Below are 56,150 nucleotides of genomic sequence, written 5' to 3'. Positions count from 1 at the left end.
TCCTACCAAACCTAACCATTGAATTACTTACCAAGGCAGCACTAATTAATTGCCCAACCGTTATAAGGATAATGCATATGAATTACCATGTTAACCATTTAATTTAATCGGGCATTTATCCTAGTCCTTAACGGCAATAACGGATATCTCCACCAAAGCACCACCAGGTAAGTTACTCACCTCAACCGTCATGCGCGCAGGTGGATTTTCCTTAAAGTACCTCGAGTAAACCTCGTTAAACTCCGAGAACTTACTCAAGTCCTTAAGTGCCACGAATACCCAGGCAACATTACTCAACGAGAAGCCAGCCGCCTCAAGAATAGCCTTTACATTCTCGAGAACCCTCTCGGTCTGTTCCCTAACACCACCCTTAACCAACTGACCAGTGGATGGGTCAATGGGTATTTGACCACTAACGAAAAGGAAATTACCAACACCCACCGCCTGCGAGTAGGGGCCTATCGGCTTTGGCGCCTTCTCGGTAAATATTATCGTCCTAGTCATCGCTAGAGAATTAAGGCGTGCGCTTTAAAGTATTATGGTCTTTCAATACTGAAGTTAAAGCCAAGCTCCCTAAGCCTATTAATGACCTTGTTCGCAGCACCCTCCTCGGGCGGTAGCTCAACTATGAATGAGACCTCGGCATAGCCTGGCGTTATTGTTGGGTCATACCTCTCGTGGAAAACATCAAGTACGTTAACGCCTAGCTCACCCAATGTTGAGGTTACCTTACCGAGCATGCCCGGCCTGTCCGGGAGTAGGCCTGTTATCTTCACGATCCTACCCTCGAGGGCGAGCGCCTTACTAATGACCCTGAAGAGCATGTTCATGTCAATATTACCACCGCTCACTATGGCGACTACGTTACCGCTAACCTTAACCTTATCACTGATTAGGGCAGCCACGCTGGCTGCACCGGCTCCCTCGGCTATTACCTTCACGCTCTCGGCGATCGTGAGTATTGCCTTGGCGATCTCGAGATCATTAACCAGCACTATATCATCTAGTAACTCACTCATTAATTTGAAGGTTAGGTCGCCAATCCTCTTAACGGCTATGCCATCGGCTATTGTATCCACCTTCTCGATCGTGATTATCCTACCGCTCTTAAGACTCATGTAAGCCCCAGGGGCACCCTCGCTTTGCACACCGATGACCTTAACCCTTGGGTTAACCGTCTTAACCACGGAGCTATACCCGAAATGAGCCCGCCACCACCCACCGGCACAATTACATAATCCACATTACTCAGATCCTCAAGGATCTCAAAACCTATGGTTCCCTGGCCAGCTATTACGTCTGGGTCGTTATAGGCATGCACGTAGTATGCGCCCAACTCCTTCGCAAGCTTCGTGGCATAATCCTCAGCCTCACTATAGGACTCACCATGGAGTATCACCTCAGCGCCATACCTCCTAGTCCTAGCTATCTTAATCCAGGGAGTAAATTGGGGCATGACCACCGTAGCCTTAATACCCATTAGGCTTGCCGAGTAAGCAACTCCCTGTGCGTGATTGCCCGCTGATGCCGTTACCACGTGCTTAATGCCAAGCCTATTAACGGCATTATTAATTGCGAAGTAGGCGCCTCTAACCTTGAAGGAGCCAGTCTTTTGTAGGGACTCGAGCTTAAGCCACACGTTTGCGCCAGCCAGGCTGCTTATTGTTTCAGACCTAATCAACGGAGTCCTATGCATTAAGCCCTTCGACTGTGCGTCTTTAATGACCTTAAGCGCCTCGAGGGATCTCTCATAAATCTCCCTAGGAGTAGTCACGCTTAACCGCACGTTACCTAGTTATATTAATCTTACCTTAGTCCCTACCTGAACCCTTAAATGCCCTTAACACGCCCGCTGGATAATGGTTAAGTTGAGCAATGATGTCCTGAGGAGGATCGTATTCACCCACCTGGGTGTTGAGGATGCGGATGTGATTGTTGGGCCTAGGGTTGGTGAGGATGCCGCCATTGTGAGGGTTGGCGATAAGTACCTGGTGATGCATACGGACCCAATAACAGGCGCTGTAGAGGGTATTGGCTGGTTTGCGATAAACATTGTGGCTAATGACATAGCAGTTAGGGGTGTTAAGCCAAGGTGGTTCTTACTAACTATTACTACCACGGGATATTGGTGAGGATGGCGTTAGGGTCATTATGGAGGATGTTAATAGGGCACTTATTGAGTTAGGAGGGTCTTTGATTGGTGGTCATACCGAGTACACGCCGGGTATTGATAGGGTTATTGCATCAACAACAGCCATAGGCATTGGGGATCACTACGTAACCACCTCAGGGGCTAAGCCGGGTGATCTAGTCCTTGTGACGAAGTACGTAGCCCTTGAGGGCACCGCGGTGTTGGCAAGCGATTTTAGGGACGAGTTAATGAGTAGGGGCGTTCCTAAGGAGGTTCTTAATAGGTCAAGGAATTTACTTAAGGAGATAAGTGTTGTCAGGGAGGCTCTTAGTCTCGCTGATATTGCAAGTTCAATGCATGATCCAACAGAGGGAGGACTACTCCAGGGTCTTCTCGAGATTGCTGAAGCAAGTGGTGTTAGGTTGAGGATTAATGTTGATAGGGTCCCCACCCTACCCGAAACCAAGCAGATATTCAGTACATTGGGTATAGACCCACTCAGGTCATTAAGCTCCGGAATGCTGATAGCCACTATACCGAGGGATCACGTACAGTCTGCCATTAATAGATTAAATACGTTGGGCATTAATTACTCTGTCATTGGCGAGGTGGTTAAGGGTGAGACTGGTGTTGAGCTAATTAGCAATTCAGGTATTATTAGTGAGGTTCATGAGTTCATCGAGGATGATGTTATGAAACTATGGCATTTAAAGTATGGTAGATAAGTACAGCGGTTAGATTTCATATTTAAATATACAACAGTATGTGGCTACTTATATGGAGTCTCTGGCACCTCCGAATTGGGATATAGCCATAAATAGGGCTAAGGCGTCAAACATACCATCCGTCTTCGACATACTAAAGAGACACCCATACTTACTGGATCTTGCTAAGGAACTTAGGAAGGCTAAGGAGGAGGTAATTAGGAACTTTGATTATTACATAGACTTAACGAAAAAGTCTGTCGAGAGAATTGGCGGTAGGTTTTACCTGGCGGAAACACCTGATGAGGCTAAGGAAATAGTTGGTAAGATAGTTGGTAGTGGTAAGGTCATCGTCATGAGTAAGAACAATGTTGCCTCGGAAACAGGGCTTAGACCCTACCTGGAGAAATTGGGTAATGAGGTTTGGGAGACCGATCTTGGAGAGTTCTTGGTGCAAATAGCCAATGAGGAACCAAGCCACATACTGGCACCAGCCCTGCACATGACTAAGGAGAGGATTGCCCAGGTCATGAAGGAGAGACTTAGAATTGATATACCGCCAGACCCAGTAGCCATTGCCCAGAGGGCTAGGGAGTTCCTTAGGGAGAAGTTCCTTAGGGCTAACGTGGGTATTACGGGTGCGAATGCAATAGCTGCAGACACGGGCGCAGTACTGCTTGTTGAGAATGAGGGTAACATAAGGATGACGAGCGTATTACCCTCTGTGCACATCGTCTATGATGGCATTGAGAAGATCGTGCCGACACTATACCACGCAATGATTGAGACCCTGGTGCAGGCGGCATATGCAGGGCTTTACCCACCAACGTATGTAAACTTAACCGCTGGGCCCAGTAGCACTGCGGATGTCGAGATGTATAGGGTGTCGCCTGCCCAGGGACCTAAGGAATTCTATATGGTACTCGTTGATAATGGGAGGAGGAAGGCCGCCAAGGATCCAGTGCTTTGGGAGATACTACTCTGCATAAGGTGTGGCAGGTGCAGCATGCACTGCCCAACCTATTGGGCTATAGGCCTAGGTTTGGTAAGCCACCATACACGGGCCCTATGGGTATTCCATGGACTGCGGTGACTAGGGGCATAATGGAGCCGGCCCTGCAGCAATGCTCTGTACACACTCTGGTAATTGTAAGGAGGTGTGTCCAATGGGTATTGACCTACCTAAGTTAATACTTTACGTGAAGAATGAGTATTTAAAACAGGTAATGAAGAAGTAATTTATTTAAGGGATTTAACATTATCAAAGCAGCGCAATTATTATTAGTATTATTAGTATTACCACGGCTAATGTTACAAGAAGCATCTCGAGGTAAGTCCTTAGGTAACCCCTCTGTATTGCCCTTATATACCTTGATAATGCCGTCGTGGCGTCGGGTATGATGAAGTTGAAGAATATGTCAATGCCTTTATATATGTAGAAGGCAACCAATGTTAGTATGGAACCAAACCCTGCCAAAACCACATCCATAAAGGCCTGTATGTAATACCTCCTCTCAAATATCTTGGTTATTAATCCTAAATTACCAACCTGGGCTTAAGTAATGCGACTACGAATATTATCCACAACACAACACCTATGGCAATGACTATTGGGTCCACACCAGCCTCTATGAATACATGCGGCGTTAACACGAAGGGTATTGCCAGAGCCGCCAGTGCGGCGGTACCTGTTATTGTGTAGGCTGCGACCATCAATGGGTACTTCCCATGCTCCTCATGGGTATGCGGCGCCTCACCCTTAATGAAGTTTAAGGAGGTGAACCTGGCCAGGAAGGCCACGTAGGCCAAGCTCGCTAGCAGCATTAATATATACGCGCCATAGCCAACCACCGATATAGTCTCCGTAGCAACCTCATCCATCGCCGCGTGGATCCAGTAGCCAGCAAGTGGTGGTACACCGCCAAGGGATATGGCAGCCGCTAACGTGGCGTAAAAGGCAAGCTTCATCCTCCTACCAAGTTCCAGGTTACCCATGTTGAACCTCGTGTGGGTCACATGTATTAGGTGCCCGCTCACTAGGAATAACGTTGCCTTTGATAATGCATGCACTATTAAGTATGCAAATGCAACTAATACGGCTAATGGAACTACATATTCACCGATATTAACCACCTGAGGTATGAATGGTGTTAATGCCGTAACGCCCATCATGAAGCCCAGTGAGGACATTGTGGACCCAGCAAGTATGACCTTCCTCTCATCAATCATTGTTGCGAATAAGGCGCCAAGCAGGGCTGTCAGGAGCCCTATGTATACGGTAACGAGGTACATGATCTCAACACCAAGGTTATTAATTACATGCGCTGCATACAATGACTCTGTTAACCTCATGAATATATAGACTCCTGCAGCAACCATTGTTGCTGAGTGGAGTAGTGCTGAGACGGAAGTAGGGCCTGTCATCGCTGTGAGTAACCAATCATTGAATGGGAACTGAGCGCTCTTAGTGAATGGGCCAAGCATGAACGCTAGTAATAGGCTACAGTGCCACCAACACCCAAAGTTGATACTATGCGCGCCCAGTTTATGGTTGAAACGCCATTTACGGGTGTTAGCATCAAGGAACCACCTAGTAAGCCTATTGCCGCTATTGCGCCGAGCATGGGCATATCGCCAAACCTTATCGTGCTATCGCTCTATACGCCGCATAGGACGGTGTTGTCCAGGCTGGTTTGTTTAGGATTAGCTTATCACCGAGCCTACCAACGTAGGAAAGCTCATCATCATCCTTATACCAATGCCCTATTAATGCCCATGAACTAAAGCCAAGGCCCTCCCACCCAATGAACATGAACAATAAGTCGTTGGCATATACCGTGAGTAGCATCGATGCAGCGAAAAGGTTGTAGAAGAACCAGAACCAGCCAAGCCTATAGTCATTGGCTAAGTAATCAAGGCTGTAAACACCAATTATGAAGGCCAACCAGGCGGTTAATAGTCCCATGTTTCGACTAAGGAAGTTTACTATGAATGACACGTATATGGTAATACTACCGTTTAAAGTTGGTAGGATCATCCACGGCATGTTATAGGCTATGGTCCTCCACGGAAACGCAACCTCTACGTATGTGGCTATTGCCGCGGATATGCCAAGCCCAATAACCGCCAGGTAAGCCAGAGGCCTAGCCCTCCTTGGGTCCTGGTTAAACAACCAATAAATGGCTATCGGCGCCGCAAGTACTATAGGTGATAACAGCATTAATCCCATTAATTCACCTAGTAGGTTCGAGAGCATGGTATCACCCCATTATCACGCTAATACCTGTTAATATTGAATGCACGAGGTATGTGGACGCTGGTGGGAATAAAAGTATTATCGCCGCTAGACCAAGTACGTATAGTGGTACCACTAGCTTGGGATCAACATTAACCTTTTGATAGCTGCTCCTGGGCTGTCCATAGAATACCTGCTTAAGGGTCCAAAAGCCGTAATACCCAGTTAGGATGAATATGGTGGCTAAACCAATAGCAAGCCCTATGAATACCCACAATGGGTATGATGGTAATATGGCATCCACAAGTCCAAGAAATAGATAAAACTCAGCAAGCAGCGATAGGGTTAGTACACCTGAAAGCGCCATCCAACCAAGCACTGCCGCCGCGCCAACCGAGGGCATGTATGTCTGAAGCCCACCCATTTCCCTTATGTCAAATTTCTCGTAATAAACAATTATCGAGGCTGCGGTCATGAAGAGCACGGTTTTACCGAATAAATGCGATATGTAGTGCATGGTTAGCCCAAGTATTCCATAAGAACCAGTGCCAGTCCTATGAGTAGGTACGTGGAGTTTGCGGCCGTTGAATACGCCAACAACCACTTATAGTGGTATTGATGCCTAATTACGCCAAGGCTTATTATAATACCACCAATTATTGCATAAACAAGTATTGGCAGTCTGAATTCATTTATGAAGTATGGAGATATAATGTATAGCCTCGCCAATACATAGGCCATCAATCCTACGAGACCCGATATTAAAGCTGCAACTGGTGTTGGGTGGGAGCCATGGACCCAGGGTATCCATACGTGCGGGCCAAAGCTTGGTAACTTAATTAGTAATCCAATGAACATTAATGCCCACGCTATGAGTGATATGCTCCTTATCGTGGCTAGGTCCATTGTGTTGTTCTCTAAAGCAACCATGACAGCGCCTATCAGGAATAGAGTACTCGCTAGCATTCCGTATACGAAGTATAGTAGGGCTATCCAGCGCCTAGTCTTTCCCTGGGTGTCATAGCCGTAGTAGTAGATTAGTATGACAGGTGTTATTAACGATACCTCAAGGGCTATGTACATTAATAATAGGTTATATGCATATATTAGTAATTCCATGCTTGCGGCACATAATGTGAAGAGTAAGTAATATACATCGAATTGTTCAGGTAGTTCTAAAACATGAAATCTATGCTTCATGTATGGATAAGAAGCAATCTCTAGAGCTATCCCAACAAGGGCTATTGCTAAGCCGAAGGCGTTACTAAGCCCATCACTTATTAAATACACCATACCTATTGGCCTTGGTAAAGAACCGAGGGGTACTAAGTAAACCTCACCAAGTGATAGTAAGTACGATGCATATACGAAGAGAGGCGCAAAGGATATTGAAGTAATGATCATGGCAGCCCTACTAAACTTCCTACCTATTGCTCCAGCTATTATTGAGGCTACGAAGGGTAAGGCTAATGACACTATTAAAACGGGGTCACTATGTATTGGTATATTCATGGTTCATCACCTATCATGAATCCCTTCATAAATAGATTATCCTCATATAATCGCATTAAATTATACATTTGTAATTTGGCGCTATTCGTTAGCATACGTGACCTAAGGAAACGCCGCATTTTTAAATACTACCTTCGCTATTCCTCATTACTAATCATGAATAATTAAGGGAACCTTATTTTAACTCCTCATTTATCATTACGACTTAATGCAAGTGTACAAGCCGTATATTAATCATGGGAGATCGGCTGAGTTCCTGGATAACTTAAGGCTTGGTAAGCAAAGAGTTGAGACTAAGCAGGTAATACTTGCAATACTTAGGAAGCTTGGTATACTTAGGGATGGTAAAACCGGCTGGCTTAATCATCCAATAGTCCTCATGTACTTCAATAATGGGCGTCCGTACCTCGATGACCTCATTAAGTATTTCTATGCGGTTGTTGATGAGTGGGTGCGTAGGGGCTTTGTAAACAATATATCATTGAGCAATATTGAGCCGCTGATTAAGTATGTGGATTACGAATATGGCACGCCGGTGAGTGAGGTCATGGCTAGGGAATACCGTAGGTACTATTACTAAAGGATCCTTGTTATTACGTTAATAAGTTAAGTAGGGATGAGTTGCTTGAGTTAGTGAATACCGAGCCTGCGTACTTCAGGGGCATTAATATGTGGATTAGGGATGTCTATGATGAGTATATGGAGTTCATGATCTCGCTTAGGAGTGGGCAGGTGTCCTGTAGGTCAATATTCCCAAGGAGGTGAGTCATCCTTCTCGCCCGTCTCTCATCACATCCTCAGAACCAACGCGCCTAATCACTGATTAACTTCATTCGCATATGTTTATAAGCCCTAACCCGATTTGGTAGATTGGACTGAGGATATGGGCTGGACTGAACTGTTGCAGGGATTGGTAAGGGAGGGATTATTTTCGAACCATAGGAGTTTAGTGGTACTTGTGGGTACTGATGAGGAAAGACTCGCCAGATATGCGGCGGATGTGCTTAGGGAGTTCTCGTTAATTGTTAAGGAACCACATGGGTTGTACATGTACCAACCAGAGTACCCAGACGCCCAGAGGAGGATGGGTAAGTTTAAGGAGTTCATTGAGGGGGTAAATGCAAACGTTGATTATAGGCCGTATAAGGAGACTGATGAACTCCTTGGAGTTACCGTGGACTTCGCAATACTGGACTTATTGAATGACCTTAAGCCTAACGATGTGGGTAGGTTAGGCGGTATTGTTAGGGGTGGTGGAATTTACGTATTCATGGTACCACCACTTGATGAGTGGGTTAAGCAGTTAACGAAGTTCCAGCAAAGTCTCTTGGTACCCCAGTACAGGCCTGAGGATGTTAGGCACTTCCTGAAGATTAGGTTTTGGAATAAATTAATGGGCATGAGTAAGGCGTTGATAATTAATGTTGATCGTGATGAGGTTATTAAGGAACCCGTCATTGGTGATTCCCAGCCTGGAAGCCAAGGGAGATAGAGATACCGAGTAGGATCAGGTTTTCCAAGGCCATTTATGAACTAGCCAAGACGCAAGACCAAGTCGAGGCCCTCAGGTCAATGGAGATACTACTGGAGAGACCACCAAGGGGTAAGAAGGTTAATGTCGTGTTAATAGCCGATAGGGGTAGGGGTAAGTCAGCAATCATTGGACTTGCATTGGCTGCCCTCGCTCATAGGCTCAGGAAGGCTAAGGGTAGGGCTAGGTTTGCGGTGACGGCTATGAATCCAAGCAACGTCTCGACACTAATGGAATTCGTCATAAAGGGTCTCAGGGCACTGAATTATGACGTGGACGTAAGTCGGTGGGGTGATCACGTGGTCTCGGTTAAGGTGGGGATATCAATATTCATAGATTACATAAGGCCTTATGACATGCTCAGTGAGGAGGGTAGGGACATTGTCGTGGTTGATGAGGCGGCTATGATACCACTTCCCGTGCTTTACGGAATACATGAGAGATTTGGCAGGGTTATATATGCATCGACAATACATGGTTACGAGGGTGCAGGTAGGGGTTTTAGTCTTAGGTTCCTTAAGTACCTGCGAGAGGACAAGAATACCAAGGTCATTGAATACGAGCTTAAGGAGCCAATTAGGTATGCGCCTAACGACCCAGTAGAACAGTGGTTATTCGATACCCTACTACTCGATGCGGAGCCCGCTAAAATAACAGATGAGGATCTCGAACCAATAAATAAGCACGAATTTAACTACCTAGTACCGGACCTTAAGGAATTCTTTCTGTCGGATGAAGATAGGCTGAGGCAGTTCTTTGGCATATACGTGCAGGCCCACTATAGGAATGAGCCCGATGACCTGGGCATGATGATGGATGCACCACACCACTTCGTGAGAGCCCTAACGCTTAGTAATGGTAAGATCGTCGTCTCGGTGGAGCTCGCTGAGGAGGGCGGCATAAGCGATGACTTAATTGACATGGTGGTGAGGGGTTTGAAGTTGCCTGGAAACATAATACCCGATAGGCTCATTAAGTACTGGGGCTTGACGGACTTCGCGAAGTTAAAGGGTTGGAGAATCATAAGGATTGCCACACACCCCGAGCTTCAGGACAAGGGCCTTGGCACGGAGATGCTTAGGAGGATTGAGGAGGAGGCTAGGGAAAGGAGTATTGACTGGGTTGGTGTTGGCTTCGGCGTTAATGCCAAACTACTGAATTTCTGGATTAAGAATGGCTACATGCCGGTTCACATAAGCCCTGAAAGAAATCCAATAAGTGGTGAGTACAGTGTGCTACTTGTCAAACCAATAAGTGAGAAGGCTAGGGACGCGGCTGTCTATGCAAATAAGGAGTTTAGGTTGAGACTTCTCAACTCATTGCAAGGACCGTTCCATGACATGGAGCCTGACGTCGTTAGGATGCTACTAACAGATTGGGGGCAAGCCCTTGATCCTGGGTATAGCCCTAGGCTCACTGAGGCCCAGGTTAGGCGTTTAGTTGCTTATTCGTGGGGTCCGATGACGTATGAGAATACGGCGGATGCAATAACGGAGCTTGTGAAGACGTACTACCTAAGGAAGGGGCTTGATAATATTGTCCTGCCTCAATTCTATGAGGAGACGCTGATTTGTAAGGTGTTGCAGGCAAGGCCCTGGAGGGAGGCAGCTAAGGTGCTTGGTGTTAGGAAGTCGACGCTCATGTTGATGCTCAGAGAAATAGTTAAAGCTCTCATTCAGTACTATGTAAAGTATGTTGAAATACCGGAATTTATGATTAGCGTTACGAAATCGCAAAGAAGAGGTAAGTAATTCCAGTAGATTAGCTTTAAAATTGGTTAATAGACCATTAGGTGCATGGCTAAGAATGGCAAGAAGAGAATCGTGATTGAAGTTGATGAAAAGCAATATGAAGAGCTGAAAAAGCTTAAACAAATATACCATTCAAGGAGTTGGGCTGACCTACTAATTAAATGCCTTGACAATTCATTAATCATGGCAGAAATAATGGCTATACGTAATGACATTAAGGATATAAATAAGGCCATAAATGAGATTTCCAGGTTGATTAAAGAGGAGACCTAGTTATGAATCTTCATGAGGATTAATCATAAACTTCCCAAGTAAAGAATAAATATAGCCTAATTAATGAGAATCTGAATGTTAGTGCTATTATTCAGTACGATTGAGGATGCAATAAATAAATTGAACATAATTAAAGAACAATTATTAAACTTAAGGGAACGTTATGGTATGATTAAGGAAAAACTGAAAGTAAATGCTAACATGGAGGAGAAACTTATGAAGCTCGGCTTTCAACCATCACACCAGGTAATAACGGTACAGGCAATACCACATGCACTGAATATACATATTGCACCTCACTCGATGTGGTTATTGAATAAATTAAATGCGGTAGAAAGCAACATTAATTATATAGTAGGACAAATCGAGAAGGTGAGTAAATATTTAAATGAGATTAAGGATAGAAATGCCTCAATAATGATAATGATAGATTATAACAATAAGAAGACAAAACTGGTGATAATGCCATGAGCGCCAGTCTCGATATAAGTATTGACTTGAGAGAATTACACAGGAGGGTACTTGAGAATAAGAAAAGGGTTGTGGAGTATGTGAAGAACCTATACGAGATATATAGTAAGGTTAGTAGCGAGATTAATTTACCTGACAGGAGCGAAAGAATGATCATTGATATACCGAATTCAATACCAATAATCCTGTATAAAGAACCATCGAAGGAGGCGTATAGGGAGTTATTCTCAAAAGCAATTCAATTCCTCAAGCTAGAATACGCAATTTATGAAGCACTTGAGATTAGGCTAGGTAAGCTTAAGGATTATGAGTTTAAAGCCATGGTTAGGTACTTTAGTGATGTACCATCACTGGTGGTGATCGACCTTGATAGTGCTAAAAAGTGATAAGTTAAGGGATGTGATTCTGGACCTCGGTAATAGGCTTAATGAAGTAATGCAAATAATTAATGAGATACATGCCTATAGTCCTGATAATGAATTCGCAAATAAGTTAATCAGGGAATTAAGAAGTAAGTCCCAGGCCGCCTATGTTAAGGGTAACACAAACATAACTACTAAGTTTGAGGATGTTGAGATAACCTACGTACTTACAGCTAATGGCTATAAAAACGCAATTAAGGATGCCATTAATTATTATACGGACATGCTCATGTCCATTAAACAGGCAGTAGAGTTTGCCGAGAAGCTTGGCATAAGTGATGAATATACAGTCATGATTGATGACTCATCAATTGAGTGATAATAGGATACTCACTGCCAGACATGTCAAATGCATCATTACTACACTTACCTAGTATTAAGGAAGTGACTGAAATACCAAGTGTCCTGAGTGGTGTCATTGGTTTAACGGCTGATGAGTTGGCTAGGGTTATGAAAACTGTTGATGAAGCAATCTCAACAATTGGTGGCAGTTCAAGAACCTTTGAAACAATCGTTAGATTAAGCGATATAAACTATCCAGAACCATTTAGGAAGATTGAGGAGGTGATTGGTGGTTCTTCATGATTATTGAGATTAAAAAAATTTGAATCATTGGATGAATTAATACGTACATTAAAGAGTGAGTTGAGTAACTCGTATAGGTTCATGTACATGCTTAAGCAGAATTGGAATGAAATACTTGGTTCTGAAAGTAATATGACAATGGCAAGTGAAGTTTCAGAGAATATTAGGTTTATCGATGATTCCTCGGAGGTGTTCTCATTGAGAATTATTTATAAGCCGGGCACTAATACGAGGAGGAACGTGATAAATGATGCCGCTGGTTACATACAGAGGAGGTCGGCGATTATAAAGTCCGTGATCGATAGACTGGAATTGCTTAACGTTGATAAGGCCCAACCGGTGATTGCGTTGCTTGTTGATTCAATACCAATAATGATTATTATGCAGGGTGAGGGAGGTACTTAGTAGCCCTTATTAATCATTATGAGTTTCCTGGGTACTCCATCCACGTAAAGGATCAGCATCCTTGAATTAAATATGTACTGAGAAATCCCATTATCATGTATTAGTTTCTCAAGTATTCCGCCGAGCTCATCAACATAGACACTCATTATCTGTGTTGCATTCATTAATTCATTAACTAATTCCTCAGGCCTAGCATAGACTACCAACCTATCTTCACTATTTGATCTTCTTTGTTTCTTGAAGGCTGACTCCTCCCTTAACGTTAAGCCAAGCGCTAAGGCCTTACTCTCGTACTGCCTAATTCTTGATAAGAGCAAAGCCTCCTTACTAATTATATCTGCACTTTCTCTAATATCCATGAATCTTCTAGAAATACCTATTATTGCGTCAGTCCACCCATCATAATACTCAACCCAACTACCCAATGTTTCATTAATTGATATACCAAGTCTTAACGTATTAATTGACTCATTAATGAGCTTATCCAATTCCTCAGGTTTTATCTCGGGTCTCTTAATCCTCTGGTTACTCATAGTCCTTGGTCTTCCAGCCCTCCCCTTACTTCGCCCTAGCCCAAATAGTGAGCGCACATCAATATTCATGTATCTGCTCATCAATATGGATATTCCATAACCCATCGCCAAGCCTATTACTGGAAGCATTATGTACTTAATACTAAGGTATTGATTAATTGCTAAGTTAGGTAATATGTAAGGTATCAGCATTAATATTACGTAAATGCCAAGCAATGGTATTATCACGGTGAGGGGCGGCCTGATTAAGCCTAGTACTAACATTCCAATCATTATGATTATTATTAATACCGGTACTATGGGTATCATGAACCCTCGCCCATGGTTAATGGTTGTGATAGTAATACCCTACTAGGTATTCCATTATTAAATTCTAAAAGTACGATTCCCGTGAAATTATAATTATTAAATTCGCTCGTTAATTCCTCAAGCAATGAACTAATGCGTTCAATCCTTCTATCAAGCTCACTACTTAGTCCCTTCATTACTTCTGATATCCTGTCTCTCTTAATGTTAATATTACCGTTTTTATCTATCTCGATTATATCCACGAGAGGATCCCTCCTTACCTCATCATCAAGTACTTTCTTAGCTATTAATAATTTATTCAGTTCCTCATTTAAATATCTAATCAGGGAATTGAGGTCCTTAAATCTGAGCACTGCTTTCAACCTCGCTCACCCTTCCAAATACCTGATTAAGTACTTTATCTGGGTTTGTGTAGTATGTTTGAACATATGTTGAGACATCCTCAAAGTTAAAGATCTCATTCTCCACCATCCACTGGACAATCTTCGCCCTCGTGTCTATTTCCCCGAGTATTTCATCCACGTCCTTACCCGTCATATCACTTATCTGCCTAACAAGGATGCTCTTCCCAACATATGACTCATGAGTATCAGTCCTCGGGTTCCACCTAACACAGTGTTAAACCTAATCTTGTCACCATCCATGTAAACCTCACCAACCTCAGTAACCCTCCTCGTCAACCTACCACCAATCTTAACCCTCTTGACCATGACGAATATGTTCATGGCAGGTATGTAGCAGGCGGTATGTTCATTGGTGGCTCGTAAGCCTATTAACCGCTGCCTCGAAGGACTCAGCATGCATCGTAGATATGCCACTGTGGCCCGTGTTCACTGCTTGAAACAGGACATACGCCTCCTCACCCCTAATCTCACCAACAATTAGGTAGTCGGGCCTCATTCTAAGCGTTGCCTTGACTAGGTCGAATAGTGTGATCTCGTTTATCTTCTCAGCCCCATAACTCTGCCTAGTGACTAGCCTGACCCAGTTCTTGTGGGGTAGGTTTACCTCTGGGACCTCCTCGACGGTTATTATCTTCATGTTAGGCCTAATGAATGTTGCCATGGCATTTAGGAAGCTTGTCTTACCTGCGCCCGTGACACCAAGCACTAGGAATGACCTACCATTATCCAGCATAACCCAGAAGTAACCCGCTATCTCGGCACTGATGTTGCCGAACTTGACGAGTTCTGCGAACGTCAGTGGGTTCTTCCTGAATTTCCTAATCGTGAATGTAGAACCGCCTGGTGAGACCTCCCTCCTATACGTAACGGCAATCCTAGAACCATCTGGTAATTGCGCATCAACTATTGGGGTTGCTACTGAGACATGCTACCCGACATGTGTATCAACTTAACAACTAGGTCGTCAAGGGCTTGGTCGGTCATTGGCACGATATTCGTCGGTATTGACTCATACTTCCTGTGGAATACGTAGATGGGCCTACCAACACCATCGCATGAAATATCCTCAATATTCTCGTCTCTCATCAACGCATCTATCGGTCCATAACCGAGTAAATCCCTCTCCATGTAGTAGAGGAATTTAGCGAAGGATGAGGGTGGTACATTCCTGAAGAGTCTCCTGTACCTACCAACAATCTTCTTCAACTCATTAAGTAGGTAATTCTTTACATCACCCATCTTCATTAACTCTTCAGGCGGTGGTAGCTCGAGCATAACTATTCTCACCAACTCCTTGTACACCTGCTGCTCCGTTGGGTCTAGCGTTATCTCCTCGAGGTAATACATTATGTCGCCAGTCCTCTCGTCCTGGACTATTGTAGCGTAAGCAAACGGTTCATACAGTGGGTACTTTTCTAGTTCCTTAAGTTGGCCTATTGGCTGTATTAATTGAAAATCTAGACTCATTCAATTTGTTAAAGGACAACCCCCTAAAATACTTTCTGCCTCATAATTTCAGTGACTCTTAATGATTAGAAACTTATATATAGCTGTAGCGCGGTATTAAATAGTGATGATGACTAATAAGTGGATAATACTTATACTATCTCTAACGATAATATTGATATTAATCTCATTATCTACCTACGCAGGTATTATTTATGGCCCAGCACCTACACCCGTAGTCTACACAACATATGTAATAACCATGAACCTAACAGACTCAAGACCCACGGTACAATTTCTAAGCGGTATAAGTAGTGAGTACCCACTAACTTATCATGAGGACTTATTAATCGAGAACGTAACACCTGTTTGGACCGCAACGGCAGGTAGAGAATTTACACTATATATAGCCAATGCCTCTGAAACCACGATACAACAGGAGGTTTTACTAAATGCCACGGCAAACGCTAATGCCACTGGTGGCGTTACGTGGATACTGAAGGTCCCGCCTTACCTCGTATCTCCGCAACCAGTGTATGCCAATTGGTACATAGTAATAACAGAGGACATAAACGGCATTAATTACGTAGTTTTTGCCTTCGAGACAGGTAATGAGAGCTTAACGCAATTACTAACGGAGTTGAGTTCCGTAGGTGGTTACTTAACGGCCCTTAATGGTGAACCATACTACCTATGGAATTATTACTACGGTTATAACCCAGCCACCAACAGTGTTAGTGAGTACTATGAGGTTGGTTTACCAGGCATTAGCGTATTTACCATGTGGGTTGGGCAGGGCACAAATGCAAGTTCATGGCCGAGCTCGGCATTCCCAGAGATTCTTCAGATACTCAAGTTTTCATTTAATGAGTACGTAAATTCGTCATTAATTAGTCAGTTATCATTTATCCCTAATGCCACAATAGGTGAGCTTACAAATTATGGATACACCATATACCAGAGGTCGAGGCTCGTACCCTTTGGGCCTGCGGTCTATATATCGCCGATATTATTACTACCAAATGGCACGTTAATAAACCCAACCTGCCTACCCAATACTTACTACTTACTCCAGGTTGATTATGTAACACAAAGTGGTTATGCAATTCCCGTTTATGAAACCAAGAACTACCCAACGGGGCTATACTTACTTAATGAGTCGCTATTCTTCGGTGGTTACCTGCAAACTTATGACTTCTTCAACGAGTCAGTAATACCAATAACTCCAGAGCAATACTTAATGCCTCTGTATCAAGCCCAGGTAAGTGAAATATCATGGTGCTCATTACAGATTTTCAACAGCGTTAACGCTGGTATAAACAATGTGACTGGTAATGAGATGGTTAAGGTTAATGTTGGTAATGCAACAATAGGTGATGAGAAAACCATTAACAATACCACAATGATTATTAACACCACAACCAGTGGTAAAACAAGTATGCAATATGTCTCAACATCAATCAATAAGACCACTGGACCTATGTTCATGATAAATAAAATCATCATGGAGTTAAGGTTAAGGCTAGGATAAATTTCCAGGCTAAATGCAAGTGATTTATGTCTCTACCTGGTCTTTGCACTTTAGGGTCTACGAATCGGCCGATTGATTTTAATGGTACGTACATAATTGTCTATGGTGCACGATCTTATAGCGACTCGCTTGGTAGCGCTATAGTTGATTTTTGCCTAGTATGGAATGGGTTGGTTTATAGGGGTTTGAATGGTTTCTCGGTTGGTTATGCACAGCTTTATAGTGTAATTGAATATTGGCCAGAGCCTGGTACGTACATTAAGTACCTAAAACTCTTCCAGGACGCCTACGCATCATACATGACTTATGAATATGAGACAAACAAGATAAGTGTCTCGCAATTGCCTGGAGACGTTAAGATGGTGAGTGTAGGTAATTATAACCCAGGTTACTGGACAATTAATTACTACGTACCGTACCCAATGCAGTGCATGACCGTGGAGAAGTATAGGACCACCCCAACCCTAGGCTATACAATCCAGGCACCCTCAATCTCCTCCACATATTACTGTTCACAATACACAATATCATTATCATTAAAGACACCTGGTATAATGACGCCATTGAAGTTTGTGGCGTACAACTTAACATGGGTCTTTAAGCCTATGAACAGGTATTTTGCATCCTCAAGAGTAATGTATGGCGCTGAGAATGAGGCTATATGTATGTGGGTTCTGCCGATAGTCCGGAGCCGTCTATGAACGTGATCCCGATTGGTGCCTTCGTCGTTGTTTATAAACCGTATGGTTGTACGTATTACCTGCTTGGCTTCATACCAATACCTGGCGTTTTAGTTGAGCATATTACCTATGACATTGATTAGTATGTTTTCGTTAACCCAAATGGGATGGTAAGTATTCAAAGCCACGGTATGTACATAGCGCCGCCGGGCATGGGCAGGAATTGGAGGGAGAGTCAAAGCCCATACATGGGACTCCAGGGATTCTACCACACAACACAATGCCAACCAACATGGCAACTATGGTGGTAGGTGTTGTTAATGCGGGATTGCTTATTTTATTTGTTTTCTTAATTAATGGCTCATATTATCAATCCATTGATAATGTACAGTAAGTTTGGATTCATTGATAGGCCACTTAACCTCAGCGGAGTTCCACCAATCGAGCGTAGGTACTCACCAGTGGGTTTTGAGAATGAGCTTGAGAGAGTTAAGTCCGCAATCAACGCCTTCCTCAGGGGTAGTGATAACATTGCCGTTGTCATTGTTGGGCAGTATGGTTGGGGTAAGAGCGAGCTCCTTGACGCAATTGAGGCCGCGGCGCAAAGCCTTGGGCTTAGGGTCCTTAGGCTCCCACTGACCTTTGGCCTCGATATTAACGTTGTCATTAATTCCCTGATTAAGGCTCGTAATAACCCTAGTGAACCATTGCTGTTGCTTCTTGATGAGGCTGATGAGGTTAGTAGGGCTGTTGAACTAACGAATGCTCTTAACCCGGGTGATGCTGGTAAGGTTAGGGACCTAGTCATTAGGCTGGGCTCATTGATCAGGGCCCTGATTGAGCCTAGGAATTACAGGGACGTACTTGGCATTGACCCGAAGAGGCTTGGCAGGATTATGATGGTCCTCGCATTCACGCCACAGCTTTACTATAATATCCTTAAGAACATGGTGCCTGACGTCTTTGATATAACGAGGGGTAGGGTTTACATGGAGGTTATGCTCGACGAGAGGATGCCCCTGTGGCTCTACGAGGCAATGCTAATGCAGCGCTTCAATGCCTACTCCACGGATGAGAGACTCGACCTGGTCAGGAAGGGCCTTATCAACAGTCTCCACCCACTTAGGCGTGAGTATTTGGCAACACTTTATGAGTTAGTAGCGAATACCGAGGGTGGCAAGGCATCGCCTAGGGCCCTGGTTAAGTTTACGTCCAAGCTCCTGGACATGGTTGTGGAGAGGGGTAAGGAGCTTAATTACGAGATCTTTGAGGAATTCCTAAGGAATGAGGTTGCCAATGGTGAGTTGAAGGCGTATCTAGACGTAATTAATGAGGGATCTGATGACGATAGAGGCTCTAGGGTGTTCAGGGCATTGCTATTATCCGGTATCCCCAGGAGCATTAATGACCTAAGCTCTGAGCTTGGGTTCGATGTTACCTCGTACATCAATGCCCTGGTTAAGGCGGGGCTTGTTGAGGAGGTTCAGGTCGCTAGGTTTAGGCTTGATAGGGATGGCTTAGTTAGGGTTAATAATGAGTTGATACGATTAGGCTTAGCACCAATTGAGGGTGATTTGAGGGATTTATCAATTAACTTTAGCTCCTACTACACGGCCTATGAGGGTGAACCGGTAATTTACGTGATTTTCCCAGGCAATACCAAGGTCTCATCTGCCGTGAGTATAATCAGGGCGTACCAGGTATCGCCTAGGCTACATAGGATTTTGGTGTTTGGTAGGGAGCCTGAGGAGATCATTAGGCTAAGGAGGAGTTGGTAAGGCCATTAGTATTGTTAATGCTTTCCGTGAGGATTTAGCGGCGGAAATAGTTAGGGCGGCATTCGGTTCGCAGGTGACGCTTAACCCATCATCAGGTGCCTGGCTTGGCATTATTGAGAGCCCCCTCGATATTAGGATTGGGATTGTTGTGAGTATTGATGGCGATCCTAACCAACTCGTTAAGTTACTAAGTAAGGTTATTAATGAAGGTGTGATAACGATTAATGGTCAGGAAAGGTTCATTGACTCGTTAGTGGTCATCATAATGTCGAGGTCGCTACTCACAGACGACATAATGAGGAGTGTCGTTGAACCGATTAGTAAGTTGTCCTGGAAGTTGGTGCTTGGCCCGGTGACGGACTTCACGTACTTCTCGGTATTTGGTTCTGATAGGATTGATGAGCTTAGGTCCATAGTGATTGGTTCAAGGCTTGAAAGGCTTGATAGGATTCCTAGGGAGTACTCGGTATTTCTCGGGAAACTTAATGATTATAGGGATGAGGTATTAGCATTCAGGGATAGGGTTAGGCAGAGGGTTCTTCAGTACACAATGGCGATTAGGCGCGGTGCTAAGGAGTCTAAGGATGCCGTTATTAGGCGTATAGTCGAGGCCTGGGTTAAGGGTGAGGGTCTCGAGGATCAGCGAGGTCTTTAGGGATGAGGGTGGTAAGGCCAGGATTAGCCCTGTCGAGTCTAGCTTCATAAACTACCTTAAGTCATTGGGTAAGCAGAGCTTTACAACTAAGGAGCTTGAGTACCTAATAAGGAGGCTATACCCAACACACCTATGGAGGGAGTTTAAGGAGGGCGACCTAGTAAAGTTACTTAGTCTCAGGGGGTTGTTACTACCCGTTAATAGTAACTTAACTGAGTACGCCCCATACATGCCGGAGCTTGTGCCTAAGGTGCTTTCAATACTTAGTGAGTACATGGGTAGCTTAGTGAGTCCCTACGTAAGCCATTGTCCATAAGTATTGATGAGTTGAAGGTGAGTATTGAGGTTCAACCTGGGATTAATATGCAGGGTAATGATTGCGAGAGAGCCTTCACGCTATTAAGGGCGGTGCCCGAGACATCGAGTGAATTCCTCAGGAAGTATTCGCTATTCATGCTATGTATTGATAAGCTGAACAGTGAAGTCGAGCAGAGACTTGAGGAGCTAAATAATGAATTAACTGCACTATCATCCTCGCTCAATAGCACTGTTAAGGACTTATTTAATAAGTTAAATAGCGCTAGGAAGGGCGTTGATGAGTACTTACCAGGGCTTGCCAATGAGATTGATTCAAGAATTAACGACTTAATTGAGAGGATTCGGTCCTACATGGCGAGACTCAACGGCCTTGAGTTGGAGAATATTAAGGAGAGTCTCCCAACAATCCTTGAGACTATTAATTCTGAGGTTAATAACATGGTTGAATTAATGAGCACATTAAGGAATATTGAGGATAGGATTAAGGAATACGTGGAATTAACGAGCGTCTTAAAGAATGCGTCAATCATAGTAGGTAAGAGCATTCCTGAAATGGGCATTGATGATTTTGTAAATGATTTATTCCCACTAATAAGGCATGGTTCGCCAAACCTATTGAACAATTACCTAAATGAGTTAGTGCGTATTATTGAGTTGAGGCGTAAGGAGCTCAGTAATACCCTGGGGAATGTTAATGCATTAATTGATAGGTACGCCAAGATAACGGCATGGCTCAGGAAGAGAATTAGTAATAAGTTAGTGAGTAAGTTATTGGGCGATAAGGTTCCCGAGATTCCAAGTCCATCACCAACATTTGATAATGCCAAGTACATAAGTGATGCCATTAAGAGTGTGGATGCTGTAATTGATGGGATAAGTAAGGAGCTCGAGATACCCAGGGATTTGCTCATCAAGATCTCATCGCTGGGTCCTAACGTTGGTATTGATGAGGTGGCCATAGCCAGGGAGCTCGGTATGGATACCTCCACGGTTAATAAGTACCTGGAGAGCATGTGGAGGGCGGGGCTAATTGATAGGAGGTATGTGACGTGAGGTGGCGATTATGAGGGTTGCAGTTCTCGGGTTGGAGAGGAATTGTGTGGCTAATGAGGTAATTAGTTGCGGTGATGTTAATGGCGCATCAATAATCATTGATCTAAATGGTAGTCTTAAATCACTAGATGTTAAGGCCCAGTTGATAGTGTCGTCAAAGCCCGAGCCCTTTGTACCCGTTAAGAGGTACGTAGTTGATGAGATTATGGTTGGTAACTCCACATTAAGGACCTTAATAGGGCTTGGGGAACTTGAGGGTGATGCGGTTATCAAGGGTGTTAAGGGTGAGGCGTTCGGTGTTTCGTTGGGTGGTAAGGTCATACTCTTTGCGAAGCCACTACTCATTTACTTAATCCATGATCCTGAGCCATTGATTAATGAGTTAAAGTTCCTGCTCAGCAATGCCCCACCTAGTGTTAGTATTGATGATGTTGTTAAGGAGTTGGCGTCCCTAATAATATCGGAGAGACGTAGTAAGAGGGTCTCACGTACACTGGCTTACCTGGAGGAGCTTGCTCAGGATGGTGATGCTGGTAAGTTGCCACCGTACATACTTGATTTATTGAGTAGTGTTGGTGCGGTTCAGGGTGATAGGGTTAATAAGGAATTGATTGAGAGAATAATGAGCGAGGTGAGGGCTAGGATATACCCGAGGAGGGGCTAGGATGTTCAATGACGTTGTAATAAACATGCTCGAGCTAATCGAGACCAGGATCGCCCAGATGAGAGATAGGGCTAAACCTGCTAAGTGATGCGGGTAATTTCATGAATTACGTAATTGAGGTTGCACCAAGTAGGGAGTTCACTAGATTTATTGCCGTTGACTCAGGGTTCACTGAATTATCATACCTTGGTTTTAGGATATCGATAATTAACATAGCCCTACTCATAAACGTTGATGGTAAGGGTCGTGTGGTGAATAGGTTCGACGCATTGCTGGGTATTTCGAATGAGGAGTTGGAAAGAGCTGCCCTAAACATGGAGGCCCAATATGCCCTGGAGTACTCAAGGTCATTCTCGGTAGATGTTGTGCTACTTGATGGTGCATTGATTGGGAGGAGTTATGTGGATAGATTCAGCATCCCGGTACTTGCTCATGTTAAGGATGTTAAGGGTAATAGGTATTCGCAGAGCATTACCGATATTGAGTTTAGGGACTATGTCAATAGGGCATTGCAGGTAATGGAGGAGCCATTAGCGATGCATATGGTGATGGAGACCTACAGGGCTAGGTATAAATCAACCAATGCCCTGATTACCAAGCCGTACATTGTCGGTAGGGTTGGTGATAGGGAGGTTTATGGATTCTACGTTCAATACCTACCAGCAACACTGCCAATATACACCGAGTACATGGGCGATCCAGGTATGATACAGCAAGTGATATCACGCATGGCGCCATTATCTACAATGCCGAGACTTGGTTATCCGGCCCCACTTTACATTGTTGATAGGGTTGCTAAGGTTAATGCTGATTTTAGGGGTATGGTTAGGTTGATAATGGAGAAGTTGGGTGGTGAGGTTTTGAGTGAGTTGAGGGGTATGTACCTGAGGATGGAGCTTAATGAGTACGTGAAGAGTAGGTAATGATTGAGCGATGGCTCGTGGATTTTCATCCCGGGTTCAATTCATCACATCATCAGCAGCGTCCTTGACTTAATCACCAGCTAAGTGTATCCCAAGTCAATTTTAATTCTTTGTTCCCATAATGACCATTAAGCAAATAAAGTGCTGGGGCTTTGTTCTATGGGATGATTATTTACATTGTGCGTGCAATGAACGAACTTAGGAGGTGCCTAGCCCTATATGACGAGTTTGAGTGCTCGGCATACCTCAACAGGACTTACGGCACCTGGATGGTTAGGCTGAGCAATGATGAGGCTAATGCAATACTTAATGAGGCATCGAGGGAATGTACGCAGGTTGAGAATAGCTTCCTCTACTGCATATTCTGCGTTGGTTCACAATGCAGTATGGAACCCTCCGAATCCGTGAGTAAGTACATCATTGATTGCCTCGATAAGTTAAACATTAGGCAGGGTGTAAAGGATGCGCTGAGGAGCATGCTTAATAAGGCCGTGGAGATTAATTCCGAGGTTGCGTGCACCGGTGAGTGATTATGCTTAGGCAGTTAATCTTTGGGGCATATTCGATAAGTTACCGCAAAGTACCTACAAGAGGTGGTTCGTCTATCAAATGAGGGTTTCCCAGGCGTTAATCATAATATCAATGGCATCCTTCATAATCGGCTCGTCAGTATTAATGCTAAGGTACGCGCACCTCCACGGCGACTTAATGCTCGGAGGCCTAGTGCTCTTCTACATCGGCATAATGTTTAGCCAACACCCAGGCTTTACAAGGGTCATGCCAAGCCCATTCGCATCAATACTGATCGGGCTGCTGTCAATTTCATGGTTCATAACCTACACATTAGGGTTATGGTTTAGCTGGATAATTGGCATTGTTCTGGCGATTTACTACGCATTACTAATAATCATCAGGGGCGGCCTTGGCAGGAAGCCCCTATACTGGCCCAACACATTCTTCCTAAGCGGATTACTGAGCCTTGCAATCGCTATATACCTGGGTGGCCCTAGGCTATTCGTCTTCCCCATAGCCTCGATAGTCAGCCTAATGAGGCGTGCCGAGAGTAGGCAGAGGCCCATTTACATAATCGACATTCCATACGCAGTACTGCTCCCCATAATGACCTACTTCCTAGGCAACCCAATAGACCTGGCAATTCTCTCACTGCTTACGCTTGCGGTTATCGGCATACCGAGGAGGTTCGGCCCAGCTTCAAGACCGTATATGCCAGGGCGTACCCAGTCGGTTCTTCGCTGGGTAGGGCCTCATTAATAATCACGGCAGTACTATCCTAATCGGCGTGCCATTAGGTGATGCCCTTCATATGCTGTTCATAGGCTTTATAGCCGTAATAATGTCATCACTATGCATACCAATGCTCAACCCAGGCATCCTCTGGTTCTCAATGAGGCACTACGGCATTGTAGGCTTTGAAATACCAGCCCTCCTATTCACATCAGCCATACTAAGGTCGATATATTACGTCATTGGTCCCCAATTAATCGCGGCATCGCTCATCCTAGTCTTCATAGCCTACATAGAGGTCGCGGCATCCTACCTAAGCGGTGAGAGGGTTAAGGTGCTTTAACATAGTTAAGCAATGCATTGGCTATTAACCTGGCAACCCTAATGGGCTCAGGTCTCTTACCCTCCCTAACGAACTTCCTAATTATCGTCCTGGCGGTCCTATAGTCAATACCAGTAATCCTAACGTAAATCCTCAAACCACCCGGTAACAACACTTCTTTAGGTTTACCCAACTTCTCGTAAAGCCTAATCCTCACCTCCGAATCACCCGGGAACAACTTCCTCAACGCATTCACAACATCACCCTCAGGCTCCTCAAAGGTCAAGCACATAATAGGTAAACCAAGCTCACTCGAGAGTCTCTCCAAGTCGATTATGTTGTACCAGGATATTATACACCCATCAATCATCAGTAACTGAATGTCATTCCTATTGAGCGACCTGTATAGATTGATTATGGCGTCCGTCGCATCCAAACCACCCACAGTAGTCCTACCCAACGCCACTCCATCAATGACCCCGTCACTTCTCATGACAACACCAACCAATATCGAGTGCTTAAGGTCCAGCCTAAAGCTCTCGGCAATTCCAAGCGCCCTCACGCCAGGCTTACTCACAAGCGAATCAAGGCTCATGCAGACCCAATACAGTATTATTAATGGCCCATTAATACTTAATGACCTAAATATATTTTGATATATTTTGAGGAATAGGGAGGTAAGAATGGGCTGATGCATCAGCCGAGTGGAATTAACTTACCGTACTTACATGAGATAACGCGTGGGTTCCCATAGTAATGAGTCGCATTTAGTATAAAGCCAAACGTGGGCAAGCCATAAACCGCGGACGCGTTGATTACGGAGATGTATAGGTTCGTACCAACACCAACATTGAAGAACTCAATCCACATACTCTGTGAATTAAACAGTGTTGGGGAACTTGCCATACCGGCAATACTAGGTATTACGTTGTTTATGCCTAACGGTGATGTGAATGGTTCGGGATTATATATCGTAACTAATCCAGGGGCTATCGCCGTATTAGTACCACCAAGCAATACTTGGTACTGTACTATTCCGCTTAATATGTCTACAGGACCATTACATTCATAAAGCTGCTCAGAACCCGTGCTTGCATACGCAAAGTTGGCGTAATAGGTAACTGAGGATACATTTAAGGTTGAGTAACCAATGTACTCCTTAATCCATGGCATAGCACTGTAATATAATAGGCTTATTGTGCCATTACCATAATCAAACATAACTCCATAACTATCGTACTCAGGCACATAAAGCACTTCAGAAACAATTGTTGAACCCAGGTACTCCGTGGCTCCAGTCCTTGGATCAATATACCACACACTGTACCGGACAAGCGCCCAGGTACCATTATCATAATAGTAATACAGGGAACCAGGCTCACTTACCTGGGAACCAAGCACATACCTGGAGTGGCGCTAAGCCAATCCTCCTGAGTGATGTATGACGTGCCCACATAGCCATAGCCGATAGCCGTGGCATTCCAATCAAGAGTGCCCGAGAAGGCAACGGCCAATGTAACCCCAAGCCCCTTATCATGGCTCAACACACCGCTACTCCATGTGACCCACGCTAGCGGTAGTGGGCCGTTTATGGCTAGGCATGTTAATTGCGGTATAAATTCATGGGTCTGATGCGCATAATGCACCAGCTGGCGACCACCTACAGAGCAATTATAGAGTACGTAACCATTGTAGGTGCTAAAGACTTGCTGATCTATCATATTTATATGGTTTACCGTAACAACCCTAAACGGCTTAGTTGAGTCCACGTTTATGTACACAGTAGCTAAAACATACATGGGCGTAACATTAGCCACTAGACCAGGCCTCTGCATGGTCAGGACCCAGCCAACATTGTATGGGATCACCATTGGTACTATCCAGGACTCATTATCATGAATGTACGTGATGAATATGAGCAGTGACGTATCATAACTACCCACGGGCATGCTAGTCCCAAGCCATTTATTCACTGCATAGCCCCACTTAGCATTGCTGAATGGTACGGTGACCGAACTGCCGTAGGCATAAACCAAAGGCATCACCGTGTGGCAGGTTCGCGTAAACGCTAATGAAGGCGTTTACGGGAGTCACTGAGGACCCATTAATGAGGTACGTCCTAATCACTATGCCAGGTTTCATACCCCTCATCGGTGGTGAGTTGTAGTACGTAATCATGCCCGTATCAACCCTAATCACCTGTACAGGGCTTGGTTGAAGGCTGTCACGCCCAGTGTGGAGAGTAGTGTTGAGGCTATGGCTATTACGAGGGTGGCCACTGTTATGAGCGCTAGCCTTTGCCTTGCAACCATCGGGTTTAGATTATTTTAACTGGTATATATGCTATGTCGCTGGAAATTGAAGATAGCTTTGCCCTACTTATTGCAGTAGATGTTTCCCAGGTAGGCTGGGTTGAATTTATGATTATACCCACGGGAAATGCCTCACTACTCACGGAGCCGTAGCTATACTTTATGGGCGTTCCGTAAAACGCCACGTAGTAAGCCGAGACAGGGTTAGCGATTAAGTTAATTACAGTATTAAAGTAGAAGAATGATGAGGAACCAGGTGGTGGAACCATGAGACCAGCTATACCAAGGACCACGGATGTGGCTAAGCCTGCCAGGAATTCGTTTCCACCAAATATTGCGGCTATACTTGAACCAACGGTTGGATAGGCAAGGATCAAGCCGGCCACGAATAAGCCTACCTCGGCAGCTATTCCATATGGGTTGGGGTTAAAGGTTGATGCAGCAACACTTAGTGAGAAGTAGCAGCCTGATGAAGTGCATGTTATACTGGGGCTTGATGTGCATAGGCCGCTGTAGTGGTAATTGCCGTTGCTATCCCTCGAAATGAAGACATAGTCATAAACATAACTTGGATTGATTAAGCCGAATTTGGGCGCTGTTTGGCTCATTATGAAGCTCATGATGCCATTGCCGAGGTCAATGCCCGGCCATAACCATAGCGCATTATTGTATATGGCGCCAGGTAATAGGTTAATCACTGCCGTGGCATTAGCGTATTCATCAAGTGGCCAGGTATAGCCATTCTCATCTACGTAGTAGGCTTCGAACTGTATTAGGGCTAGGGTACCGTTAATGCCTAGGTAAAGGAAGCCCGGCCCCCTATTGACGTAGTAATAAAGGTTCGGGTATGAATACGACAATGAGGGACTTGATGAGAACACGAAATATGCATAAACATTATCAACGTAACTATAACCATTATAACCTCCATAAATGGGCAAACTACTTGAGAACTGGAGCGTTGGACCAACAACCTCAAGCCCAGAGCCCGGTACATTGGCGACGCCATAGAGGCCTGAGCCCTTCTGGGCGTAACCACCTATGCTTAGGACTATCCCACCACCAATATTATTGCTCCATGCATCTTCACCCCAGGCAATCCATAATATTGGTATTGAGCCATTAAATCCAGCACATGCTCGCGGCTCCCAATAGACAATTCCTGTGCCGGCATTGGTTAATGGTGGGGCTGCATTCAAGACGTTAATGCTCCCGAGGCAGTTGTATGGTCCTACGAAGCCGTAGGGATCCATGGAGGAGTTTGCCGCTGATATTGATGTGTCGTTTGTAGCGTTATGACTGAAGACGATCTTGGCTGGTGTTACCTTGGAGAAGTCTATGGTTAGGCTTATGGTTATTGATGCGTTACTTGCAATCCAGGTTGGGTTATATGGGATCGCCACCACCACGGTCCTGGTTTCATTCGTGGACTTATCGAAGTATGTAATGAATGCGAGTATGGATGGCCACACGGTGTCTGGCAGGTTTCGGTTGAGAACCATTGTTCTTATGGTCTCCCTGGCTATGTTCATCATTGGTTTCGCCGTCAAACTTATGTTTACCGAGCCTAGTCCGTAGTAATAACCAACAGTGTATATATGTCCTTCACCGAGGGCGAATAGGCTGACGGTCATTGGGACTGGGTTATTGTTTAGGTAGCCGTGAATGATGAGGGTCGGCTTCCTTATGCCTGTTATGTTGTAGTAGTTGATTTGGTACGTGTTTGTATTGATTGTTAGGATTGGCTTGGGGTTTAATGGTTGGGCGAGTGTGTTAACCGAGATTAGCATGAGTACGGTAATGATGGAGATGCCCAAGGCGATCGCTACTATGCCCTGTCTATTAAAGCCCAGGGCCATCGATATGATTCTTTAGTAGGGACTTTTTTTTTACTTCGGCTATTCATAAAAATTGAGTCGAGTGAGATTGAATGGGATTTAAGCGACTACGTTAGACCCTGGGCTTTAAACCAAGCCTTATTAGTTCCTCCCTGAGTCTCTGCACTTCGGATTCGTTCAGGGGCCTTAGGTATGGTTCTTTGACGGTTCCGAAGTCGTAGCGGAGTAGGTGGATTAGCTTGTAGTATCCGTCAACGCCTGGGTACCCCTTGATCAACTCCCTAACCCTGGCTATCAAGTCCTGCTTTTCCATGGCTGACTGTATCCTGCCGGCCCTGAAGTCATTGAACATCTCCCTCATGACCTCCGGCAGTACATTGGCCATGGCCGATATGCAGCCCTTGGCACCGACCATTAGCTGGTAGGATTGTGGAGTCCGCGCCGTTGAGTACCGTTATGCCCAGCCTTACGTGGCCCATTATCTGGGTTATATCGCCAGTGCTGTCCTTAACGCCGGCTATCCTAATGCCGTCGTTTAGCAACCTCGCCACTAGGTCTGGCGTTACGTTGAAGCCCGTGTTCTGTGGTATGTTGTAAATGAATATGGGTAACTTCGTCAGTTGTGACAATTTCTCGTAGTACCTCCTTAACGTGTCGTAGTCGGGCTTGTAATAAATTGGTGGTATTGATGATATGGCAACCGCGCCATACCTCTCGGCAAGCCTAACAGTCTCAACAACCTCCTGCCAGTCAAATGAGAATACGTGGACCATCAACTGCTTATCCGTGTTCCTGGTAATGACCTCCAGGGCTTCCTTTCTCTCCTCAAGCGTTAGGTACGGGCCTTGACTAGTCGTGCCGAAGGGGTAAAAGCCATCGACGCCAGCCTTGGTGAGTGAGTCCACGTGCCTTGCCAGGGCTTCCTTATCCAACTTACCATTTCTGAAGGGAATTGCCAGTGCTACGAATATGCCCTCCATCGGTGTGTTAAGCCTGGGGCCCTTAATAAAGCTATTTTATTTTACTAGTCACAATTTAATTAGCGCCCTGGACAATCCTCCTCTCATTACCCTCCTTAACAAGCCTAATAATGCTGTACTTAACATTGGCTTCCCTAGCGGCGTTGATTATGTCATTAACGAGGTCCTCAGACTGCGTCGTGATTATTACCTGACCAACCAAACCCTCACCAATGAACCTGGCGAGTAATGACGCGAAGGCTCTCCTAATGTTTGCATCCACGTATGGTATTGGTTCATCCATAAGCAGGAAGTCGATGTTGTGGTTCGTGGCCCTATAGACACTTAGCAGGAATGATAGGGCTATCGTTAGTCTCTGCCCATCGCTCAGCCTAGATATTGTGACCTTCCTACCGCCAGGCCTAATCGCGTATAGCGTGTACTCACTAACGACGCCGACAACGCCCCTATCCCTAACCGTAACCTCAATACCCGCACCTTCAAGGTCGTTGTACGGGTATAGTGACTTGAATATTGAGCCCACGTTATCCCTAATAACCCTAATCATCTCATCCCTAACCCTAGCCTGAACCTCCCTAATCCCTGCCCTAATCCTAACCAACCTATTGTAGAAGTCCTCCAGGAAATCAAGTCTTCTCCTAAGCACCGATGGATCCTCCTTATCAAAGCCAAGGCTTGACAGGGCAAGCTCAAGCCTACTGAGTTCGGCTGAGTCATCACTCAACCTAGCCCTAACCTGGTTAAGCCTCTCATCAAGGTACTTAATTTGGTCCTCCATACTCGTCACAGCCCTAATATCAATGCCAAGATCACTAAGTCTCTGCCTAAATTCCTCCTCCTGTTTCCTCAGGGACTCAAGCTCCCTATACTTCCTCAGGTACGATATTGCCCTATCAACATCATCAATCTCAGCCCTAAACTCATCAATAAACCTCGTGAGCATCTGGATCCTCCTATCAATATCCCTAATGGACTTCTCGATTGTCTCCAGCTTCGACATTACGGCCTCAAATCTCGACCTAACATCCCGCGCACGCTCAATGGTTGCATCATAATCATTAACAATGGGTATTAGCGCCTCCATACTCGTTAATGCCTTCTCAAGCTCGGTAAGTTTATTCCTCAACTCCTCAATCTCGTTACTACGCCCCTTCGATAATTCCTCAATCCTCCTCTTAATATTCTCATAGTCCTCCTCACTCAGGGGCTTGCCGCAGATTGGGCACTTCTCCTCATGGTTGTTTATTATGTATTGGAGAACGTTGAGTAACGACATCCTGAAACTCTCCTCAGAGCTGAGCTTATCCAGCCTACTCCTCAATTCCTCAATATCCCTCCTAACCTTAATGGGTTCGCCATACTTACCAATCAACTCCCTATACTCCCTAACCCTGGGCTCCTCCTGGGATAGCCTAGACTCCAACTCCCTGAGCGATGCCTTTAGGGATTCTGACTGTATCTCGAGGTCATTACGCACGTTATTGAGGTATTCTCTATCCTCAATGAGCTTATCCTTAAGCTTGGTGAGTTCCTCAAATGCCTTGTATATACTCTCGGCTGCGTCGGCCAGGTTCTCGTTCGTTATTACGAGCTTTCCAACCTCATCAGCCTCCTTAATTAGTGCGAATTCCTCAAGCTTCTCAACCAGTGAGTCCCTGAGCCTTTCGAGTCTCAGCCTAATACTCGTCTCATTAACCTCCCTAACCCCTGCCTTCTCAAGCTCCTGCTCAAGATTCTCCCTCCTAAGTCTGGTCGCTATGTAATTACTATAAACCTCCTCAACGCCCTTAAAGCCCTTCAGCAGCTCCTCCCTCTTCTTAAGCAGTTCGTTGTAAGTGTTGCTCAATTCCTCCTCCTCCCTCCTCAACTTATCAATCTCCTCCCTAAGCTCCCTAACCTTGTCCTTAGCCCTCTCTATGGAACCGTACTTAGCGATTATTTCAGGAAGCTCCTTAATACTCGCCAACCTCTGCCTAAGCCTATTGATCAACTCCTCAAGCTGCGTCATGGGCAATGACTTATTCAGGTTATCAAGGATTTCAAGACCAAACAACTTATCAATGAATATGCTCCTCCTTGAGACACTGCCGTAGACCAGGGCCTCTAGGGTCCTGTGCGTGACCAATACGAACCTCTCAAAGTCATCATCATCAACACCCAGGGCCTCTATTACCTTAGGGTTAACATCATCACCCTTATACCTGGTGCCATTAATCAAGGCGCTTGGGCTCTCCCTAGCCGTCTCACCGGCCCTCCTAAGCTCCCTGGTTATTTCAATACCATCGGTAAGGATTAACCTAACGAGTGATGCGTTGGCATCCTCATTGATTAAGTCAGCTAGCTTCGAAACCCTCTCCTTAACCTCCAGCTGTGTTCCATAGAGGGCATACTCAATTGCCTGTACAATACTCGTCTTACCCGCGCCCACAGGGCCGTGTATGATGTTAATGCCGTCACTAAACACCATCCTATGCTCTCCTCTAAATCCCCTGAAATCCCTAATAACCAACTCATTAATCCTAACCCTCACCCTCACCCACCTCAACGCCGACCTTACTCAACTCCTCATTAATCACCCTGAGAACACCCTTCCTACCACCCTCCTTGTAAGCCATGTAAAGCCTAATGGCTAACTCAGCATCTTGACTAAGCTTCTCCCTGAGAAACCTAATTATCAACTCATCAAGCTCACCCATTCCCACCACCCCTCCTCCTCAATACCTCAATCCACGGATTATCACTGAGGAAATCTGGCAACCCACCCTCACTCCCAGCCCCGCCACTGGTTGGCGTACTTCCTTGTACGGTCATGGAACCCTTCATGATCTGTGATTCGACGCTCTCAATTCGATTAACACGTTCAGTTAAATCATTAATTACCTGCTCAATCCTTGTAACCCTACTCCTCAACTCATTAATATCCTTGGTCAGTGATTGAACGTTAATGCTCAATAACGCGCTCCTCACATCATTAATCGCCTTCTCAAGATCATCAATCCTCCTCTTAATACCCTCATCAACACCCTGCTGCAGTTGTATTGGTATACTCGGTATCAACTCCTCCACAGCCCTCTCAGGGTCTGTGGATGACAGATCATAGAGGTAGACGCCAACCCTATTACTCCTAAACAACTTACCATTTATCAAGCCCCTTGCACTCTGTGGGAATGCTATGTATGCCTTATTGTAATTGAACCTATTCCTCATGACATTGCTAAGCTCATCTATTATGTAGGATTCCGCGGGAAATTCCTCAGTGGATATCCTCAGGTAAATCGTGTTGTTACCCTCCATAAGCACCAACTCCCTATCACTCAGCCTATCCACTACCCTGAAACCCCTCTGCTGCAGCCAATCCTCGAGAATCTTCCTCGCAACATCAATACTCATTACACCTACACTCTACTACTTAATAACTCGCTTTTTAATCTAATTAATCTAATTGAATCATGGAATTGGCATTCACGATTTTCACTGGTGCAGGTAATACCAGCCCTCTTTGGTCCTCTCATTCCACTTCACATTGCTGGGCAGTGCATAGCCGTAGATTATCGAGCCCTTCCAAACACTGAACTGTGGGTCCTTAACCATGCTAATACTCAACTTACTGGCTAGGTCGGGCAATCTCTCGGAGACCATGAGCCTAACCTTATCCACACTATTAACGGTGACATCCTCGAGGCCTGGCGGTACGGACCAACTAAAGGCTCCGCCGCTGAGGATTATCGTGCTCATTATCTTATCCTGAATCTCCACGGGGACCTTCCTAATACTCGTTATTAACGCCTCGGCAATATCCATCTCGCCGTAAAACACCATGTCGCCAATCGTGGCATCCTCAATCACGAGCCTACCCTGCTGTATATAGCTCGTGAACACATCATGCCTCGGGTTGAATATGACCTCGCCGATTAGGAATCTCATCCATGCCGTATCCCTAAGCTCAACCTCAACCAGTGGGTTAACCCTAACCTTAACAGCGAATTTGTCAGGGTCCTCCCTAGCCCTCTTGATAGCCTCGTCCAGGTTCTTCGGCACTAGGCCCACGGCTCTCTTAACAACCTCAACGACGTAGTCATCCTTGGCCAGGTCACCGTAACCAGAGTCCTTAAGGATCTCCCTAGTCACGGCATTTGCTCAGCACCACCCCTATTCAACGCCACAATCCCCTCCCTAATTGGTCCGTAACTGATAGGCACTAGCTGTATATTGCCGTGCCCAGCCTCAATCACCGTGCAAGTCACGGCCTTCTCGGCAATCGCCACCGCAAAGGCTGGTCTATTATAGTGACGGCTTGGAGAAGTTTTCCATCGAACTCCTCATCAACCTCCTTATGTACATCAATCATCCTATCCCTCATATAGTCAGGCGCCAATGCCGATAAAGCAACGACAAGGAAGAACCCCCTGAAGTCGGGTCTTTTAGCGAAGTCTGGGAAGAATTGGGAGAATCCGTACCTGGCGAGCTCCTTAATTATCTTCCAGGAATCCTCATCCTCCTTCCTAATAACGCCATCCTAAGCGGGTAGCGCAAATTCCTAATGGCATCCCTAATGGAGCTTAGGTACTTGGGTATTTCATCACCAACCACAACACCCCTCTCGAGAACCTCCTTAGGAACAAGCAACTTAATGCTCTCCGGTAAATCCCTAAGGAATAATCCACGGCTCTGTATCATGTATGGCTTATCCCTCAGGGTTATTGGGCCGTACTTGAAGTACCCAGTGCCGAAGTCCTCCGCATATACGTAGTTAAGCTTATACTTGCTCTCATCAATCATTCCCAATCACCAGATCGCCTTCACTGTGATAAACTCATTATTAAACATTATTACGTACGTATCATCAAACAACTTAACCCTGGGCTTTAAGTAATCCCGTAATTTATCCGGCAGTGAGTTTATGGCTTCATTGATGCAGTTAAGTATTTGATCGAGCACGTTCTTTAAATGATCACTTGTCGTCTCTACATAGTACATCGCCTGATACTTAACCCCGTTATCTATGGTTAGGAACTTAAGGTTAAGGCTGCCTAATATGCATGATATGAACTTACGCCCCTCCCTAACCACATCATCCTCACTATTCACCTCACCAACCCTACACTCCCCACAACTCACATGATTTTATTAGCAATAAGGTTTATAAGGAGATTGCGCCTCTTGTGACGAGATTATAAGGTGCACAGTACTATGGAAAATGAACTAATTCTCGAGGTTAAGGACCTTGGAAATATAGTAGTTAGGCTAGAGCCAGCCCTATCACCACTCACGTATGCCAGGCTTGGGAAGTCATTACCAACCAGGGCAAATGCAATAAGGTATAGCCAAGTCGTTCTAATACCACTGGACCTAGGCCCGGTTAGTGAGGGTAAGAGGACGAGCCTGAGACCTTATGAGGTTGGTTATTGGGTCAAGAAAAGGAGCTTGGTAATTGCTTTGGGCAATGTGGACCTCGGTGAACAGGTTAATGTGCTTGGTTACGTCATTAATGGGACCGAACTTCTTAGTAAATTGAATGGCGGATACTCCATTAAACTCTCGATTAAGTAACTAGGATTAAGCTTTTAAAGGGTTGGAGAGGCACCGAATAACGGCGGGATAAGGTATGAGCACGCCACAGCAGGAAACCACAATACTAGTGGGTAAAAAAACCAACCACAAGCTACGTAATAGCCACAGTAATGAGCTTCAACGCAGGAGCCAAGAGAGTAATACTAAAGGCTAGAGGCGGTGCCATCGCTAGAGCCGTCTCAACGGCAGTAATGATAAGGGACAGGTTCCTACCAAACCAGGTAAGGATAAGCGACATAAAGCTACTAACCGACAAGGTAACTGGGCAAGGCGGTAAGGAGAGATCAGTGGCGGCAATCGAAATAGTGCTTGAGCGAGTATAAGTAGGTAATCTACATAGGGAGACGTCAAAAATTGGGTAAAATAATAACAATCAATGTTTATTTATTATCCATATTTAGTCGTCTCAAGAAGATAACTCCTGATCTCCTCAAGCAGTGAAACAAGGACGAACAGCGCGCTCCTCCTGTTAGTGGCTATTAGTGGCATGACCTTAACTTCATAGGGAACCTTCAGAATATTCTTAATGGTGGGTATATCCACAGCAGTAGGTACGTCTTGCTTATTTGCGGCAATTATATGAGGCGTTGATGGGAAATTCTCCCTAAAGAAGTTATACATACCCAATGCCTCCTTAACCTTCTCTTCACTTGAACTGTCAATGATGAATAGGTAGCCATGCATACCCCTGGCAATTATCTTCCACATAAAACTAAACCTCTCTTGGCCTGGGACACCGAATAAGTGCACAACAAGGTCCTCCCTAACCTTCATCCTACCGTAGTCAAATGCGACGGTGGTTGTCCTCTTACCCTCGGTTACGCTCTTCGTTATTGGGACATCTGTCTCAATGGGTAATACCTCACTTAGTGTCTTAACGAATGTGGTCTTCCCAGCACCGTATGGCCCAGCTATTACAATCTTTATTGTCTTTACCGGCATAAATACTCACCTACATGATAGCCTTACTCTTTATGAAGTTAATCACATCCTCAACATCCTTTGGCGTAATCTCCACATTAATAACCTCCACCACCTCCTCCTCACTAACGCTAAGGAGCTTTCTCAACAAGTCATATAGCCTGTCCGTGTACTTCTCAAGTATTATCCTAGTAAGGCCTATTGATGCCTCAGAGTTTATTATGATCATGATATAGCCTGCATCCCTAATGCTCATTAATTGAATGATACCATCAATACCCTGCATTAGTACATAATTAATGCCACCAATAGGTAATGCGGACACTAATCCCTTTAATGATGATATGAATCTTGGGGTGGCAAAGAACGTGCTTCCGGCATTAATTAGTACGGTGTTTGTGACGTAGGTTATTACCGTGCCCTCCCTATCCATTACGTAAACAGCCCTTATCTGATCAGGGCTTTCTGAAATAATCTCCTCAGCTGATGACCTAACCTCATTTATGATTCTTTGAATATCACTATTCACAATACTTTCTGTTTATTATAATTTTTAAATCTTTCGATTTCTCTTATACAGATGAGGGTAATCATATTTTCAACATCAATTAATAACCCACACCAACCACATAATAAGTTTTTTTAAATGCATGGTGCGGATTAATGAGGATGATAACAATAAAGGGTTACGTAGTAAGTAAGACGCTGGTTAATGACCCAACTGGCGGTAAAATGATAGCGATACAAATAGTTGAGGAGAGGGAGACGCCGGGCCCAGTCATTACTGGCACTGATGAGACTTCGCAAATGATGAGGGATGTAATGCCACTCGTCCAGCAATTACTCAGGTCGATGCCCATGGTTGGACCGTTAATGAGTGGTAAGGTCCCAATACCGAGACTACTAATCTGGCTTAATGAGGATGAAGCCGAGGCACTGGGTCCCAGGTTGGATGTTGGTGATACAGTGGAGATTAGGATAGATAATGGGAAGTTAGAATTAGTTAAGGTCTAATTTTATTAAATCTTTGCATCAAAATTCCTACTTAAATCAAGTAAGTCCTTAAGCTTAATCCTCAGATGCCTCCCATTTGGTAGCGTTCTAACTATGATAAATGGAAGTAATCCTCTACGAACCTCCTCAATGGCAATGTCTATTGGGTCATACGTACCCAATTCCTGCGGGTTAATGAGCGGTTGAGCGCCCATTGCCAATTGCTTAGCCCTAGCGGCTACCACCCTGGCAAGTTCGTACTTGGTTATCCTGTGGGTACGTCAACTTACCCTTAACTAAGTCATTAATTACGCTTAAAACCCTCGCTAATTCGTCCTCCTTAAGGATTGAATTTGATGCTTGGTTTGATGATGACATTGGAGAATACGGGGATAAAATCGTTTAAAAATCTAACTTTATGAATGCAAAATTTCATTACTCAGAGGACTTTGACTCGCCCTCCTCGCCGCCACTCTCTGACTTTGACTTACTTGTACCACCCGTCTTTGTCTGGGCTGCCGCGACTATATCATCAATCCTGAGTATCATTATTGCAGCCTCAGCGGCGCTCCTAATCACGTTCGTCTTAACCAGTAGCGGGTCTACGACATTTATCTTCGCCATATTCTCAACCTTACCGCTTAACACGTCAACACCGGCATCAAACTCACCAGCATCGTGCCTCTTCCTTAACTCGGCAATTGCATCAACAGGGTCTAAGCCAGCGGTTAGGGCCAGTATTGTTGGTATGTGCTCGAGAGCCTCCGCAAACTTAAGCACTGCCAACTGCTCCTTACCAGGTAGCTTCCTACCCCAATCCCTAAGTCTCCTCGCAATCTCCATCTCAAACGCACCACCGCCCGGCACAATCCTGGGATCCCTATATAGATCCCTAATTACGTGAAGCGCGTCCTGCATTGACCTCTCTGCCTCATCAAGTATCCTATCAGCTGCACCCCTGAGTAGTATTGTGACCGCCCTCGGGTTCGGGCACTGCTCAACGAAGACCATCTTCTCCTCGCCAACCTTCCTCTCCTCAACGAGCCCAGCAGTGCCGAGGTCCTCGGGCTTTATGTCCTTAATGCTCGTGACTATCTTTGCACCCGTGGCCTTGGCAAGCTTCTCAATGTCACTCCTCTTAACCCTCCTAACGGCTAGTATGCCCTTCTTAGCCAGGTAGTGCTGGGCAACCTCATCAATGCCCTTCTGCGTTATGACAACATTTGCGCCAATCTCGGCAAGCTTGTCAACGTAGGACTTAAGTATGTTGGATTCCTCCTCGAGGAATGCCTTTATCTGCTGTGGCGATGAGACAGATATCTTCGTAGTCCACTCAGGCTTCTCAATCTCAAGTGGCGCGTCTAGGACTGCGATCTTGGCATTGACAACCCTCTTGGGCATGCCTGGGTGGACAACCTCCTTATCAAGCACAATGCCCTGTATTAACTGAGTCTCAAAGAGTGACTGACCCTTCTTCTTCTCAATCTTAATCCAGTCCAGGTCGAGGTTATACTTATCACCAACCTTCTCAACCGCTATTGCCGATGCATCAACGGCTATCTTGGCTAGGTAATCCCTAGCCTCGGCAACGATCTTACTGCTTAGCGAGTTCATTGCTACGAGGGCGAGTTGGTTCTTGTCCTCAACATTTATTGGCTTTGCAATTTCATTGGCGACCTGTATTGCGTAGTCCATGGCCTTCTTATAACCATCAATAATTATTGTTGGGTGAATACCCTCGTCAAGCAACTCCTCGGCGAGCTCCAGCAATCTACCGGCGAGGACAACGGCTGTTGTCGTTCCATCACCAACCTCCGCATCCTGGGCCTTGGCAACCTCAATGAGTAGCTTAGCCGCTGGGTGTTGAACCTCCATCTCCTTAAGTATTGCCGCTCCATCTCCCGTTATTGTCACATCGCCAAAGGCGTCAATGAGCATCTTATCCATTCCCCTAGGCCCTAGGCTCGTTGATAGTATTTCGGCAATGACCTTCGCAGCCATTATGTTACTTCTCCTTGCGTCTGCACCTGTTGTTCTTTGCGAACCCTCCTTAAGAACCATTACTGGTAATCCTCCCCTCTGCTGTGTGCCGCTGCTCATCGGCGAGTCCGTAAAGCACTTCTATAAAAACCTTTCTTCAAAAATAAAGCGAGTAAAAAAATAAGTACTGAGGCTGGATCAGCGATTTAATGAGCATATGGCATGTATTAGCAGTACTTGTTATTGCGTCCATGTTCGTAATACCGTGGGCAGTCGTCAGTTCATACTCAATGGAGCCAACGCTCGAAGTTGGTGATTTAGTCATAATAATACCACCGAGTCAGCCCTGCAACTCATTGCTAGGGCATGTGGCCATCTACTACTCACCAGAGTTCAATGATTACATTGTGCACAGGGTAATAGCCATTAATAACGCCCAGAAATGCACATACATCTTCAAAGGCGACGCGAACCCGGTCTCAGACCCATACCCAGTTCCTTATAGTGACGTTGTTGGCGTTGTCGTCTTCGTAATACCTCAATTAGGTCTCCTAAGTCTGTCCTATAGGACGTTCACCGCAGCCCTATACATACTAGGACTTATTATCCTGGCTATTATTCCAGCATACATACTTGATAAGTAATTACTCCCCATGAGGAAAAATGTATTAAGTCTCACGGGTCAGGGTTTTTAATGGGAGAGGAGGTTCGGGACATATCGAGTAAGCTTAGTGGTCGTGAGTATATAAGGGGTAGGGATGGCAGGGTATTCGTGCTCAGGGAGTTTGAAATAACGGATTTGAACACCGTGGTTATGATCAATAGGAGGGTACTACCCGAGAATTACCCAGAGTTCTTCTTCGTGGAGCACTACAGGAGCTTCCCAAAGGCCTTCATAGTGGCTGAGCTCGACGGCAGGGTTGTCGGTTACATGATGAATAGGGTTGAGTTCGGCTGGAGCTATATATGGAAGGGCAAGCCAACTAGGAAGGGTCACGTAATATCCATTGGTGTGTTACCTGAAGCCAGGAGGTTGGGCATTGCTACAACATGATGATTAGGGGCATGAGGGCCATGAAGCACTTCTACGGCGCCGAGGAGGTCTACCTAGAGGTCAGGGTCTCCAACACACCAGCCATAAACCTCTATAAGAAGTTGAACTATAAAATCGTCGACTTAATAAAGGGTTACTACCACGATGGCGAGGATGCGTACATAATGGCTAGGCCACTTAAGGACTTTGAATAATTACTCACCAAACTTCTCAAGAGTACCCAGGTAATTAGCTATTATATTCATTACATCAATACCACTAATCCTGCCCCAAAAGCCCTTGGCACAAGCCTCTCACTGAATTGAGTAACATCATCCCTCATCACGTCAGGCCCCCATGCCAGAAATGGTACTGGATCCCCCGTATGTTCCCTAACGGTTATTGGTGTTGCATGGTCACAGGTTATGAATATGTACGTATCACTGGGCGCCTCCTCAAGGAACCTCCTAATACCAGCATCAACCCTCTCAATAATCATCGCCTTACCCCTGGCATCACCGTCATGGGACATGGAGTCCGTGGGCTTAACGTGAACAAACACAAAGTCGTGGTCATTAAATGCCCTCGCCGCGGCTTGGAACGCCGCTATGAAGTCATCATCCTTAGAGCCTATGTAATTATCAACGTTTATCACGTCCATACCCAACGCCCTACCAATACCCCTAATCAACGCAACGCCAGCAATTATCGCAGGCTTAACCCTATACCTGGAACTAAGTGGCTCGAAACTCCTCATAGAACCCGCACCCCTGAGTAGGACCATGTTAATCGGCCCCTTACTCTCCCTCCTCCTCTTCTCATTAAACTCGGCCTTACTCAACTTCTCATAAACGAGCCTCGTGAAATCATTAATGTAACTAGCAGTGACCCTAGCATCATCGCTTAACGCCTTAGCCTCAGAAACCCTGACACCAGTCACATGCGGATCAGTATCACTAACGTGTGGCGATACACCACCCCTAAGCACAAGGACTCCCCTGTGCTCTACGGTCTGCTTATAAACTGCATCAATCCCATACTTACTCCTCAATGCCGGCAATACCTCATTATTGATTATACCCTCTATCTCCCTAACCTCGCCAGGTCTATGTACCTACCACCCCTCCTATCAATGACGACCAAGTCTCATTAACCGTGGCCACGTTAGTCCTAAAGGCAACATCACCAGGATTAAGCATCAAACCGGCACCCAAGGCCTCAAGCGGGCCCCTACCAGGTAGTACTTGTAAGGGTCATAACCAAAAATCGCCAGGTGAGACGTATCACTACCAGGCCTGACGCCAGGCGCTATCGCATTCATGAGGCCGCAGGAACCCTCGGCAGCCAGCCTATCAATAGTTGGCTTAACTGCAACCTCAAGCGGAGTTTTCCCACCAAGCTCCTTAACCGGCCTATCAGCACAGCCGTCCAGAATAACCAGTAATGCCCTCGGCATGGAATTACCAATGCTTAAGGCGTTAAAAGCATTTACTTCTAAGCTATTTTAAGCCCGGTTGAGCGTCTCATCAATCCACCTCAAGTAATCACTAAAACCACCAATTATTGGCAACGCAATAATCTCAGGAACCCTATACGGATGCCTCTCCCTAACATGCCTCACCAACTCATCAAACCTATCCCTCCTAGACTTAATAACAAGCAACGCCTCACTACCCTCCTCAACTCCTCCCTCCCCAAAGGTTTTTAAGGGGTTTGCATTCAATTTATCAATCAGGATGAAAGAGGCTGAAATACCTGATTGGCTTGGGAGATATGAGGAACTGATTAATGACCTAAGATGCCCACTGAGACAATTCGAGGATGGCAAGCTGGACTTTAAGCAATTCATCGATGAGGTCAACAATGTGCTCGAGAGATATGGTTATAGCCATGTTGAGGTGGACACGAGCAGGAAGAGTAGATGGGATGCATGGTATGATAAAAGGAGGAGCATAATCTACGTTAGCAATAATGTGCTTAATATGGATAGGAGGGTCCTCGGCAGGGTATTCATGCACGAGGTCATGCACCACGTACTCCTCACAAAACCACCAACACTCCGCCTCCGCCTGTATAATGCCCTATCTAGTCATCCAAGGATTTTTAAGGCACTGCTTTTAATAGCGACCGTCTTATCAATAATTTTATTACAATATACGGCCTTAATCAGTCTTGGTATAATCATGATAATCATATACTACTTAAAGCAATATAGTGAGTCAGCGGCGGAAGCCTCGTGGCGTACATGGTGACTAATAGGTGGTTCTCAGTCAAGGGATTCATCAAAGGAATCGAGAAGTTAGAATGGGCAAACGAGGTCCACCGCAATAACGATGCACAACACGAGACCGCCAATCAACCTCAGGTCACAGGTGAGCCCCTAAATATGCCACATCAAATAAAAATAATGCGGACCTAAATTTAAAGCTATTCATGAACCTCGGTTCAGGGCATTAATAGGCAACGACCAGGGTGCGCTAATCGAATTAGCATTACACGGCATCTGCAGTGCTTCGTACTCAATGCGCCATATCAATGAGCCGAGAGATAAACCATCGATAGTGATAGCTCGGCATCCCACCTTCGGCCTAGGCGGCATGCATGAAGTGTGGAGGATGACCCAGGTAATGATGGCCCAAGCTAGGCTAAGCCTCGACGCTTTAGGCAATTTCTGTCTACCATTACCTTCATAACGATCCAAGCCCTCTCACTGACCTTGATTGGTTGTATCATTTCGTCCATTATTGTTAGTGGGTCGTAGTCCCTACTGAGTACGATGCACCTTGGCTTGTTGAGGCATTCCTTTGCGGCCCTGATCTCGGCTGGTTCGTCCTCGGCGAGTATGTAGTCGAGGCTTAACTCCCTGAGCCACCTAATCCTAGACTCAGCCACGGCCCTATGCTCCGGCCTTGAGTAATCAACCACGAAGACCACACTCGGCCTCAGGTAATCATAGTCAATGGCAAGCCTAACATTCACGAGGAATGCCCTCGGGTCCTTAAGACCATACGTGATGCTGGCTAAGTCAATCATTAAATAGTCATAAAGGTCATTCACGAGGTCAGGGAGCGTACCACGGGCAACCTCCACAACACACCTCGAGTAAGTCCTCCTAAGCCTAGGGTCCACAATGATTAATGGCAATGCCGAATTTAAAAGGGGCCAACCATTGAAGTCTCGGCTCCAAAGGCTATATAAACTTGCCGAGGCAATAAACCGCAATGCCCATTTGGGCGTACCACCTCGATGAATTCAGACTCGTCAGTGACTACGACTTCAACTACACAATCAATGAGTTAATCGGTATTGCGATCAACGAGGCGGAGAGGCGAGGCATCAAACCAACCACGGTCTGCCGCCTGGAATTCGACGGCGACGTGGTAATCGAGGTAAGAAGCGAAGACGGACTAGCAATGAAGCTCATCAAGCAAAAGACCCAACAGAAGCACTGAGGAAATTCTACGAGAACGAGAAAACCATGAAATGCGCACCAACAAAATAGGCCCAATTGAAATAACCTAGCTTTTGAGAAAATTACTCACCTACACCATTATCAGCATATGGGGTACTAAGGCATGGAAAAGAACTAAAATCATACTCTTTATAATGATTTGATTTTAGCATCTTAGCATCTTTCTCGAGTATCGGTCTTCCTAAAATAGCTGATGTATTGACTAAGTATGCTCCAGGCCTATCCTTCTTCTCGATAAAGCTGAGCTTAGGTACTGGTCTCTTTAAACTAGCGATTTCGGGCTTTTGGGCTTGGGTTTAACCCTTCAAGGATACTTAACATGGTCTCCTTTAATCTCATTAGGTCATGAAGATTTTATCTTCTCAATAACATTAACATTTAAAAGTAATATTGAAGGCACCGACAAAATTAGCTCATCTATTGATAAAACACTAATAACATTACTACCACTGCCCATTAGTAATATATCTGGATCCTTCAGGCATGCCCGGTGGCTATCAGCACAACCTTGTCCCTGGCATCAACTAAGCCCTCACGCAGGGCCTTTATGTAGCCCGCAAACGACGCCGCACTGGCTGGTTCGACACCAATGCCCTCCCTACCAAGCATTTTCTGGGCCGTCAATATCTCCTCATCACTAACCTCAATGAACATACCACCATGTGATTCTCTTCACTAACTGTTATAACCTAGTATCTCAATCTATTCCCTATAAGTATAAGCAGAATTAGCGGATAAATTTATATAGCATGATTGTGTATATTTATATGAGAGTTTTAAATATGACTCTAAAGATGCGTGTAGTACTGGCTTCCATTAAGCTTGGACGATATAATAAAGCCACTGTGTTAGGTGAAGTAAGGAAGCTACCGGGACTTAATGAAGAGCGAGGTCTTATGGATTATCGAAGAGGATGGAGTAATTATATAGTTATTGAGAAGGGTGAGAACGATGTCCAGAAGGAGAGGAAAAAAATAAAGCAGATACAACGCTAATAAAATATATAAGGAACGTAAGCACCTCAGCCAATATCTATGAGTTTGTGGATAAGGTACACAACATATTGTATAAAATGGAGGGAGCAGGGGGTTTAGATGCAGTCATGAGACTTCTACCTATTATAGGTTACATCGTTAAGAGGGCTAGGGAACGAGGAGGTACAGAGCAGACAGTGGCAGAAGTAGTCAGAGAAATGCTTAAGGATATAAGGAGAACGAGAGATGAAGAGATAATTGCATTCATAGAAATGCTATCTTCTCGTGTAAGCGATGAGGCTGTAAAGATGTTCTTACAAAGTATGGCTAATGTTATCCAACATCACGTGACTACAAATCTTCTTGAAAAGATCCTTAAGACCATAGCAGAAAACGTAGAAATTCAAAAAGCGCTTGTACATTATGATGCATTGGGAGCATTGTTTGAAAAAAATGGTCTATGAGGCCTTTAAGGGTGGAGCTGGTCAGTATCTTACCCATAGAAACCTTGTAATCACTATGAGGGAGATAGCTTGGGCTCAATTTGAAGCCGAGGGCTTCTCTCCCATAAATGTTAAAGTATATGATCCCTGCGCTGGTTCTGCTCGTTTTCTCACATTCTGGCTTGAAAAGATACTGAAAGAGTTTCCAGAGTATCGTGAACCTTACAAGCTCAGAGATTATGCTGAAAAAACGTCTCTTTGCCACAGATTTGTTCGAGGAAATGGTGAGTATATCGTCGGTTAACATGATGATATATGGCAATGGTATAACGAACATATTTAGAGCCGATGCAACAAACAATTTCGGCCCAATAGTGAATCTTAAAGCCTCTAAAGAATTTCTCAAAGGCTTTCTTGAAAAATGGGATAATATTAGACGTGGAATAGTAGCGGAAGGCTTAGAACAAACTGAGTTGGAACAAATGGAGGAGAACACGTACAAATTTGCTGATGCTATACTGAAAGGATTAGAGAAAAAGACAGTAGAAATTAATATAGCTTCAGACGAATTCCTAAGCTTTATAGGTATAGTGCATAACCTTAGAAAAAAACGATGTAGCACTTAAGGTTCTTCAGGGACTTGAGGAGCTCATAAGGTTGACTGAATTACCCCCAATAATATACCTTATGAAGAAGATATGGAGCAGACACAATAATGAGGTAAGGAGGGGATTTGACCTCATACTCACTAACCCACCTATGGGACGTGCTGGCAGGGGAAGGGGTAGAGGAGAGCTACTTATAGATGATAGGTATATTCTTGTACAGTATGCTCTTGCTCAAAATATGTGGCTACGTGACATGGGGCGTAGGGAATTACAAGAACTAGCGAAAAAGCTAGGAACTAATGCTAATCCTGAAAAGATAGCTGACAAGCTAGGAAGGGAATGGATCACTCCAGAAGATTACGGCAACTATGTCTATAAACTTATACTTAAAGACCCAGAGTTAGGATGGAACTATATAATTTATTATGATAGTAACTTAGAGCCGATACTATTTCATGACAGGTTACCTATACAAGTTGTGCTATTGGAGCAATTCCTAAGAATTATAAGGTTAGGCGGTAAGGTATTCACAGTAATAGACGTTGGTGTACTAAATAATCCAGGTGACGAGTGGATTAGAAGACTCTTATTCACGGCAAGGCACACACCAGTAAAGGCCAAGCTTAAGGCAGTGATAGAGCTACCGCATGGAGCATTTTACTATACGGGGGCAGGAACAAAGACAGCGCTACTATTCTACGAGAGAGTAAACGAGATACCTGATGACTACGAGTTCTTTGTGGCACTAGCAGAGTACATAGGCTACGACACCCACAGTAAAAATGCTGAACCAATAAAGGAAAATGATCTACCTCTAATCATAACTGAATATTTTAAATGGATAAGAAGAAAGTCAGATTACTACGAGAAATGTCTAGAAGAGTGGAAGAAAGAGAGAACATGTAGCTGGTGGATACAAGAGTTTGAGGTGATCGAGTGATGCCTACAAAACCAGTAAAGATAAGTGTTCCTATAACGAAATTAAATACAGAAATGTTCAAAGAAATACCAAGGCTTAGGCTTGATTCATCTAATTTATTATATTTAAAAATATATAAAGAAATAATTGAAAGAATTCGATCAAAATCGAGTAGAAGTTACTAAAATGGAAGAATTAATAAAACCTTTATCTAGAAGACTAAAGCCGCAGAAAATAGCAACGATAATGGTTAGATCTCTATGGAAGCTATCAATAAGTCCAATAAAGCTAGAAATCAGACAGCAGGGATTTTTCAGGGAAGTTCCTTTACATGCATTAGTTATAGTGATTACTGGCCAAGCAATAGGTAAAGTGAGTATGGTCCCTAAGTACCTAAATAATATTTTATTTGAATTTCTAGGTGTTAATAATGTCGCAACAACCGGAGACATAAGTGTTTTCTTACCGAATAAAGATGAGTATATACAATATCTAGATGCGTTTCTCAATACTTCTTTAGGTCAGGTTATCTTAGAACTATCTAAATATGGAACTACAAATCAGCATATAGATTTACAGATATTCATTAAACAATATGTGCCTCTTATCTTAGTAAATAAAATAGCCAAATTATTAGAAAGTTCTATTGAAGAGTATGAGGCTAAAGCTTGGAGGGCGTACTTCAAAGCAATGAAAATAGTCGAGGAATACCTCAAGATAGAAGATATTGGTTTAACTGGTATAAGCACTATGAAGATTATGAGGAATGTTGGTAGAATCGATGCTGCTATACATCTACTCCTTAGCAGTATGGCATCTAAAATTGGTGAAGAGAATATACATTATATTGGTAAGTTTTATGATATAATTTCAGGTACAGCGCCATCCTCAAGAAAATATGAAGAGTTCTGTAAAGGCCAGAAATATATTTCCACAAAATCCATAGATGAATCTGGCTATATAGATGACGAAAGCTTTTATTGTTACCCAGGGCAACTAAAAACACGTAGTTTCGCTAAAAAGGGTTCATTAGTTATCCTCAAGAATGCTCATACAGTTGAAGCTCTCGGTAAGGTCGGTGTCGTATATCCATATGATAATGTATCTGTTATAAGCGACCTTTACATACTTAACCCTAAATTGTCTATAGACGAAGGTGTGTCTTTCTACATAAATGCACTATCAAAGACAAAGCTGTTTAAACAGATAATACAATTGTTGGCTTACGGACTTACAGCACATATTAGAGCAGAGGACCTAGCAAAGATGCCAATACCATTTATAGAGCAATGGGAAGAAGTAGCTAAGTACATGAAAGAATTTTTTTGAAAATATGCATCAAGCAAATGCTTTAAAGAGACAAGCTATTACGGAACTAGAGAATCAAATTTTTAATTTATTAAGTTAGCTGGTGCCTGCGATGTCTGTTGATATTGAGAAACTGATCGCGAAATTAAAAGAAAGTATATTAGATGATTTAAAGGAGAGAGGTCTTAAATATGCCTTAGAGATATTGAGTTATGAGTCCTTTACTAGGCTATCTCTACCAGTTGATAAGTATGTAGAATTGAAGAGGTGGCTTGTAAATGAATTTCTTCGGAGAAAGATGTGAGGATAGAGGATTGGAATGACAATGATATTGATGGTATAGCGAGCGTTTTAAAAGATGAAGATTTACCATATGATTTAAAGCTTGAGATTTTTAAGAGCATGCTTAGTTTTTACTCTAAGGCACGTGAACAGGTTGGGAGGATAGCCGAGACTGTGAGTCCGGGTACTGTAGCTTCAAGGGTTATTAAAGGATTGATTATCCTTATGGAGAACTTCGAGCGATTTGCCGAGGTTAAGAAGCCGGAGGAGTTCATATTTCCTAATTTGGTGCCTCCTAATCCAAGACCTAAAGAGGATTTGTTAAGTGAAGTAGTTAGCATTACTGAAAATTCTAAACAAGTCATACTTATAGGTCCACCTGGATCAGGAAAGACTCATTTAGCTATGTGGGCAGCGCACATATTAATTACTAATGAGAGGCGCCGTGGTTTTTGGGTCTTAGTACAGTTTCATAGAAGTTATAGATACGATGATTTTATTGAACGCATGATATTGAAATCACGTGACGGCCATATCGAGTTAGTGGTTGAGCCTCAACTCTTCGTTAAACTATGTCGTTATGCTCAACAGAATCCTGATAAAAGGATAGTGCTAGTTATAGATGAGATTAATAGAGCCGATGTTGCGAGTGTTTTCGGCGAGCTTATATATGCTCTTGAATATCGCGGATACCCTGTTAAGCTCACATATTCGGGAGAATATTTAGTAGTACCGGAGAACTTATATATCATAGCAACCGCTAACGATATTGATCGAGGAACATTCGACATTGGTGTGGCTCTGAGACGTAGGTTTGAGGTTATTAGGATAGACGCAAGTGAAGAAGCATTGAGAGAATTACTTCAGGGACAGGGAGCGCCAGATAGTGTGATAAATGCTGCGGTCAATATCTTTAATAATGTCAATAAACTCTTTGAGGAACTAATAGGCAAGAAGGGCTTAGGTCATTTATTCTTTAAGGGAGTTAGAGATAAGGAGAGTCTTGTCAATGTGTGGAAGTTTAGGGTAAAACCTTTGATTGAGACGTATTTTCTAACAACCGGTATAATGAGCCAAAGGGTGCGGCAATTGATTAAAGATATAGAATCGCAACTTGATAAGCTGTAGAGTGATTACAATGAGTGAAACTATAGAAATAGGTATGCGTGAATGGGAGGAAAGGACTCTACCTGAAGAGTTGGTGAGTGATAAGGAGTTCTTAAATAGACTTTTGAATTTATTTGATAGAAGAAATAATAAGGTCTTCGATGCTATATTAAGGCTTGATGGGAAAGTGGCGATTAAAGCCCGAGGCTATGTGGGAATCTTCGCTCTTAAGGATAGTAGAGACAGAGATATAATTCTTATTGTCGAACCGAAGATAGGTATAAAGAATCTTGTATGGATGTTAGCTATTAGTGAGGCTAAGAATTTCAAAGAAGTGAGAGAAATAGAGAACCTAATCTCTATACCAAGTAATGGCCAAAGCGTTATTGACCTTTTAGTAATCGGTATTGTAAGGAGATACTTAGAGAAATTAAGTGAAGCCATAATGTATGGTTTCTTAGAGATGCCTAAAATAGAGGTTGAAGAGGGCACGGTTATTAGGGGCAGAATTCTTAGCTCATTAATCCCTAAAACTTTATTTTCAAACCCTTCGCCAAGAGTGGCATATGAGATTCAATATTATACTGTTGATAATCCCATTAACCAATACATATTGGATACCGGTTATATGCTTTATCTTAGAGCACGCTATTTACTTAAGATAATAGATAAAGATCCAGGTATTATATTTAAGGCTATGCTTGAACTTGATTATAGCCCATTTTCATTGGTAAGGGATGTAAATATCCATGATTTATTATCCATAGTGCCTTTGGATAGGCCCTATATAAACGAACTACTTAGGCTTGCAGTAATTATAAGGAAGTGGTTGGAATACGAACAACCACCACGCTTAAGGGAATTCATAAGGGTGCCAGCACTATATATTAATATGAATAATCTCTTTGAAAATTTTGTTAGGAAAATGATGACAATAGCTGCGAAGTGGCTACGTAGAACTAAAGGAATTAAGATAGTCGTAAGAAAGGCAGGAGAAAAAGAACAAGCTTTAGTTACTGCTCCAAGACCTAAGGTCTATCTGGAACCAGATATAGTTATTGAAGTTGATGGAAAACCTGTGGCAGTTGGTGACGTAAAGTATAAACTTGTTAAGGACCCATTAAAGTCAGGTCCAGAGGGCGATAGGGATGCTGTATACCAAGTATATACCTATATGCATGGGTGGGATGTGAATAAGGGATTCATTGTTTACCCCTCAATTAAAGACACATCTTCCTATGTGCCTTATCTATTAAACGATGGAAAGAAGCTCTACATCATTAAGATACATATTGATAAGGTAGCTAGATCCTTTAAAGAGCTACGGAGCTCCGAGTTATTTAACAAGCTTTTAAAATTCCTAGAGGAGCTCATAAAATAGTGCTATTCAAGAGACTGGTAAAAGTATCTATTTCTTAGGTCCTCACTGATTATGTTATGTACGTTATCCGTGAAGTTCTTGAATGATTTAACATTCATGTTCCTCTTTTGCAACCTCATTAATGACCTTACCGTGCTCACCCTTACTCAAGTAAGGCCATGTCTCATAAACGGATGATTTTATATTTATTATTTTTATCTATTATATTTATTTAGCTATAATTATTATTCATTCATAGCTCAATTTTTTAAATATATATCACTATAGTTACTTTTACGTATGTTCATAGCTGGACCTATATAAACATAATTTCCATAATAGTGCATTATCGATATCTTGTATTTTTTTTATAATCTAACATTGATAATAAAATATTAAGTATATCTAATTCTGATTCACTAAACGTAGATATTCTTAAGGGTATATTACCTGTATAACTGTATGAAAAATATCTTGATATAATGTAGTTGAGCATTTGAACTTCCTGGTTCACATCAAGCCTTAAATTTATACGTAATGGATCAAGGCAATTAAAGCGAAGAACTCTAACACTATTTATTGTATCTTGTCTCATCTTAGAGCATGTTATTAGCTCATTAATATAATTTAATAGTTTATCTATATCATTATTCTTAATTAATTTATGTATGACGAACCTTAATTCGATAAAACAGTTGGCTGACCTAGAACAAATATCAATTATACTACATATATTTTTATTAGTGAGAAAAAAACCAATTTCGCCTTGTAAGTATTCTATATGTATGATCATCATATCCATATAAACTTACTTGTATAAATATATTGATATTAGTTTGCGATAATTCAGTTATTAATTGCTTAAATATCAATGGTGCATATTCAAGCATAGGATGAGTTTGAATAATTATATTTTTAAAATAATTAGATAATAGTTTAACTATGATATTGAAATCCTTATGTAAAAACGGCTCTCCTCCTGAAATAGTAGCGGTGGCATTTTCACATCTATTATTGATGCATTCCACATCTAATAGATGATGTAATTTATGTGCGTCAATATAAATAGGTTGTTTTCTTAGCATAGGACATGTTATACAATCATTTTTACAATCATACGTTATATCAATGACATATACATCTCTTTGTTTCTCAATTAAATTAATTGGCTCTTTAAGATATAATTTAATCGGCATTATCCCACGCACTCCACTGACCCCATTGTCCCCAGTCGTCCCAGTTCCCCCAGTTTGACCAATCGGTCCACTCAGGTCTAAGTCCCCATTGTCCTTTTTCAACTAATCTTTTAATTAGATCTTCCTGATCATAAAGTATAATTTCTACTTCTTTGTTGAGTTTTTTTACTATAAATTTTTTAATCTCTTTATGTTAGCTGAATCCGACATATTTGAATCTCTACATATTTCTTTCCTTTTTAAATTTTTCTTCAAGATTATAAGTATCTTTCTAAGGTTAAAGCGAGGTACTTCTCTAGGTTCTGTCTAAACGATACATTATTAACTATCTCTGATAAAACCTTTGTAGCAAGATGTAAATATAATTCCTCTTGCAGATGTATACCTAATCTTTCATCAAATGCAACGCAGCCAAGCCCTTTTCCAGGTAATATTTTACGTAAGTTAGACTGCACAACCATATTACATCGGCTGCTTCGAAAAATTTTAACCTTAGATATAACATGTTTAGGGTCTTTAATTTGCTTCACATTGCCCAATCTATATTTCGCTATGGTAATAAGTTCTGGACATGGGTATATATTGCCCTGCGTATCGAAAGCAAGCATTGCCATACCTGCGTAGCAACCATCATATTGATAACATACAGAAAAGCTATTACCAGCTAGTAAGGATAGTAAAAATTCAGTTAATGGTCTCACTCTAACGTAGGGGTATTTTGAAATAATATTTTCAAATACGTTTATAAGTTTCTCCGCAAATCTCTCGGGAGGTGGTATTAAATTCTTATTATAAGTAATTGGGTAATTGAGGTGAATTACCGTTAGACCTAAATCCTTAATTATATGATTAACTATGTTATCTACAAATTCGACACTATACTTTGTTATTACAGATATGGCACCTATCTCCTCTTTTTTTATACCCTGCATTGACTAACGAATTTAATGCCCTTATAGCAATATCGTAGGAGCCTCTTCCTCTTTGAAAATCATGTATATGACGAGGCCCATCAATACTAAGACCAATGCCTATATGTCTCTCATAGTACTCTTTTGCAATATTCTCATCTTGTATTCCAACACCATTGGTTTCAATAACAATCTTATATTTATGTTTTCCTAAAGTATCACGAAGATAATCGTCAATAAAAAAATATGAGGTTATTATATAGCGTAGGTTCACCACCATAAGGCTGAACATAAATTCTACTTAAATTAAGCATCGCTGAGAGTTCTACAATAAAGTCTAGAATGCTCTTCAAAGTAGACGGATCTATAACCTGTTGTCTATCGTGAATTAATCTTCTAGCACAGTAAAGACATTTAAGATTACAGTGATAAGTTATGTCTATAGTAAAGAATGTTGGCCTAAAGAAAAATTCACAAACAGGCTTTATTTGAACGTTAACTAAAGCGTTCTCGCATTTCTGATCTACCAGATAACTATATCCAAAAATATCTTGAATATAGGTAAAATTGTTATCTATTAATAAGTTATGGACAGTTCTTTTTAAATAATTAACAAACTTATACAATGTTTCTTCATTCATTACATCATTGATAAGTTTTTCTAGAACTTCTCTTCGTGCTTCTACATTATCTGCTTTTATAGAAAGATTCTTATGAATCTTAATTTCAATTCCATCTCCTGTATGGTAATACAAAGATAAAGCTGGCATTAGTATCTTTTCACATTCTTTATTAACCATTATCATTGTATTAACTTTCACGTTATCTTTTACAATCATTATTCTATCACCCTTTGGTCTCTTGAGATATTATAATTGGCTTAAGCTCTCTATCACCAAAATAATCAACATAGGACCTCCAAGGCTTTGGGCAATAGCTTTTAAGCAGACATATATCACACTTTGGGGAAGGTAGTTCACGCAATGAGCTATCTTCTATAGTGTTGCCATGTGCATCCATATAAAGTGGGTAAATCGTAATTGTTTCAGATACTCCAGCGTACTTCCAGTAATAAGGGTCAAGCATGCATAGGGGAATGCTAAAGAGTGTTATTTTAACCTTATGATATAGGCCGGATTCTTCAATATAATCTAAAATTTTTCGATATGTGGAATGGACTTGCTATATTCTACTGCTATCTCAGTCACGTTTTTCAATGCGTTATCAACGATATCGAGTCCGTGTATAGAGAATGTTAAAGGAATAGAATCTCCGAATTTATTGATAAGGAAATCTAATAGCTTTATTAATGAGTCGTATTCATAATTATATTTTGTTATTAATGTCTTAAAGTGAACTCTAAACTTCATATCTAATAATATTCGAGCACCCTCCGTTTTATCCATAAAACTCCCATTCCTTCCACTTATATAATCATGTATCTCCGGCTTATAGCTATAATACGTTGTAACAAATATTATACCTTTACTGCATTTTTCTTTCAATTTTTTTTAATCTTATTATATTTCTACTCTTTTTGACAAGTTCCAAGTTCGAGAGTATTGATATATAACTTAAATCATTAATACTACACAGTTCTTCGAGTAATTCGAAGATATAAGGGTATAAGAGTGGTTCTCCACCAGAAATTTCAACACGCACCAAAGCATTAGCATCATTTCTCTTGATAAGGTTCAGTTTTTTTCCTAATGTTATTGACAATATCTTCTACCTTTAATATTGTAGGACGATCAAATCTCTTTGAATAAACTGGACACACTTTACACTTGTCTATACATCCATATGTGGGCGCAATATAGATTGAATGTAAAGGCATATTAGCATAGCAAAAATATAGGGAGTATATAAATATTGCATCACCTTGTTTACCATGATATTGAAGATAAAGCACCTTAAATATTTTAAACGCAATGCTTTTTCATTTCTAGTCTCTTCAATTAAAGTTTCAACATATTTTGATATTATCTAAGATATTCCTCATAAGCCTTCTCAGATAACTAAAAATGCTTATCATTGGTCATAGTTGATTCCGAAAACTTACTTAGGATAAACTCATAGACGCCATTATCCTTTATCATGGTATCCATCAGTCTCATCCTCGAAGATGCACATGTATTTCAGGCGAGGATTTAGGTTTCTTAATTTCTTCGCTGCACCTTATGTAAATCGCCATATGCCCATTAACACTATCTACGTAGTGGATTAATGGGTGTGGATAAACACGAAGTAAGCCGTAATCTTAACACCAAGACTTTGTATCATCATTAATTAAGCATAATGGAAATTCCCTTTAAAGGATTATTGCTGTGAACTTGATTAGGCATTAACCCCAAGGCCTATCAATAAATTAACTACATACCTCATTATTTTGCTTAGTGCTATTTCTTGCTCACTAACATCATCGCCGCATGTGTACCTTACCTTGATTGTTTTTGGTTCCTCGCTTGTTATGATGTAGGTCACTCGGTATTTGGGTCTAAGCAAGTCACTACTCAAGGCCTTGACCTGCTTGATGACTTTAACATCCCTGTCGAGGACCTCAAGGTAATAATCACCATCGCATTCCATGCTCAGGACTGCCACGTAGATTGGTTGCATGAGTCTCGAGTACTCGCGGTAGAGGATTACTGCGGCTATGTGGTGCATACCTCGGCTTTCCTGCGTAATCCCCAGCTGGTCTCGAAGCATGAGCAGTAGTACCTACCGTCCTTGAACCTAACAATGTACGTCGGGTATCTATCACCGAGCTAGGGTCACCACTAACCACCCAGACATTATCGCTAATTTGCCTGACGTTACCGGACTCAAACCTCCTCAAAGCACGCCTAATCCATGAGCCAGGCTTACCGGGGAACTTCTCCCTAAGTCTCTCGATAATCAAATCCTCAACGTCCCTCTCGATCCTCATTGCCAACCACCCTAGCCCTAATGATCTGGACCCAGGGATTATCCTCAAAACCAATTAGCGGAGGCTCGGTGATTTCCTCGGGCTTTTTTTTGTGGTTTCGTGCTTGCTTGTTGGTTGTGTTGTTGTTTGTTT

Annotated in this window: 70 protein-coding genes and 9 pseudogenes (1 of these 79 running past the window's edge); 40 read left to right on the top strand and 39 right to left on the bottom strand. The window is 43.2% G+C overall.

Annotation, left to right across the window (positions count from 1 at the left end):
* The 3 genes and pseudogenes from JCM14467_RS00315 to ilvA form a co-directional block, all read right to left on the bottom strand.
* On the bottom strand, positions 1-34 hold the start of the coding sequence (locus JCM14467_RS00315) for a PD-(D/E)XK nuclease family protein (protein ID WP_054848713.1). It extends 710 nt beyond the left edge of the window; 34 of the gene's 744 nt are visible here — the first part of the coding sequence; it begins with the start codon at positions 32-34; its stop codon lies beyond the left edge, outside the window.
* Between the two features lie 86 nt (positions 35-120).
* Positions 121-504, bottom strand: a complete 384-nt coding sequence (locus JCM14467_RS00310; RefSeq protein WP_054848712.1) for a RidA family protein — start codon at positions 502-504, stop codon at positions 121-123.
* A 32-nt stretch (positions 505-536) separates the two neighbouring features.
* Positions 537-1,774 (bottom strand): annotated as a pseudogene (gene ilvA, locus JCM14467_RS00305) (threonine ammonia-lyase).
* 85 nt (positions 1,775-1,859) lie between these two features.
* Here ilvA and JCM14467_RS14410 point away from each other — a divergent pair.
* From JCM14467_RS14410 to JCM14467_RS00295, 3 genes and pseudogenes are all read left to right on the top strand, one after another.
* Complete coding sequence (locus JCM14467_RS14410; RefSeq protein ID WP_252900223.1) at positions 1,860-2,132, top strand: AIR synthase related protein; 273 nt, start codon at positions 1,860-1,862, stop codon at positions 2,130-2,132.
* Positions 2,133-2,151: 19 nt separating this feature from the next.
* Positions 2,152-2,856, top strand: a complete 705-nt coding sequence (locus tag JCM14467_RS00300; RefSeq protein WP_252900222.1) for an AIR synthase-related protein — start codon at positions 2,152-2,154, stop codon at positions 2,854-2,856.
* 52 nt (positions 2,857-2,908) lie between these two features.
* Positions 2,909-4,073: pseudogene (locus tag JCM14467_RS00295) on the top strand (LUD domain-containing protein).
* Between the two features lie 23 nt (positions 4,074-4,096).
* Here JCM14467_RS00295 and JCM14467_RS14405 read toward each other — a convergent pair.
* The 6 genes from JCM14467_RS14405 to JCM14467_RS19665 are packed head-to-tail and all read right to left on the bottom strand — an operon-like array spanning position 4,097 to position 7,546.
* Complete coding sequence (locus JCM14467_RS14405; RefSeq protein WP_252900221.1) at positions 4,097-4,324, bottom strand: hypothetical protein; 228 nt, start codon at positions 4,322-4,324, stop codon at positions 4,097-4,099.
* 47 nt (positions 4,325-4,371) lie between these two features.
* A complete protein-coding gene (locus JCM14467_RS14400; RefSeq protein ID WP_252900220.1) occupies positions 4,372-5,319 on the bottom strand; it encodes a proton-conducting transporter transmembrane domain-containing protein in 948 nt (315 codons plus the stop codon).
* 5 nt (positions 5,320-5,324) lie between these two features.
* Positions 5,325-5,465 carry a hypothetical protein gene (locus tag JCM14467_RS14395; RefSeq protein ID WP_252900219.1) on the bottom strand — a complete coding sequence of 47 codons (141 nt, stop codon included), beginning with the start codon at positions 5,463-5,465 and terminating at the stop codon, positions 5,325-5,327.
* 11 nt (positions 5,466-5,476) lie between these two features.
* Entirely contained in the window at positions 5,477-6,091 is a 615-nt protein-coding gene (locus JCM14467_RS14390) for a hypothetical protein (protein ID WP_252900218.1), read from the bottom strand.
* A gap of 4 nt (positions 6,092-6,095) precedes the next feature.
* Positions 6,096-6,587: a hypothetical protein gene (locus tag JCM14467_RS19670; protein ID WP_342765425.1), complete on the bottom strand. Its 492-nt coding sequence runs from the start codon at positions 6,585-6,587 to the stop codon at positions 6,096-6,098.
* Positions 6,588-6,589: 2 nt separating this feature from the next.
* Positions 6,590-7,546, bottom strand: coding sequence for a proton-conducting transporter transmembrane domain-containing protein (locus JCM14467_RS19665; RefSeq protein ID WP_342765424.1), 957 nt, complete (start codon positions 7,544-7,546; stop codon positions 6,590-6,592).
* 250 nt (positions 7,547-7,796) lie between these two features.
* Here JCM14467_RS19665 and JCM14467_RS00280 point away from each other — a divergent pair, with 250 nt between their 5' ends.
* From JCM14467_RS00280 to JCM14467_RS00250, 9 genes and pseudogenes are all read left to right on the top strand, one after another.
* The gene (locus JCM14467_RS00280) at positions 7,797-8,162 is read left to right on the top strand and encodes a pyrimidine dimer DNA glycosylase/endonuclease V (RefSeq protein WP_342765423.1); all 366 of its coding nucleotides are present in this window, start codon (positions 7,797-7,799) and stop codon (positions 8,160-8,162) included.
* Positions 8,163-8,203: 41 nt separating this feature from the next.
* Complete coding sequence (locus JCM14467_RS19660) at positions 8,204-8,347, top strand: hypothetical protein (RefSeq protein ID WP_342765422.1); 144 nt, start codon at positions 8,204-8,206, stop codon at positions 8,345-8,347.
* Between the two features lie 118 nt (positions 8,348-8,465).
* Positions 8,466-10,864: pseudogene (locus JCM14467_RS00275) on the top strand (tRNA(Met) cytidine acetyltransferase TmcA).
* Between the two features lie 45 nt (positions 10,865-10,909).
* A complete protein-coding gene (locus tag JCM14467_RS00270; RefSeq protein ID WP_054848711.1) occupies positions 10,910-11,137 on the top strand; it encodes a hypothetical protein in 228 nt (75 codons plus the stop codon).
* Between the two features lie 75 nt (positions 11,138-11,212).
* Complete coding sequence (locus JCM14467_RS00265; protein WP_054848710.1) at positions 11,213-11,608, top strand: hypothetical protein; 396 nt, start codon at positions 11,213-11,215, stop codon at positions 11,606-11,608.
* Positions 11,605-11,994, top strand: coding sequence for a hypothetical protein (locus tag JCM14467_RS00260; protein ID WP_054848709.1), 390 nt, complete (start codon positions 11,605-11,607; stop codon positions 11,992-11,994). Before JCM14467_RS00265 ends, JCM14467_RS00260 begins: the two co-directional genes overlap by 4 nt.
* Positions 11,975-12,349 carry a hypothetical protein gene (locus tag JCM14467_RS14385; protein ID WP_252900217.1) on the top strand — a complete coding sequence of 125 codons (375 nt, stop codon included), beginning with the start codon at positions 11,975-11,977 and terminating at the stop codon, positions 12,347-12,349. Before JCM14467_RS00260 ends, JCM14467_RS14385 begins: the two co-directional genes overlap by 20 nt.
* The gene (locus JCM14467_RS14380; RefSeq protein ID WP_252900216.1) at positions 12,346-12,615 is read left to right on the top strand and encodes a hypothetical protein; all 270 of its coding nucleotides are present in this window, start codon (positions 12,346-12,348) and stop codon (positions 12,613-12,615) included. The genes JCM14467_RS14385 and JCM14467_RS14380 overlap by 4 nt, the downstream gene beginning before the upstream one ends.
* Positions 12,616-12,642: 27 nt before the next feature.
* A complete protein-coding gene (locus JCM14467_RS00250) occupies positions 12,643-13,020 on the top strand; it encodes a hypothetical protein (protein ID WP_252900215.1) in 378 nt (125 codons plus the stop codon).
* On the opposite strand, the gene JCM14467_RS00245 is transcribed toward JCM14467_RS00250, so the two are convergent.
* From JCM14467_RS00245 to JCM14467_RS14360, 6 genes are read right to left on the bottom strand one after another with little or no spacing between them, the layout of a single operon-like run.
* Positions 13,017-13,862 carry a hypothetical protein gene (locus JCM14467_RS00245; RefSeq protein WP_054848707.1) on the bottom strand — a complete coding sequence of 282 codons (846 nt, stop codon included), beginning with the start codon at positions 13,860-13,862 and terminating at the stop codon, positions 13,017-13,019. The two genes, JCM14467_RS00250 and JCM14467_RS00245, sit on opposite strands and share 4 nt — an antisense overlap.
* Positions 13,859-14,215 carry a hypothetical protein gene (locus JCM14467_RS00240; RefSeq protein WP_054848706.1) on the bottom strand — a complete coding sequence of 119 codons (357 nt, stop codon included), beginning with the start codon at positions 14,213-14,215 and terminating at the stop codon, positions 13,859-13,861. Before JCM14467_RS00240 ends, JCM14467_RS00245 begins: the two co-directional genes overlap by 4 nt.
* A complete protein-coding gene (locus JCM14467_RS14375; RefSeq protein WP_252900214.1) occupies positions 14,202-14,399 on the bottom strand; it encodes a hypothetical protein in 198 nt (65 codons plus the stop codon). The genes JCM14467_RS00240 and JCM14467_RS14375 overlap by 14 nt, the downstream gene beginning before the upstream one ends.
* A gap of 5 nt (positions 14,400-14,404) precedes the next feature.
* On the bottom strand, positions 14,405-14,587 hold the full coding sequence (locus JCM14467_RS14370) for a hypothetical protein (RefSeq protein WP_252900213.1): 183 nt from the start codon (positions 14,585-14,587) through the stop codon (positions 14,405-14,407).
* Positions 14,588-14,612: 25 nt separating this feature from the next.
* Positions 14,613-15,140: a type II/IV secretion system ATPase subunit gene (locus tag JCM14467_RS14365; RefSeq protein WP_252900407.1), complete on the bottom strand. Its 528-nt coding sequence runs from the start codon at positions 15,138-15,140 to the stop codon at positions 14,613-14,615.
* Positions 15,141-15,181: 41 nt separating this feature from the next.
* Positions 15,182-15,733: a hypothetical protein gene (locus JCM14467_RS14360; RefSeq protein WP_252900212.1), complete on the bottom strand. Its 552-nt coding sequence runs from the start codon at positions 15,731-15,733 to the stop codon at positions 15,182-15,184.
* A gap of 106 nt (positions 15,734-15,839) precedes the next feature.
* Between JCM14467_RS14360 and JCM14467_RS00230 the strand changes: the two genes are divergently transcribed.
* From JCM14467_RS00230 to JCM14467_RS00195, 12 genes are all read left to right on the top strand, one after another.
* Positions 15,840-17,243: a hypothetical protein gene (locus JCM14467_RS00230; RefSeq protein WP_054848914.1), complete on the top strand. Its 1,404-nt coding sequence runs from the start codon at positions 15,840-15,842 to the stop codon at positions 17,241-17,243.
* A gap of 185 nt (positions 17,244-17,428) precedes the next feature.
* Entirely contained in the window at positions 17,429-17,944 is a 516-nt protein-coding gene (locus JCM14467_RS00225) for a hypothetical protein (protein ID WP_252900211.1), read from the top strand.
* Positions 17,945-18,090: 146 nt separating this feature from the next.
* Entirely contained in the window at positions 18,091-18,234 is a 144-nt protein-coding gene (locus JCM14467_RS14355) for a hypothetical protein (RefSeq protein WP_252900210.1), read from the top strand.
* A 72-nt stretch (positions 18,235-18,306) separates the two neighbouring features.
* A complete protein-coding gene (locus JCM14467_RS14350; RefSeq protein WP_252900209.1) occupies positions 18,307-19,701 on the top strand; it encodes a hypothetical protein in 1,395 nt (464 codons plus the stop codon).
* Positions 19,702-19,774: 73 nt separating this feature from the next.
* Positions 19,775-20,356: a hypothetical protein gene (locus tag JCM14467_RS14345; protein ID WP_252900208.1), complete on the top strand. Its 582-nt coding sequence runs from the start codon at positions 19,775-19,777 to the stop codon at positions 20,354-20,356.
* Positions 20,325-20,672: a hypothetical protein gene (locus JCM14467_RS14340; RefSeq protein ID WP_252900207.1), complete on the top strand. Its 348-nt coding sequence runs from the start codon at positions 20,325-20,327 to the stop codon at positions 20,670-20,672. Before JCM14467_RS14345 ends, JCM14467_RS14340 begins: the two co-directional genes overlap by 32 nt.
* The gene (locus JCM14467_RS14335; protein WP_252900206.1) at positions 20,663-21,727 is read left to right on the top strand and encodes a hypothetical protein; all 1,065 of its coding nucleotides are present in this window, start codon (positions 20,663-20,665) and stop codon (positions 21,725-21,727) included. Before JCM14467_RS14340 ends, JCM14467_RS14335 begins: the two co-directional genes overlap by 10 nt.
* Before the next feature lie 10 nt (positions 21,728-21,737).
* Positions 21,738-22,391, top strand: coding sequence for a hypothetical protein (locus JCM14467_RS00215; protein ID WP_054848913.1), 654 nt, complete (start codon positions 21,738-21,740; stop codon positions 22,389-22,391).
* Between the two features lie 101 nt (positions 22,392-22,492).
* Positions 22,493-23,314: a DNA double-strand break repair nuclease NurA gene (locus JCM14467_RS00210; RefSeq protein ID WP_252900205.1), complete on the top strand. Its 822-nt coding sequence runs from the start codon at positions 22,493-22,495 to the stop codon at positions 23,312-23,314.
* Positions 23,315-23,478: 164 nt separating this feature from the next.
* Positions 23,479-23,844 carry a hypothetical protein gene (locus JCM14467_RS00205; protein WP_054848704.1) on the top strand — a complete coding sequence of 122 codons (366 nt, stop codon included), beginning with the start codon at positions 23,479-23,481 and terminating at the stop codon, positions 23,842-23,844.
* Between the two features lie 79 nt (positions 23,845-23,923).
* Positions 23,924-24,586 carry a hypothetical protein gene (locus JCM14467_RS00200; RefSeq protein ID WP_054848703.1) on the top strand — a complete coding sequence of 221 codons (663 nt, stop codon included), beginning with the start codon at positions 23,924-23,926 and terminating at the stop codon, positions 24,584-24,586.
* A 52-nt stretch (positions 24,587-24,638) separates the two neighbouring features.
* A complete protein-coding gene (locus JCM14467_RS00195; RefSeq protein WP_252900204.1) occupies positions 24,639-24,902 on the top strand; it encodes a hypothetical protein in 264 nt (87 codons plus the stop codon).
* On the opposite strand, the gene JCM14467_RS00190 is transcribed toward JCM14467_RS00195, so the two are convergent.
* From JCM14467_RS00190 to JCM14467_RS00155, 10 genes and pseudogenes are all read right to left on the bottom strand, one after another.
* Positions 24,889-25,476, bottom strand: coding sequence for an endonuclease dU (locus tag JCM14467_RS00190; protein ID WP_054848912.1), 588 nt, complete (start codon positions 25,474-25,476; stop codon positions 24,889-24,891). The two genes, JCM14467_RS00195 and JCM14467_RS00190, sit on opposite strands and share 14 nt — an antisense overlap.
* Positions 25,477-25,577: 101 nt before the next feature.
* A complete protein-coding gene (locus tag JCM14467_RS14330) occupies positions 25,578-26,282 on the bottom strand; it encodes a hypothetical protein (protein WP_252900203.1) in 705 nt (234 codons plus the stop codon).
* Complete coding sequence (locus tag JCM14467_RS14325; RefSeq protein ID WP_252900202.1) at positions 26,264-26,926, bottom strand: hypothetical protein; 663 nt, start codon at positions 26,924-26,926, stop codon at positions 26,264-26,266. Before JCM14467_RS14325 ends, JCM14467_RS14330 begins: the two co-directional genes overlap by 19 nt.
* A gap of 272 nt (positions 26,927-27,198) precedes the next feature.
* Positions 27,199-29,010 carry a hypothetical protein gene (locus JCM14467_RS00180; RefSeq protein WP_252900201.1) on the bottom strand — a complete coding sequence of 604 codons (1,812 nt, stop codon included), beginning with the start codon at positions 29,008-29,010 and terminating at the stop codon, positions 27,199-27,201.
* Positions 29,011-29,143: 133 nt separating this feature from the next.
* Positions 29,144-30,011: pseudogene (locus JCM14467_RS00175) on the bottom strand (dihydrodipicolinate synthase family protein).
* A gap of 55 nt (positions 30,012-30,066) precedes the next feature.
* Positions 30,067-32,547 carry an AAA family ATPase gene (locus JCM14467_RS00170; protein ID WP_054848701.1) on the bottom strand — a complete coding sequence of 827 codons (2,481 nt, stop codon included), beginning with the start codon at positions 32,545-32,547 and terminating at the stop codon, positions 30,067-30,069.
* Positions 32,531-32,713, bottom strand: coding sequence for a hypothetical protein (locus tag JCM14467_RS14320; protein ID WP_252900423.1), 183 nt, complete (start codon positions 32,711-32,713; stop codon positions 32,531-32,533). Before JCM14467_RS14320 ends, JCM14467_RS00170 begins: the two co-directional genes overlap by 17 nt.
* Entirely contained in the window at positions 32,700-33,401 is a 702-nt protein-coding gene (locus tag JCM14467_RS00165; protein ID WP_054848700.1) for a hypothetical protein, read from the bottom strand. The genes JCM14467_RS14320 and JCM14467_RS00165 overlap by 14 nt, the downstream gene beginning before the upstream one ends.
* Positions 33,402-33,482: 81 nt before the next feature.
* A pseudogene (locus tag JCM14467_RS00160) lies at positions 33,483-34,790 on the bottom strand (heat-shock protein Hsp70).
* Positions 34,791-34,796: 6 nt separating this feature from the next.
* A complete protein-coding gene (locus JCM14467_RS00155; protein ID WP_054848699.1) occupies positions 34,797-35,129 on the bottom strand; it encodes a hypothetical protein in 333 nt (110 codons plus the stop codon).
* 72 nt (positions 35,130-35,201) lie between these two features.
* On the opposite strand from JCM14467_RS00155, the gene JCM14467_RS00150 reads away from it, so the two are divergent.
* Positions 35,202-35,561 (top strand): hypothetical protein, encoded by a 360-nt coding sequence (locus tag JCM14467_RS00150; protein ID WP_054848698.1) that lies wholly within the window; start codon positions 35,202-35,204, stop codon positions 35,559-35,561.
* A 55-nt stretch (positions 35,562-35,616) separates the two neighbouring features.
* Positions 35,617-35,905, top strand: a pseudogene (albA, locus tag JCM14467_RS00145) (DNA-binding protein Alba).
* Positions 35,906-35,969: 64 nt separating this feature from the next.
* Here the strand turns inward: albA and JCM14467_RS00140 are convergent.
* Both JCM14467_RS00140 and JCM14467_RS00135 read right to left on the bottom strand, forming a co-directional pair.
* Positions 35,970-36,524: a GTP-binding protein gene (locus JCM14467_RS00140; protein ID WP_054848697.1), complete on the bottom strand. Its 555-nt coding sequence runs from the start codon at positions 36,522-36,524 to the stop codon at positions 35,970-35,972.
* A gap of 10 nt (positions 36,525-36,534) precedes the next feature.
* Entirely contained in the window at positions 36,535-37,032 is a 498-nt protein-coding gene (locus JCM14467_RS00135) for a hypothetical protein (RefSeq protein ID WP_054848696.1), read from the bottom strand.
* A 140-nt stretch (positions 37,033-37,172) separates the two neighbouring features.
* On the opposite strand from JCM14467_RS00135, the gene JCM14467_RS00130 reads away from it, so the two are divergent.
* Positions 37,173-37,517: an arcadin 1 gene (locus JCM14467_RS00130; protein ID WP_054848911.1), complete on the top strand. Its 345-nt coding sequence runs from the start codon at positions 37,173-37,175 to the stop codon at positions 37,515-37,517.
* Between the two features lie 5 nt (positions 37,518-37,522).
* Here the strand turns inward: JCM14467_RS00130 and JCM14467_RS20305 are convergent.
* Together JCM14467_RS20305 and thsA are read right to left on the bottom strand one after the other, a co-directional pair.
* Positions 37,523-37,874 (bottom strand): annotated as a pseudogene (locus JCM14467_RS20305) (DNA-directed RNA polymerase subunit K).
* Positions 37,875-37,931: 57 nt separating this feature from the next.
* Entirely contained in the window at positions 37,932-39,596 is a 1,665-nt protein-coding gene (thsA, locus tag JCM14467_RS00120) for a thermosome subunit alpha (protein WP_054848695.1), read from the bottom strand.
* A gap of 89 nt (positions 39,597-39,685) precedes the next feature.
* Between thsA and JCM14467_RS00115 the strand changes: the two genes are divergently transcribed.
* On the top strand, positions 39,686-40,120 hold the full coding sequence (locus tag JCM14467_RS00115) for a signal peptidase I (protein WP_054848694.1): 435 nt from the start codon (positions 39,686-39,688) through the stop codon (positions 40,118-40,120).
* Positions 40,121-40,170: 50 nt separating this feature from the next.
* Positions 40,171-40,724 (top strand): annotated as a pseudogene (locus tag JCM14467_RS00110) (GNAT family N-acetyltransferase).
* On the opposite strand, the pseudogene JCM14467_RS00105 reads toward JCM14467_RS00110, so the two are convergent.
* Both JCM14467_RS00105 and cutA read right to left on the bottom strand, forming a co-directional pair.
* Positions 40,725-41,965 (bottom strand): annotated as a pseudogene (locus JCM14467_RS00105) (2,3-bisphosphoglycerate-independent phosphoglycerate mutase).
* 48 nt (positions 41,966-42,013) lie between these two features.
* On the bottom strand, positions 42,014-42,232 hold the full coding sequence (cutA, locus tag JCM14467_RS00100; RefSeq protein WP_054848693.1) for a divalent cation tolerance protein CutA: 219 nt from the start codon (positions 42,230-42,232) through the stop codon (positions 42,014-42,016).
* A 13-nt stretch (positions 42,233-42,245) separates the two neighbouring features.
* Between cutA and JCM14467_RS00095 the strand changes: the two genes are divergently transcribed.
* Positions 42,246-42,761: a zinc metallopeptidase gene (locus tag JCM14467_RS00095; protein WP_054848692.1), complete on the top strand. Its 516-nt coding sequence runs from the start codon at positions 42,246-42,248 to the stop codon at positions 42,759-42,761.
* 388 nt (positions 42,762-43,149) lie between these two features.
* Here JCM14467_RS00095 and JCM14467_RS00085 read toward each other — a convergent pair whose 3' ends face one another.
* On the bottom strand, positions 43,150-43,638 hold the full coding sequence (locus tag JCM14467_RS00085; protein WP_054848690.1) for a hypothetical protein: 489 nt from the start codon (positions 43,636-43,638) through the stop codon (positions 43,150-43,152).
* A 92-nt stretch (positions 43,639-43,730) separates the two neighbouring features.
* On the opposite strand from JCM14467_RS00085, the gene JCM14467_RS00080 reads away from it, so the two are divergent.
* The gene (locus tag JCM14467_RS00080) at positions 43,731-43,961 is read left to right on the top strand and encodes a hypothetical protein (RefSeq protein ID WP_054848689.1); all 231 of its coding nucleotides are present in this window, start codon (positions 43,731-43,733) and stop codon (positions 43,959-43,961) included.
* A gap of 497 nt (positions 43,962-44,458) precedes the next feature.
* Here the strand turns inward: JCM14467_RS00080 and JCM14467_RS20300 are convergent, their stop codons facing one another.
* Positions 44,459-44,635: a pyridoxal-phosphate dependent enzyme gene (locus tag JCM14467_RS20300; protein WP_252900200.1), complete on the bottom strand. Its 177-nt coding sequence runs from the start codon at positions 44,633-44,635 to the stop codon at positions 44,459-44,461.
* A gap of 140 nt (positions 44,636-44,775) precedes the next feature.
* On the opposite strand from JCM14467_RS20300, the gene JCM14467_RS00075 reads away from it, so the two are divergent.
* From JCM14467_RS00075 to JCM14467_RS00035, 9 genes are all read left to right on the top strand, one after another.
* The gene (locus JCM14467_RS00075; protein ID WP_252900199.1) at positions 44,776-44,976 is read left to right on the top strand and encodes a hypothetical protein; all 201 of its coding nucleotides are present in this window, start codon (positions 44,776-44,778) and stop codon (positions 44,974-44,976) included.
* A gap of 47 nt (positions 44,977-45,023) precedes the next feature.
* On the top strand, positions 45,024-45,419 hold the full coding sequence (locus JCM14467_RS00070) for a hypothetical protein (RefSeq protein ID WP_054848687.1): 396 nt from the start codon (positions 45,024-45,026) through the stop codon (positions 45,417-45,419).
* On the top strand, positions 45,409-45,702 hold the full coding sequence (locus JCM14467_RS00065; RefSeq protein WP_054848686.1) for a hypothetical protein: 294 nt from the start codon (positions 45,409-45,411) through the stop codon (positions 45,700-45,702). Before JCM14467_RS00070 ends, JCM14467_RS00065 begins: the two co-directional genes overlap by 11 nt.
* A gap of 1 nt (position 45,703) precedes the next feature.
* Positions 45,704-46,024, top strand: a complete 321-nt coding sequence (locus JCM14467_RS00060) for a hypothetical protein (RefSeq protein WP_054848685.1) — start codon at positions 45,704-45,706, stop codon at positions 46,022-46,024.
* 31 nt (positions 46,025-46,055) lie between these two features.
* Positions 46,056-46,946 (top strand): N-6 DNA methylase, encoded by an 891-nt coding sequence (locus JCM14467_RS00055; RefSeq protein ID WP_054848684.1) that lies wholly within the window; start codon positions 46,056-46,058, stop codon positions 46,944-46,946.
* Between the two features lie 126 nt (positions 46,947-47,072).
* Positions 47,073-48,254, top strand: a complete 1,182-nt coding sequence (locus tag JCM14467_RS00050) for a hypothetical protein (protein ID WP_054848683.1) — start codon at positions 47,073-47,075, stop codon at positions 48,252-48,254.
* A gap of 91 nt (positions 48,255-48,345) precedes the next feature.
* On the top strand, positions 48,346-48,537 hold the full coding sequence (locus tag JCM14467_RS00045; protein WP_054848682.1) for a hypothetical protein: 192 nt from the start codon (positions 48,346-48,348) through the stop codon (positions 48,535-48,537).
* Positions 48,534-49,643: an McrB family protein gene (locus JCM14467_RS00040; RefSeq protein ID WP_054848681.1), complete on the top strand. Its 1,110-nt coding sequence runs from the start codon at positions 48,534-48,536 to the stop codon at positions 49,641-49,643. The genes JCM14467_RS00045 and JCM14467_RS00040 overlap by 4 nt, the downstream gene beginning before the upstream one ends.
* Positions 49,644-49,653: 10 nt before the next feature.
* Positions 49,654-51,003, top strand: a complete 1,350-nt coding sequence (locus JCM14467_RS00035) for an McrC family protein (protein WP_252900406.1) — start codon at positions 49,654-49,656, stop codon at positions 51,001-51,003.
* A 2-nt stretch (positions 51,004-51,005) separates the two neighbouring features.
* Here JCM14467_RS00035 and JCM14467_RS14310 read toward each other — a convergent pair whose 3' ends face one another.
* The 6 genes from JCM14467_RS14310 to JCM14467_RS14300 all read right to left on the bottom strand — a co-directional run bounded on the left by JCM14467_RS14310 (position 51,006) and on the right by JCM14467_RS14300 (position 56,018).
* Positions 51,006-51,143 (bottom strand): hypothetical protein, encoded by a 138-nt coding sequence (locus JCM14467_RS14310; protein ID WP_252900198.1) that lies wholly within the window; start codon positions 51,141-51,143, stop codon positions 51,006-51,008.
* Positions 51,144-51,722: 579 nt separating this feature from the next.
* Entirely contained in the window at positions 51,723-52,280 is a 558-nt protein-coding gene (locus JCM14467_RS00030; protein WP_054848679.1) for a hypothetical protein, read from the bottom strand.
* A 155-nt stretch (positions 52,281-52,435) separates the two neighbouring features.
* Positions 52,436-53,110, bottom strand: coding sequence for a hypothetical protein (locus JCM14467_RS00025; RefSeq protein WP_054848678.1), 675 nt, complete (start codon positions 53,108-53,110; stop codon positions 52,436-52,438).
* Positions 53,111-53,322: 212 nt separating this feature from the next.
* The gene (locus JCM14467_RS00020; protein WP_054848677.1) at positions 53,323-53,928 is read right to left on the bottom strand and encodes a radical SAM protein; all 606 of its coding nucleotides are present in this window, start codon (positions 53,926-53,928) and stop codon (positions 53,323-53,325) included.
* Positions 53,929-55,426: 1,498 nt separating this feature from the next.
* Positions 55,427-55,678, bottom strand: coding sequence for a hypothetical protein (locus tag JCM14467_RS14305; RefSeq protein ID WP_252900197.1), 252 nt, complete (start codon positions 55,676-55,678; stop codon positions 55,427-55,429).
* The gene (locus JCM14467_RS14300; protein ID WP_252900196.1) at positions 55,662-56,018 is read right to left on the bottom strand and encodes a hypothetical protein; all 357 of its coding nucleotides are present in this window, start codon (positions 56,016-56,018) and stop codon (positions 55,662-55,664) included. The genes JCM14467_RS14305 and JCM14467_RS14300 overlap by 17 nt, the downstream gene beginning before the upstream one ends.
* Positions 56,019-56,150 lie beyond the last annotated feature (132 nt).

Origin of the sequence: Vulcanisaeta sp. JCM 14467, assembly GCF_001316245.1 — an archaeon.
Taxonomy (GTDB): domain Archaea; phylum Thermoproteota; class Thermoprotei; order Thermoproteales; family Thermocladiaceae; genus Vulcanisaeta.
The sequence above is the reverse complement of the archived record's forward strand: the minus strand, read 5'-3'. Positions and strand labels throughout refer to the sequence as shown.

What these genes read in the sequence shown, in the direction of transcription:
- JCM14467_RS00310 (WP_054848712.1), bottom strand. Translation starts at nt 504, where the DNA reads ATGACTAGGACGATAATATTTACCGAGAAGGCGCCAAAGCCGATAGGC.
- JCM14467_RS14410 (WP_252900223.1), top strand. Translation starts at nt 1,860, where the DNA reads ATGGTTAAGTTGAGCAATGATGTCCTGAGGAGGATCGTATTCACCCAC.
- JCM14467_RS00300 (WP_252900222.1), top strand. Translation starts at nt 2,152, where the DNA reads ATGGAGGATGTTAATAGGGCACTTATTGAGTTAGGAGGGTCTTTGATT.
- JCM14467_RS14405 (WP_252900221.1), bottom strand. Translation starts at nt 4,324, where the DNA reads ATGGATGTGGTTTTGGCAGGGTTTGGTTCCATACTAACATTGGTTGCC.
- JCM14467_RS14400 (WP_252900220.1), bottom strand. Translation starts at nt 5,319, where the DNA reads ATGCTTGGCCCATTCACTAAGAGCGCTCAGTTCCCATTCAATGATTGG.
- JCM14467_RS14395 (WP_252900219.1), bottom strand. Translation starts at nt 5,465, where the DNA reads ATGCCCATGCTCGGCGCAATAGCGGCAATAGGCTTACTAGGTGGTTCC.
- JCM14467_RS14390 (WP_252900218.1), bottom strand. Translation starts at nt 6,091, where the DNA reads ATGCTCTCGAACCTACTAGGTGAATTAATGGGATTAATGCTGTTATCA.
- JCM14467_RS19670 (WP_342765425.1), bottom strand. Translation starts at nt 6,587, where the DNA reads ATGCACTACATATCGCATTTATTCGGTAAAACCGTGCTCTTCATGACC.
- JCM14467_RS00270 (WP_054848711.1), top strand. Translation starts at nt 10,910, where the DNA reads ATGGCTAAGAATGGCAAGAAGAGAATCGTGATTGAAGTTGATGAAAAG.
- JCM14467_RS00265 (WP_054848710.1), top strand. Translation starts at nt 11,213, where the DNA reads ATGTTAGTGCTATTATTCAGTACGATTGAGGATGCAATAAATAAATTG.
- JCM14467_RS00260 (WP_054848709.1), top strand. Translation starts at nt 11,605, where the DNA reads ATGAGCGCCAGTCTCGATATAAGTATTGACTTGAGAGAATTACACAGG.
- JCM14467_RS00245 (WP_054848707.1), bottom strand. Translation starts at nt 13,862, where the DNA reads ATGATACCCATAGTACCGGTATTAATAATAATCATAATGATTGGAATG.
- JCM14467_RS14375 (WP_252900214.1), bottom strand. Translation starts at nt 14,399, where the DNA reads ATGACGGGTAAGGACGTGGATGAAATACTCGGGGAAATAGACACGAGG.
- JCM14467_RS14370 (WP_252900213.1), bottom strand. Translation starts at nt 14,587, where the DNA reads ATGAACATATTCGTCATGGTCAAGAGGGTTAAGATTGGTGGTAGGTTG.
- JCM14467_RS14360 (WP_252900212.1), bottom strand. Translation starts at nt 15,733, where the DNA reads ATGAGTCTAGATTTTCAATTAATACAGCCAATAGGCCAACTTAAGGAA.
- JCM14467_RS00230 (WP_054848914.1), top strand. Translation starts at nt 15,840, where the DNA reads ATGATGACTAATAAGTGGATAATACTTATACTATCTCTAACGATAATA.
- JCM14467_RS14355 (WP_252900210.1), top strand. Translation starts at nt 18,091, where the DNA reads ATGGTAAGTATTCAAAGCCACGGTATGTACATAGCGCCGCCGGGCATG.
- JCM14467_RS14350 (WP_252900209.1), top strand. Translation starts at nt 18,307, where the DNA reads ATGTACAGTAAGTTTGGATTCATTGATAGGCCACTTAACCTCAGCGGA.
- JCM14467_RS00215 (WP_054848913.1), top strand. Translation starts at nt 21,738, where the DNA reads ATGAGGGTTGCAGTTCTCGGGTTGGAGAGGAATTGTGTGGCTAATGAG.
- JCM14467_RS00210 (WP_252900205.1), top strand. Translation starts at nt 22,493, where the DNA reads ATGAATTACGTAATTGAGGTTGCACCAAGTAGGGAGTTCACTAGATTT.
- JCM14467_RS00205 (WP_054848704.1), top strand. Translation starts at nt 23,479, where the DNA reads ATGATTATTTACATTGTGCGTGCAATGAACGAACTTAGGAGGTGCCTA.
- JCM14467_RS00200 (WP_054848703.1), top strand. Translation starts at nt 23,924, where the DNA reads ATGAGGGTTTCCCAGGCGTTAATCATAATATCAATGGCATCCTTCATA.
- JCM14467_RS00195 (WP_252900204.1), top strand. Translation starts at nt 24,639, where the DNA reads ATGCTGTTCATAGGCTTTATAGCCGTAATAATGTCATCACTATGCATA.
- JCM14467_RS00190 (WP_054848912.1), bottom strand. Translation starts at nt 25,476, where the DNA reads ATGAGCCTTGATTCGCTTGTGAGTAAGCCTGGCGTGAGGGCGCTTGGA.
- JCM14467_RS00165 (WP_054848700.1), bottom strand. Translation starts at nt 33,401, where the DNA reads ATGAGTATTGATGTTGCGAGGAAGATTCTCGAGGATTGGCTGCAGCAG.
- JCM14467_RS00150 (WP_054848698.1), top strand. Translation starts at nt 35,202, where the DNA reads ATGGAAAATGAACTAATTCTCGAGGTTAAGGACCTTGGAAATATAGTA.
- JCM14467_RS00140 (WP_054848697.1), bottom strand. Translation starts at nt 36,524, where the DNA reads ATGCCGGTAAAGACAATAAAGATTGTAATAGCTGGGCCATACGGTGCT.
- JCM14467_RS00130 (WP_054848911.1), top strand. Translation starts at nt 37,173, where the DNA reads ATGATAACAATAAAGGGTTACGTAGTAAGTAAGACGCTGGTTAATGAC.
- thsA (WP_054848695.1), bottom strand. Translation starts at nt 39,596, where the DNA reads ATGAGCAGCGGCACACAGCAGAGGGGAGGATTACCAGTAATGGTTCTT.
- JCM14467_RS00115 (WP_054848694.1), top strand. Translation starts at nt 39,686, where the DNA reads ATGAGCATATGGCATGTATTAGCAGTACTTGTTATTGCGTCCATGTTC.
- JCM14467_RS00095 (WP_054848692.1), top strand. Translation starts at nt 42,246, where the DNA reads ATGAAAGAGGCTGAAATACCTGATTGGCTTGGGAGATATGAGGAACTG.
- JCM14467_RS00080 (WP_054848689.1), top strand. Translation starts at nt 43,731, where the DNA reads ATGCCCATTTGGGCGTACCACCTCGATGAATTCAGACTCGTCAGTGAC.
- JCM14467_RS20300 (WP_252900200.1), bottom strand. Translation starts at nt 44,635, where the DNA reads ATGTTCATTGAGGTTAGTGATGAGGAGATATTGACGGCCCAGAAAATG.
- JCM14467_RS00075 (WP_252900199.1), top strand. Translation starts at nt 44,776, where the DNA reads ATGCGTGTAGTACTGGCTTCCATTAAGCTTGGACGATATAATAAAGCC.
- JCM14467_RS00065 (WP_054848686.1), top strand. Translation starts at nt 45,409, where the DNA reads ATGGTCTATGAGGCCTTTAAGGGTGGAGCTGGTCAGTATCTTACCCAT.
- JCM14467_RS00060 (WP_054848685.1), top strand. Translation starts at nt 45,704, where the DNA reads ATGATGATATATGGCAATGGTATAACGAACATATTTAGAGCCGATGCA.
- JCM14467_RS00045 (WP_054848682.1), top strand. Translation starts at nt 48,346, where the DNA reads ATGTCTGTTGATATTGAGAAACTGATCGCGAAATTAAAAGAAAGTATA.
- JCM14467_RS00035 (WP_252900406.1), top strand. Translation starts at nt 49,654, where the DNA reads ATGAGTGAAACTATAGAAATAGGTATGCGTGAATGGGAGGAAAGGACT.
- JCM14467_RS00025 (WP_054848678.1), bottom strand. Translation starts at nt 53,110, where the DNA reads ATGCAGGGTATAAAAAAAGAGGAGATAGGTGCCATATCTGTAATAACA.
- JCM14467_RS00020 (WP_054848677.1), bottom strand. Translation starts at nt 53,928, where the DNA reads ATGATTGTAAAAGATAACGTGAAAGTTAATACAATGATAATGGTTAAT.
- JCM14467_RS14305 (WP_252900197.1), bottom strand. Translation starts at nt 55,678, where the DNA reads ATGGAATGCGATGGTGATTATTACCTTGAGGTCCTCGACAGGGATGTT.
- JCM14467_RS14300 (WP_252900196.1), bottom strand. Translation starts at nt 56,018, where the DNA reads ATGAGGATCGAGAGGGACGTTGAGGATTTGATTATCGAGAGACTTAGG.